The sequence below is a fragment of the Gilvimarinus sp. 1_MG-2023 genome (assembly GCF_030548285.1).
In genome coordinates, this window is the sequence record NZ_JAUOSC010000008.1 from 57672 (window position 1) to 114726 (window position 57055).

Annotated in this window: 58 protein-coding genes and 1 other RNA gene (2 of these 59 only partly in view); 20 read left to right on the top strand and 39 right to left on the bottom strand. The window is 51.8% G+C overall.

The window, feature by feature from the left end; genetic code table 11:
- Positions 1 to 142: the 5' end (the start) of a translation initiation factor IF-3 gene (infC, locus tag Q4563_RS10605; RefSeq protein ID WP_442903754.1), read on the bottom strand. Its footprint begins 419 nt before the window's first position; the window shows 142 of its 561 coding nt (coding positions 1-142); its start codon is at positions 140 to 142; its stop codon lies off the left edge, out of view.
- Positions 142 to 2082 carry a threonine--tRNA ligase gene (gene thrS / locus Q4563_RS10610; protein ID WP_303604487.1) on the bottom strand — a complete coding sequence of 647 codons (1941 nt, stop codon included), beginning with the start codon at positions 2080 to 2082 and terminating at the stop codon, positions 142 to 144. Before thrS ends, infC begins: the two co-directional genes overlap by 1 nt.
- Positions 2083 to 2279: 197 nt before the next feature.
- Here thrS and Q4563_RS10615 point away from each other — a divergent pair, with 197 nt between their 5' ends.
- The 5 genes from Q4563_RS10615 (at position 2280) to xthA (ending at position 6984) form a co-directional block, all read left to right on the top strand.
- Complete coding sequence (locus tag Q4563_RS10615; protein WP_215976333.1) at positions 2280 to 2903, top strand: HvfX family Cu-binding RiPP maturation protein; 624 nt, start codon at positions 2280 to 2282, stop codon at positions 2901 to 2903.
- Positions 2904 to 2989: 86 nt separating this feature from the next.
- Positions 2990 to 3613, top strand: coding sequence for an RNA polymerase sigma factor (locus tag Q4563_RS10620; RefSeq protein WP_303604488.1), 624 nt, complete (start codon positions 2990 to 2992; stop codon positions 3611 to 3613).
- Positions 3607 to 3837 carry a zf-HC2 domain-containing protein gene (locus tag Q4563_RS10625; RefSeq protein WP_215976331.1) on the top strand — a complete coding sequence of 77 codons (231 nt, stop codon included), beginning with the start codon at positions 3607 to 3609 and terminating at the stop codon, positions 3835 to 3837. The genes Q4563_RS10620 and Q4563_RS10625 overlap by 7 nt, the downstream gene beginning before the upstream one ends.
- 117 nt (positions 3838 to 3954) lie before the next feature.
- On the top strand, positions 3955 to 6105 hold the full coding sequence (locus Q4563_RS10630; RefSeq protein WP_303604489.1) for a carboxy terminal-processing peptidase: 2151 nt from the start codon (positions 3955 to 3957) through the stop codon (positions 6103 to 6105).
- A gap of 63 nt (positions 6106 to 6168) precedes the next feature.
- Positions 6169 to 6984 (top strand): exodeoxyribonuclease III, encoded by an 816-nt coding sequence (gene xthA, locus Q4563_RS10635; protein WP_303604490.1) that lies wholly within the window; start codon positions 6169 to 6171, stop codon positions 6982 to 6984.
- 43 nt (positions 6985 to 7027) lie between these two features.
- On the opposite strand, the gene Q4563_RS10640 is transcribed toward xthA, so the two are convergent.
- Both Q4563_RS10640 and Q4563_RS10645 read right to left on the bottom strand, forming a co-directional pair.
- Complete coding sequence (locus Q4563_RS10640) at positions 7028 to 9265, bottom strand: response regulator (protein ID WP_303604491.1); 2238 nt, start codon at positions 9263 to 9265, stop codon at positions 7028 to 7030.
- Positions 9266 to 9292: 27 nt separating this feature from the next.
- Complete coding sequence (locus Q4563_RS10645; RefSeq protein WP_215976328.1) at positions 9293 to 9493, bottom strand: DUF2788 domain-containing protein; 201 nt, start codon at positions 9491 to 9493, stop codon at positions 9293 to 9295.
- 183 nt (positions 9494 to 9676) lie between these two features.
- Here Q4563_RS10645 and Q4563_RS10650 point away from each other — a divergent pair, with 183 nt between their 5' ends.
- Positions 9677 to 10036, top strand: a complete 360-nt coding sequence (locus Q4563_RS10650) for a hypothetical protein (protein WP_215976327.1) — start codon at positions 9677 to 9679, stop codon at positions 10034 to 10036.
- 23 nt (positions 10037 to 10059) lie between these two features.
- Here Q4563_RS10650 and moaE read toward each other — a convergent pair whose 3' ends face one another.
- Genes moaE through moaC form a run of 3 tightly spaced genes read right to left on the bottom strand, consistent with a single transcriptional unit; the run spans position 10060 to position 11254 of the window.
- Positions 10060 to 10515, bottom strand: coding sequence for a molybdopterin synthase catalytic subunit MoaE (moaE, locus tag Q4563_RS10655; RefSeq protein WP_303604492.1), 456 nt, complete (start codon positions 10513 to 10515; stop codon positions 10060 to 10062).
- The gene (moaD, locus tag Q4563_RS10660) at positions 10516 to 10767 is read right to left on the bottom strand and encodes a molybdopterin converting factor subunit 1 (RefSeq protein ID WP_303604493.1); all 252 of its coding nucleotides are present in this window, start codon (positions 10765 to 10767) and stop codon (positions 10516 to 10518) included. It lies immediately after the preceding gene.
- Between the two features lie 4 nt (positions 10768 to 10771).
- The gene (gene moaC / locus Q4563_RS10665; RefSeq protein ID WP_215976324.1) at positions 10772 to 11254 is read right to left on the bottom strand and encodes a cyclic pyranopterin monophosphate synthase MoaC; all 483 of its coding nucleotides are present in this window, start codon (positions 11252 to 11254) and stop codon (positions 10772 to 10774) included.
- Between the two features lie 66 nt (positions 11255 to 11320).
- On the opposite strand from moaC, the gene Q4563_RS10670 reads away from it, so the two are divergent.
- The gene (locus Q4563_RS10670) at positions 11321 to 12013 is read left to right on the top strand and encodes a glutathione S-transferase N-terminal domain-containing protein (RefSeq protein ID WP_303604494.1); all 693 of its coding nucleotides are present in this window, start codon (positions 11321 to 11323) and stop codon (positions 12011 to 12013) included.
- On the opposite strand, the gene Q4563_RS10675 is transcribed toward Q4563_RS10670, so the two are convergent.
- The 3 genes from Q4563_RS10675 to Q4563_RS10685 form a co-directional block, all read right to left on the bottom strand.
- Positions 12010 to 12774, bottom strand: coding sequence for a DUF481 domain-containing protein (locus Q4563_RS10675; RefSeq protein WP_303604495.1), 765 nt, complete (start codon positions 12772 to 12774; stop codon positions 12010 to 12012). The genes Q4563_RS10670 and Q4563_RS10675 overlap by 4 nt on opposite strands.
- Positions 12775 to 12935: 161 nt before the next feature.
- Complete coding sequence (locus Q4563_RS10680; RefSeq protein WP_303604496.1) at positions 12936 to 13367, bottom strand: hypothetical protein; 432 nt, start codon at positions 13365 to 13367, stop codon at positions 12936 to 12938.
- Positions 13368 to 14025: 658 nt separating this feature from the next.
- Positions 14026 to 14316, bottom strand: a complete 291-nt coding sequence (locus tag Q4563_RS10685; protein WP_303604497.1) for a hypothetical protein — start codon at positions 14314 to 14316, stop codon at positions 14026 to 14028.
- Positions 14317 to 15071: 755 nt separating this feature from the next.
- On the opposite strand from Q4563_RS10685, the gene dusA reads away from it, so the two are divergent.
- From dusA to Q4563_RS10700, 3 genes are all read left to right on the top strand, one after another.
- Positions 15072 to 16091, top strand: a complete 1020-nt coding sequence (dusA, locus tag Q4563_RS10690; protein WP_303604498.1) for a tRNA dihydrouridine(20/20a) synthase DusA — start codon at positions 15072 to 15074, stop codon at positions 16089 to 16091.
- 203 nt (positions 16092 to 16294) lie between these two features.
- Complete coding sequence (tal, locus tag Q4563_RS10695) at positions 16295 to 17254, top strand: transaldolase (protein ID WP_303604499.1); 960 nt, start codon at positions 16295 to 16297, stop codon at positions 17252 to 17254.
- A gap of 16 nt (positions 17255 to 17270) precedes the next feature.
- The gene (locus Q4563_RS10700) at positions 17271 to 17702 is read left to right on the top strand and encodes a tellurite resistance TerB family protein (protein ID WP_303604500.1); all 432 of its coding nucleotides are present in this window, start codon (positions 17271 to 17273) and stop codon (positions 17700 to 17702) included.
- A 5-nt stretch (positions 17703 to 17707) separates the two neighbouring features.
- Here the strand turns inward: Q4563_RS10700 and Q4563_RS10705 are convergent, their stop codons facing one another.
- Both Q4563_RS10705 and Q4563_RS10710 read right to left on the bottom strand, forming a co-directional pair.
- Positions 17708 to 18205: an STAS domain-containing protein gene (locus Q4563_RS10705; protein WP_303604501.1), complete on the bottom strand. Its 498-nt coding sequence runs from the start codon at positions 18203 to 18205 to the stop codon at positions 17708 to 17710.
- A gap of 1 nt (position 18206) precedes the next feature.
- Positions 18207 to 19382, bottom strand: a complete 1176-nt coding sequence (locus tag Q4563_RS10710; RefSeq protein WP_215976317.1) for a SpoIIE family protein phosphatase — start codon at positions 19380 to 19382, stop codon at positions 18207 to 18209.
- A gap of 337 nt (positions 19383 to 19719) precedes the next feature.
- On the opposite strand from Q4563_RS10710, the gene Q4563_RS10715 reads away from it, so the two are divergent.
- Positions 19720 to 20025: a PilZ domain-containing protein gene (locus Q4563_RS10715; RefSeq protein ID WP_215976316.1), complete on the top strand. Its 306-nt coding sequence runs from the start codon at positions 19720 to 19722 to the stop codon at positions 20023 to 20025.
- A gap of 77 nt (positions 20026 to 20102) precedes the next feature.
- Here the strand turns inward: Q4563_RS10715 and Q4563_RS10720 are convergent, their stop codons facing one another.
- The 20 genes from Q4563_RS10720 to Q4563_RS10815 form a co-directional block, all read right to left on the bottom strand.
- Positions 20103 to 20816 carry an MlaA family lipoprotein gene (locus tag Q4563_RS10720; protein ID WP_303604502.1) on the bottom strand — a complete coding sequence of 238 codons (714 nt, stop codon included), beginning with the start codon at positions 20814 to 20816 and terminating at the stop codon, positions 20103 to 20105.
- Positions 20817 to 20962: 146 nt separating this feature from the next.
- Entirely contained in the window at positions 20963 to 21415 is a 453-nt protein-coding gene (locus Q4563_RS10725; RefSeq protein ID WP_215976315.1) for a hypothetical protein, read from the bottom strand.
- Positions 21415 to 22323: a porin gene (locus Q4563_RS10730; protein WP_215976314.1), complete on the bottom strand. Its 909-nt coding sequence runs from the start codon at positions 22321 to 22323 to the stop codon at positions 21415 to 21417. Before Q4563_RS10730 ends, Q4563_RS10725 begins: the two co-directional genes overlap by 1 nt.
- 247 nt (positions 22324 to 22570) lie before the next feature.
- Positions 22571 to 23317, bottom strand: a complete 747-nt coding sequence (locus Q4563_RS10735) for an HvfC family RiPP maturation protein (protein ID WP_303604503.1) — start codon at positions 23315 to 23317, stop codon at positions 22571 to 22573.
- Positions 23310 to 24176, bottom strand: coding sequence for an HvfB family MNIO-type RiPP peptide maturase (locus Q4563_RS10740; protein WP_215976312.1), 867 nt, complete (start codon positions 24174 to 24176; stop codon positions 23310 to 23312). The genes Q4563_RS10735 and Q4563_RS10740 overlap by 8 nt, the downstream gene beginning before the upstream one ends.
- A complete protein-coding gene (locus Q4563_RS10745; protein ID WP_215976311.1) occupies positions 24176 to 24502 on the bottom strand; it encodes an HvfA family oxazolone/thioamide-modified RiPP metallophore in 327 nt (108 codons plus the stop codon). Before Q4563_RS10745 ends, Q4563_RS10740 begins: the two co-directional genes overlap by 1 nt.
- A 158-nt stretch (positions 24503 to 24660) precedes the next feature.
- Positions 24661 to 28569, bottom strand: a complete 3909-nt coding sequence (gene hrpA / locus Q4563_RS10750; protein ID WP_303604504.1) for an ATP-dependent RNA helicase HrpA — start codon at positions 28567 to 28569, stop codon at positions 24661 to 24663.
- 154 nt (positions 28570 to 28723) lie between these two features.
- Positions 28724 to 29194: a Dps family protein gene (locus tag Q4563_RS10755; RefSeq protein WP_215976309.1), complete on the bottom strand. Its 471-nt coding sequence runs from the start codon at positions 29192 to 29194 to the stop codon at positions 28724 to 28726.
- A gap of 140 nt (positions 29195 to 29334) precedes the next feature.
- Positions 29335 to 30120, bottom strand: a complete 786-nt coding sequence (locus Q4563_RS10760; protein WP_303604505.1) for a class II glutamine amidotransferase — start codon at positions 30118 to 30120, stop codon at positions 29335 to 29337.
- A gap of 14 nt (positions 30121 to 30134) precedes the next feature.
- Positions 30135 to 30569, bottom strand: a complete 435-nt coding sequence (locus Q4563_RS10765; protein WP_303604506.1) for a GNAT family N-acetyltransferase — start codon at positions 30567 to 30569, stop codon at positions 30135 to 30137.
- Positions 30569 to 32692 (bottom strand): VWA domain-containing protein, encoded by a 2124-nt coding sequence (locus tag Q4563_RS10770; protein WP_303604507.1) that lies wholly within the window; start codon positions 32690 to 32692, stop codon positions 30569 to 30571. Before Q4563_RS10770 ends, Q4563_RS10765 begins: the two co-directional genes overlap by 1 nt.
- Positions 32693 to 32757: 65 nt before the next feature.
- On the bottom strand, positions 32758 to 33132 hold the full coding sequence (locus Q4563_RS10775) for a hypothetical protein (protein ID WP_215976306.1): 375 nt from the start codon (positions 33130 to 33132) through the stop codon (positions 32758 to 32760).
- A 1-nt stretch (position 33133) separates the two neighbouring features.
- Complete coding sequence (locus Q4563_RS10780) at positions 33134 to 33577, bottom strand: YcgN family cysteine cluster protein (protein ID WP_215976305.1); 444 nt, start codon at positions 33575 to 33577, stop codon at positions 33134 to 33136.
- Positions 33577 to 33867, bottom strand: a complete 291-nt coding sequence (locus Q4563_RS10785; RefSeq protein WP_215976304.1) for a YcgL domain-containing protein — start codon at positions 33865 to 33867, stop codon at positions 33577 to 33579. Before Q4563_RS10785 ends, Q4563_RS10780 begins: the two co-directional genes overlap by 1 nt.
- Complete coding sequence (rnd, locus tag Q4563_RS10790; RefSeq protein ID WP_215976303.1) at positions 33864 to 35006, bottom strand: ribonuclease D; 1143 nt, start codon at positions 35004 to 35006, stop codon at positions 33864 to 33866. Before rnd ends, Q4563_RS10785 begins: the two co-directional genes overlap by 4 nt.
- Before the next feature lie 50 nt (positions 35007 to 35056).
- Complete coding sequence (gene recR, locus Q4563_RS10795) at positions 35057 to 35653, bottom strand: recombination mediator RecR (RefSeq protein ID WP_215976302.1); 597 nt, start codon at positions 35651 to 35653, stop codon at positions 35057 to 35059.
- Positions 35654 to 35680: 27 nt separating this feature from the next.
- Entirely contained in the window at positions 35681 to 36004 is a 324-nt protein-coding gene (locus tag Q4563_RS10800; protein ID WP_215976301.1) for a YbaB/EbfC family nucleoid-associated protein, read from the bottom strand.
- 26 nt (positions 36005 to 36030) lie between these two features.
- On the bottom strand, positions 36031 to 38103 hold the full coding sequence (dnaX, locus tag Q4563_RS10805; protein ID WP_303604508.1) for a DNA polymerase III subunit gamma/tau: 2073 nt from the start codon (positions 38101 to 38103) through the stop codon (positions 36031 to 36033).
- Positions 38104 to 38202: 99 nt separating this feature from the next.
- An RNA gene (gene ffs, locus Q4563_RS10810) (signal recognition particle sRNA small type) lies at positions 38203 to 38299 on the bottom strand.
- Between the two features lie 100 nt (positions 38300 to 38399).
- Positions 38400 to 39887, bottom strand: a complete 1488-nt coding sequence (locus tag Q4563_RS10815) for an AbgT family transporter (RefSeq protein WP_303604509.1) — start codon at positions 39885 to 39887, stop codon at positions 38400 to 38402.
- A 212-nt stretch (positions 39888 to 40099) separates the two neighbouring features.
- Between Q4563_RS10815 and tpx the strand changes: the two genes are divergently transcribed.
- On the top strand, positions 40100 to 40597 hold the full coding sequence (tpx, locus tag Q4563_RS10820; protein ID WP_215976298.1) for a thiol peroxidase: 498 nt from the start codon (positions 40100 to 40102) through the stop codon (positions 40595 to 40597).
- Positions 40598 to 40604: 7 nt separating this feature from the next.
- Here the strand turns inward: tpx and Q4563_RS10825 are convergent, their stop codons facing one another.
- Entirely contained in the window at positions 40605 to 40802 is a 198-nt protein-coding gene (locus Q4563_RS10825; protein ID WP_215976297.1) for a hypothetical protein, read from the bottom strand.
- 243 nt (positions 40803 to 41045) lie between these two features.
- Between Q4563_RS10825 and Q4563_RS10830 the strand changes: the two genes are divergently transcribed.
- Positions 41046 to 41903 (top strand): 6-carboxytetrahydropterin synthase, encoded by an 858-nt coding sequence (locus Q4563_RS10830; RefSeq protein WP_303604510.1) that lies wholly within the window; start codon positions 41046 to 41048, stop codon positions 41901 to 41903.
- On the opposite strand, the gene lpxL is transcribed toward Q4563_RS10830, so the two are convergent.
- Genes lpxL through fabV form a run of 3 tightly spaced genes read right to left on the bottom strand, consistent with a single transcriptional unit; the run spans position 41894 to position 44909 of the window.
- Positions 41894 to 42814, bottom strand: coding sequence for an LpxL/LpxP family Kdo(2)-lipid IV(A) lauroyl/palmitoleoyl acyltransferase (lpxL, locus tag Q4563_RS10835; RefSeq protein ID WP_215976295.1), 921 nt, complete (start codon positions 42812 to 42814; stop codon positions 41894 to 41896). The genes Q4563_RS10830 and lpxL overlap by 10 nt on opposite strands.
- Positions 42811 to 43713, bottom strand: coding sequence for an acyltransferase (locus Q4563_RS10840; protein WP_303604511.1), 903 nt, complete (start codon positions 43711 to 43713; stop codon positions 42811 to 42813). The genes lpxL and Q4563_RS10840 overlap by 4 nt, the downstream gene beginning before the upstream one ends.
- An 11-nt stretch (positions 43714 to 43724) precedes the next feature.
- Positions 43725 to 44909 (bottom strand): enoyl-ACP reductase FabV, encoded by a 1185-nt coding sequence (gene fabV / locus Q4563_RS10845; RefSeq protein ID WP_215976293.1) that lies wholly within the window; start codon positions 44907 to 44909, stop codon positions 43725 to 43727.
- A gap of 164 nt (positions 44910 to 45073) precedes the next feature.
- Here fabV and Q4563_RS10850 point away from each other — a divergent pair, with 164 nt between their 5' ends.
- The gene (locus tag Q4563_RS10850) at positions 45074 to 45484 is read left to right on the top strand and encodes an MAPEG family protein (protein WP_215976292.1); all 411 of its coding nucleotides are present in this window, start codon (positions 45074 to 45076) and stop codon (positions 45482 to 45484) included.
- Between the two features lie 274 nt (positions 45485 to 45758).
- Here Q4563_RS10850 and Q4563_RS10855 read toward each other — a convergent pair whose 3' ends face one another.
- The gene (locus Q4563_RS10855; RefSeq protein ID WP_303604512.1) at positions 45759 to 46340 is read right to left on the bottom strand and encodes a midcut-by-XrtH protein; all 582 of its coding nucleotides are present in this window, start codon (positions 46338 to 46340) and stop codon (positions 45759 to 45761) included.
- 223 nt (positions 46341 to 46563) lie between these two features.
- Here Q4563_RS10855 and Q4563_RS10860 point away from each other — a divergent pair, with 223 nt between their 5' ends.
- The 5 genes from Q4563_RS10860 to Q4563_RS10880 all read left to right on the top strand — a co-directional run bounded on the left by Q4563_RS10860 (position 46564) and on the right by Q4563_RS10880 (position 55694).
- Positions 46564 to 48537, top strand: coding sequence for an Ig-like domain-containing protein (locus tag Q4563_RS10860; RefSeq protein WP_303604513.1), 1974 nt, complete (start codon positions 46564 to 46566; stop codon positions 48535 to 48537).
- 209 nt (positions 48538 to 48746) lie between these two features.
- Positions 48747 to 50405 carry a hypothetical protein gene (locus Q4563_RS10865; RefSeq protein WP_303604514.1) on the top strand — a complete coding sequence of 553 codons (1659 nt, stop codon included), beginning with the start codon at positions 48747 to 48749 and terminating at the stop codon, positions 50403 to 50405.
- 95 nt (positions 50406 to 50500) lie between these two features.
- Positions 50501 to 53554: a D-2-hydroxyglutarate dehydrogenase YdiJ gene (gene ydiJ / locus Q4563_RS10870; protein ID WP_303604515.1), complete on the top strand. Its 3054-nt coding sequence runs from the start codon at positions 50501 to 50503 to the stop codon at positions 53552 to 53554.
- A 123-nt stretch (positions 53555 to 53677) separates the two neighbouring features.
- On the top strand, positions 53678 to 54694 hold the full coding sequence (locus Q4563_RS10875; protein ID WP_303604516.1) for a peptidylprolyl isomerase: 1017 nt from the start codon (positions 53678 to 53680) through the stop codon (positions 54692 to 54694).
- 199 nt (positions 54695 to 54893) lie between these two features.
- Entirely contained in the window at positions 54894 to 55694 is an 801-nt protein-coding gene (locus Q4563_RS10880) for a peptidylprolyl isomerase (RefSeq protein WP_303604517.1), read from the top strand.
- On the opposite strand, the gene Q4563_RS10885 is transcribed toward Q4563_RS10880, so the two are convergent.
- On the bottom strand, positions 55678 to 56040 hold the full coding sequence (locus Q4563_RS10885) for a DUF6164 family protein (protein ID WP_303604518.1): 363 nt from the start codon (positions 56038 to 56040) through the stop codon (positions 55678 to 55680). The two genes, Q4563_RS10880 and Q4563_RS10885, sit on opposite strands and share 17 nt — an antisense overlap.
- A 3-nt stretch (positions 56041 to 56043) precedes the next feature.
- Entirely contained in the window at positions 56044 to 56484 is a 441-nt protein-coding gene (locus tag Q4563_RS10890) for an acyl-CoA thioesterase (protein ID WP_215976287.1), read from the bottom strand.
- A 194-nt stretch (positions 56485 to 56678) separates the two neighbouring features.
- Here Q4563_RS10890 and Q4563_RS10895 point away from each other — a divergent pair, with 194 nt between their 5' ends.
- On the top strand, positions 56679 to 57055 hold the 5' portion of the coding sequence (locus tag Q4563_RS10895) for a cation:proton antiporter (protein ID WP_303604519.1). It continues 1453 nt past the right edge of the window; only the first 377 of its 1830 coding nucleotides appear in the window; it begins with the start codon at positions 56679 to 56681; its stop codon lies off the right edge, out of view.

Consider the following 57055-nt stretch of genomic DNA (forward strand, 5'->3'; position numbering starts at 1 on the left):
CTGTCAGCGGGACTACCCCCACCTGCTCTCCGTCAGCACCGATCAGTCGGACTTCAGTCGCTTCAATTTGATCGTTAATACGGGCTTTCTTGGATTTGCCTTTAGCGTTATCTCTTTTGATAGTGTCTATCTCCTGTTCGATTAATCTTCCGAGTCAGACGACGAAACCCGACTGCGGCTAGCAACATCCGCTGCCAACAGGTCGGTAAATGCGTCCAAACTCATGACACCCAAGTCTTGGCCTTCGCGTGTGCGAACGGCAACCTGGCCGGATTCCACTTCTTTATCACCCGCGACGAGGATATAGGGAACCCGCTGTATAGTGTGCTCGCGGATTTTAAAGCCGATCTTCTCGTTTCTCAAGTCCGATATGGCCCTAAATCCCTTATTAGCCAAGGTTTTTTGCACTTTTTGCACATATTCGGCCTGATTGTCGGTAATATTGGCCACCACGACCTGCTCGGGCGCCAGCCAAGAGGGAAATGACCCCTCGTAGTTTTCAATCAAAATACCGATAAATCGCTCAAATGACCCCAAAATTGCACGGTGCAACATAACCGGCACCTGACGCGAGCCATCTTCGGCCACATATTGGGCATCCAGACGTCCCGGCATAGAGAAATCCACCTGAATCGTGCCACATTGCCACACCCGGCCTAAGCAGTCTTTAAGTGAGAATTCGATTTTAGGTCCGTAGAAAGCACCTTCACCCGGCAAGAGTTTATAATCGAGCTCTTTGGCATCCAGCGCATCGGCCAGTGCCTTTTCTGCCTTATCCCACACCGCATCATCACCCACACGCTGCTCGGGGCGAGTAGACAGGCGAATAATTACTTCGTTAAACCCAAAGTCGGCGTACACTTGATATAGAAGATCGGTAAACGCTGACACTTCGTCCTGAATGGCATTTTCGGCGCAGAAGATATGGGCGTCATCCTGGGTGAAGCCGCGCACACGCATAATACCGTGCAGCGAGCCGGAAGCCTCGTTGCGGTGACAACTGCCGAACTCCGCTAAGCGCAAAGGTAAATCGCGGTAGCTGCGCAAGCCCTGATTAAACACCTGCACATGGCAGGGGCAGTTCATCGGCTTAACCGCAAATTCGCGATCTTCCGATTTCAACATAAACATATCGTCGCCAAACTTATCGGCGTGACCGGATTTCTTCCACAGGCTTAGATCCACCACCTGCGGCGTGTTAATTTCCTGATAACCATTATCGCGCTGAACACGACGCATGTACTGTTCGATTTCGGTGTAAACCGACCAGCCCTTCGGGTGCCAAAACACCATACCCGGAGCCTCTTCCTGCATGTGGAACAGGTCGTACTTTTTCGCCAGTTTGCGGTGGTCACGCTTCTCAGCCTCTTCCAGACGACGCAAATAGGCTTTTAACTCTTTCTTATCGTTCCAAGCGGTGCCGTACACACGCTGCAACTGGGTGTTGTTAGCATCGCCACGCCAGTAGGCGCCCGAGACGCGCATCAATTTAAAATGACGCATAACACGGGTGTTCGGCACGTGGGGGCCGCGACACATATCGATGTATTCTTCGTGGTGGTATAGCCCCACCGCCTGTTCACCCTCGGCAATCAAACCATCCACAAGCTCGACTTTATAGTCTTCACCGCGTGCGGCGAATACCTCACGCGCCTTGGCGATGGGCGTCATCTCTTTGATAACGTCGTAGTCTTTTTTGATCAGCTCTTTAATGCGCTGCTCAATCGCCTCCAGGTCTTCCGGTGTCAGGGTGCGCTCGTATTCGATATCGTAATAAAAACCGTCGTCGATCACCGGACCAATGGCCATTTTGGCCTCTGGGTACAACTGCTTGATAGCGTGCCCCACCAGATGAGCAAAGGAGTGACGTACAACCTCAACCCCCTCGTCATCGCGACCGGTAATCAGCGAGATCTCGGCATCCTGCTCAATCAACTCACAAGCATCGACCAACTCACCATTGATGCGGCCACAAACGGTCGCCTTGGCAAGTCCGGGGCCGATATCTTCGGCAACTTGCATCAGTGTAACGGGCTGATCAAACTCGCGTTTGGAACCATCGGGAAGGGTAATTACAGGCATGTGTCATCCTTAAAGGTCAGTGGTGGCCCCTACCAAAGGCCACGTGTGAATAGGTGTTTTGCAAAAGCCCGCCAGTATAATAAAACGGACTCTTTAACGCCACCTTATAACAGCGCCGACTAACCACGGCGGCCTACTTTCTGTAACAAAAGCTCGCAGCATTCGTCTAGAAAGGAAAGACGACTGGAGATTAAAACATGGACACACTGCTTCGCTGGCGCTCGCAAACGCTCAACGCACTTACCCAGATGGATTCACTGGCAGCGCTGGCCTTAAGGCTGTACCTGGTGCCTATTTTTTGGATGGCAGGCACGCAAAAGCTGGCGCACTTTAGCGACACCGTAATCTGGTTTGGCAATGCTGAATGGGGACTCGGCCTCCCCTTGCCGGGGCTAATGGCTTTTCTGGCTACCGCCACCGAATTGATCGGCGCCATACTGTTGGCCCTCGGGTTGTTTACCCGCGCCATTACCATCCCTTTAATGGTTACCATGCTGGTGGCAATTTTTGCCGTCCATTGGGATTACGGTTGGCAGGCAATTGCCGACGCCGGAGCCCCTTTCGCCAATGAACGCGTGCTCGCTGCCACCGAAAAGCTCGATCGAGCACAAAGCTTGCTGCGTGAGCACGGCCACTACCCCTGGCTAACCTCCAGCGGCAAGTTCGTGGTGTTAAACAATGGTATTGAGTTTGCCGCCACCTACTTGATTATGCTGTTGGCGCTTTTGGTCTGGGGCCCCGGTCGGTACTTTAGCCTCGATGACCATCTTATCCGCGCGCTCACCAAACGCGCCCGCGCCCACAACAAGAGCGTCTCGTAATAATGCTATATTATATGCAACACCATAGCTTATTGCCCACCGCGCCTGTTAGGCAGCCGCGCAAGGCACCACCTAAGGGGCACCTATTGAGCGCAGCCAACCATCATACCGACGAAAAAGATCTGGTTTTCGCCGCCATCAACGGCAACGATAACGCTTACGCCGAACTGGTACAGCGCCATCATTCAATCATGGTGGCGGTAGCCGCCGCGATTGTCGGACCTTCATTGGCCGAAGATGTGGTGCAAGATGCCTGGGTTTCAGCCCACCGCGCCCTGGCAAAATTTGAACATCGCTCAAGTTTAAAAACATGGCTGCTGCGCATTGTCAGCAACGAAGCTCTAACACGCGCTAAGCGCGAATCGCGCCACATCTCCCTCGACACCCAACCCGATGAAGGCGGCTACCTCGACGACGATAACTTTAATCGCTGGGGTCACTGGGCCAACAAGCCGCCCCATTGGCACCTCGAAACCCCCGACGCCCTGCTGGAAGAGGTTGATTTACATCACTGTATTAACAAAACCCTGCTGTTACTACCGCCCACCCAGCGTGCGGTATTCCGTTTGCGGGATATGGAGCAGACCAGCTTTGATCAGATCAGCGAGCTACTGGGTGTCTCTGCAGCTAATGCGCGTGTGCTGGTACACCGGGCGCGATTAACCCTGATGAATATCATTGACAGCTATCAGGAGACCGGACGATGCTGAAATGTAAGGATGTGGCACACCGAGCCGGCGAATACCTGGAAGGCAGCCCGGATAAGCGCCTAAAATGGCAAATGCGCTTACATTTGGCTATGTGCAGACACTGTCGCCGATTTGTGCGTCATCTCACGCTAACCCAGGATCTATCCACATCGGTGGCGCAATTTGAGCCCTGCTCGCCGGACAAAAGTCAAAAAATCGTACAAAAAATCCGCAGCAAGTCGTGAATGTCTGGGTTTGGCTGGGCTGACAGAACAAATAATGCTATGTTGCTGTCTAATGATTGTTATTAATGCGCCTTAGCCCGAGGCCTTAAGCAGTACATTTGGAGCCCCAACGAGTTTATGCCAGATAAAATGCCCCCCCGCCCTACCCGCAGAGCCGTCGCAAGCCGTACATTAACCCTATTGATCAGCTTGTTGCTTGCCGTCCCCGCCTTGGCCCTAAGCCCCGAGCCACTGGAAGTGACCAAGCAGCAAGAAAAGACGACCGCGGAAATCGTACGCACCTTGCACGAGTACCACTTTCGCGACCAGACGCTCGACGATGAGCTCTCGGAAAAGTTTTTAAGCAATTACCTAGACTCACTCGATCCGGGTAAAAGCTACCTGCTGCAGAAAGATATCGATACGTTTATGCAGCACAAAGCCGAATTTGATGACGACTTTAAGAAGGGCAAACTGGATACGGCGATTAATATATACGCCACATTCCTTGAGCGTTTTATTGCCCGCTCTGAGGCCATTATTGCTCAACTGGAAGACGAGCAATACAAGCTGGGCTTCGAGACCGAAGAATCACTGCGTGTAGACCGCGATAAAACCGGCTGGCCAGCCAACGCTGCCGAGGCAGATGAGCTCTGGCGCAAGCGTATTAAAGCCGACGCCCTCAATTTAAAATTAGCGGGTAAAGAGGTTAAAGAGGCGCGCGAATTATTGATTAAACGCTACCGCAACCAAGCCCGCCGCATTAGCCAACAAACCGGTGAAGATGCATTCGGTGCTGTAATCAATTCATTCACCACTTTATACGACCCCCACACTAACTACTTATCGCCCCGCACTTTGGAAAACTTCAATATCAATATGTCCCTGTCTCTGGAAGGCATTGGGGCGATGCTGCAAAGTGAAGATGAATACACCAAAGTTGTGCGCCTCATTCCGGCGGGCCCTGCCGACAAACAAGGACAACTAAAACCCGCCGACCGTATTGTCGGTGTAGGCCAAGACGGCGAGGGTGAAATTGTCGAGGTGATTGGCTGGCGTCTTGATGAAGTGGTCGATTTAATTCGCGGCAAAAAAGACAGCACCGTGCGCCTGGAAATTTTACCGGCTAAAGCGGCTGCAGGTAGTAGCACTCACATTATTAGCATTAAACGCGACAAAGTTAAGCTGGAAGAGCAAGCCGCACAAAAAGCGGTTTTCGAGCTGAAAGATGACAGCGATAAGGCCTACAAAATTGGCGTTATCGACATCCCTACTTTTTATCTGGACTTCGCCGCTTACCGCCAACGCGACCCCGATTACCGCAGCTCCACTCGCGATGTGTTTCGTCTGTTAAGCGAATTGGCCGAGGAAAATGTAGACGGCATTGTTGTGGATTTACGCAACAACGGCGGCGGTTCACTGCATGAGGCCACCTCACTCACCGACCTATTTATTGACCAAGGACCGGTGGTGCAAATTCGCCAAACCAATCAACTGATTACCCGCAATCACCGCTCCCACTCAAAGGCCGTTTACCGCGGGCCAATTGTGGTATTAATTAATCGCCTGAGCGCATCGGCTTCGGAAATTTTTGCCGGCGCCATCCAAGATTACGGGCGCGGCATTATTATCGGCAGCCAATCTTTCGGCAAAGGCACTGTGCAAACACTGCAGCCTCTACAGCACGGCCAACTGAAAGTGACCGAATCAAAATTCTATCGCGTCTCTGGTGACAGTACCCAGCACCGCGGTGTGGTGCCCGACATTGCCCTACCCGACCTGATTGACCCCGAACTTGTCGGCGAAAGCAGTTACGACCACGCACTGCCCTGGGACAGCATTCACGCCGCCAAGCACAATCGCTACTTCGACATTCCGGCGGCTCTGCCGAGTATTACCCAGTCCCACATGGCGCGGATAAAAGAAGATCCGGATTTTGTCTACCTTACCGACGAGCTGGAATTGGCCGAAGAAATGTCCAGCCGCACCACCATCTCATTGCGAGAAAAAACCCGAATCGCTGAAAAAGATGAATACGAAAACAAGGTGCTCGCGCTAGAGAACAAACGTCGCAAAGCTAAGGGGCTAGAACCTTATAAGGCTTACTCCGATATTAACGGCACCGACGAGGAAGATGACGAAGCCGACCCAGAACAACAAGCGCTGGACGCTGGGCCGGAAAAAATCAACCCGGAAGAAGATCCCTTCCTAACCGAGGCGGGGCATATTCTGCTGGACTTTATTAAAGCGAACGAAAGTCAAGAAACGCCCAAAATCGCCAACTTCTAAACTTATTCATTATGCGGCGGCCTTTGTGGCCGCCCCCCACTGCCAAATTCAATCATACACTCCATGAAAGCTATCTCATTTAACGTCAACAGTATTCGCTCACGCCTGCATCAACTGCAAGCAGTGATTGACACGCATCAGCCCGATTTTATTGGTTTGCAAGAAACCAAAGTGGCCGATGAACAATTCCCACTGACCGATGTGGAAGCGATGGGCTATCACGTCGTCTTTCACGGTCAAAAAACCCACTACGGTGTTGCGCTTTTATCGCGCCACCCTTTTGTAACCAGCACCAAGGGTTTTGTGGGCGACAGTGAAGAATCACAAAAACGTTTTGTCGGCGGCAGCTTTGAAGTGCCTGAACACGGTTTAGTACATGTTTACAATGGCTACTTTCCGCAAGGTGAAAGCCGCGACCACCCTTTAAAGTTTCCCGCCAAAGAAAAATACTACGCTGACTTACAGCAATTATTGGAAACCCAACACAACGCCGCCGAATCCATATTATTGATGGGGGATATGAACATCTCCCATCAGGATATTGATATTGGCATTGGGGAAGACAACCGCAAACGCTGGCTGCGCACCGGTAAATGCAGCTTCTTACCGGAGGAGCGCGAGTGGCTTAACCGGCTTTTAGCCTGGGGGTTGATTGACACCTACCGCCAACATTTCCCCACCAGTGAGGCGCTGTACAGCTGGTTTGATTACCGCTCAAGAGGCTTCGAGCGCGACCCTAAGCGCGGCCTGCGCATTGATCTAATTCTGGCGACCCGGGCACTGGCAGAAAAATGCACTGCGGCGGGCATTGATTACGACATAAGAGCGATGGAAAAGCCCTCGGACCACTGCCCGATTTGGGCCGAATTTAACGCCTAAGAAAAACTCACGGGGAGTCTCTGGTTAAGCCTTCAGAGCCCCCTTAGCTATTGACTATCCCGAGATCCAACCAGCGCTGAACCCGCCCTTCAAGCGCATCAAATCGCAAAGGCTTATCGATTTGATCATCGAAGCCAACCGAGAAGAGTTCACTGACTTGCTCCTCGGTCAGCTCGGGAATCATGGCAATAACCGGAATACGCCGGCGCGAATTGTTGGTTTTTTCTTGCTCACGAATTTTCATAACTGCTGACAAACCGGAACTCTCGGGCAATTCGCTGTCGAGAAAAACCAAATCAAAGCGCTCTTTCTCCAAAATCGCCACCGCCTCGGGGCCACTGCTGACCAATTGTACGTAGCAGCCGAGCTTTTTCAGCATACCAGAGGCCACCATTTGATTAACCCGGTGATCCTCCACCACTAACACTCTTTTCGTTCCCGGCTCATCTGCCACCGGCACAATCGGTGCAGCAGGCTCTGCCTGAGTGGGTTCGGGTTCTTCGCTCAGCAATAAGCGCTGGCACAAAGCATCGTACAAATGTTTGTAGATAATCGGCTTTTCTAAACAGCTCACCTGTTTGTAATGCGCTAAGTGTTCTTGCACCTCTGGGGTGTCGCGCTGCAACACACTCATGGCAATGATTTGTTTAAGCTGGGCAGAGGTTTCGTCTTGCGCCAGCTCACGCGACAGGGCCAGCGCGTTAAAGCTGTTCAGACGGTTGTAGACAACAACGCAATCAATGGCTTCACCGGCATCTTGGCAAGCTTGTACTTTATCGACGGCTTGTTCATAACCGTAAACGGTTTGCCCTTCAACCCCCCAATTACTCAGCTCGTCTTGCAAGTCGAGGGCGACCCGATCGGGCAAATCAACCAACAGCAAGCGCTTACCTCGCAGGCGCTGATCCGCGCCCAGGATTTTACCCTGGTGACTAATGGCCTCTAGGTTGACGTTAATAAGAATTCGATTGCCACCCGTGGGCGTTTTCAGTAGGTGTACACTGCCACCCATACACTCGGCCAGCCCTTTACTGATCGACAAGCCAATACCGACCCGCCCGGTTTGCTCGGCCTCTTGCAGGCGCGACTCATCCACCTCAGCCTTAGCGTCTTCGGTACGATGATAGTGGCTGTCACTAATCACGATTTGCAATTCGCCGCGGCTCTCATCGGCCGCATCAAAGGTTACCTCGACAAAGACATTGCCCGTTACCGAAAATTTAAGCGCGTGGCCAAGCAAGCTGCTGGTAATTTGGCGCAGCCGCGCGGCATCGCCTTTTACTCGTGCGGGCAACTCCGTATCGAGCAGGTAGTTCAATTCAACGCCTTGCTGGTGAGCCTCCAGCGAGAAGTCGCGCACTAATTTAGACACCAGGCGGCGTAAATCAAATACCGATTCGTCCAGCTCTAGCGACTTGGTGGTGATTTTGGAAAAATCGACCACGTTGTTCACCAAGTCGAGCTGTCGCTCGCCAGCCTTGGTGGCCATGCTTAATAAATCGCTCTGGCGATCACTCAGCTCGGCTTCATCCACCAGGGACAAAGTGCCTAAAATATCGTTAAGTGAGACCCGAAATTCATGGCCTAGATTCACCAAAAATTCATTTTTCAAATCGATTGCGGCGCGGGAGCTTTTTTGTTCAAACTCCAGCCCACGAGCGCGCTCATCGAGAATATGGTTGGCTTCTAAGCGCTCCCAGTAACCCACACCATTCACCTTGGCTTGGTGTACGAGCATTAAGTAGAACATCACCATAATGGCAGCGTAGAGAGCGCCCTCAACCGAGCCCAACATCAGCGCTGTTCCCGCCGCCGGAATCATGCCGATAAATAAATAAATCTTGAGAAAGCGAATATAAGGAGCGAACACATTGGCCACAGAGGAGTAAAACACCACCGTATACAGCCACATAATGAGGGTTTCATCGCGCATCCCCAGCACGTGAGTGAGGCTAACGAGAATCACACTCCACCAGATAGCGCCCATAAAGGAGGCTAAAAAATACTGGGTGCGCCAGCGTCTGGGGGCTCGTGAGTAGAGCACTTCAAACCGGAACAAGTAATAACTGCGCAGCAAGGTCACCAGCATCAAACCGGTAATCAGCACGACCGCTAAATTGGTTTCACGGTGAAAAAAGTCACCAAACACTAAGCTTAAAGCAAACACCAGAAAGTTGAGCACAAGGCCCCGGCGGCTGTATTTGGCGACGCGGGCATCCGTATCGTGAATAACCTGACGGTCTTTTTGAGCTTTGCAATATGGTGTAAATAACTCGAACATAAACCCTACCCCGATATGGCACCCATGTTATTTTTCTATAACTTCGACCAGTACAGCTTTAATAAGAAAACCTAACAACCCTAAACCCAGCGCGAGAAATAAGATAAAAGTCCCAAACCTACCCGCTTGAGACTCTTTTGCCAGATCCCAGACTATAAACAACATAAATCCAATTAAACCGCCGATCCCCAAAAACAGAGACACGGTTTCAAACTGCTCAAATGTCATGTAACCACTTTAGTGAATTAGGCCGATACGGTAGAGAATACGGGGCCTATACTGCTTTGGAGCCCCCGTGATAATCGACCTATTGTAACCAAGTTCACACTCTGTCGCACGTTTCGACTTGTGCTTACCCCCCAAATATTCATACACTTAGCGCTCAAGCAAATAATAACCAGAGGGAAACGTATGAATATTTACTCAAAACTGTTGCTAATCGCCGCCTTGGGTACCTTGGCCGCCTGTTCTCCCAAAGAAGAAGAGGCCAGCATGGAGCAAAATGCTGAGCAAGCTGCTGAAACTATGTCTGACAAAGCGGCTAACGCCACCGAAGCGGCCAAAGATAAAGCGGCTGAACTGAAAGAGAAAGCCGAAGACATGGCTGATGATGCCGCTGACGCTACCGAAGATGCCATGGAAGATGGCAAAAACGCTATGGAAGATGCTGCTGATGACGCAGAAGACGCTGCTGATGACGCTGCTGATGCCACCGAAGATGCAATGGAAGACGCTAAAGGTGCTATGGAAGAGGCCATGGAAGACAAATAGTCTTTCTTTGCGCACTGAGACGGTCAACCCCAGCGGCTGGCCGCTTTCTCATCACTGCCCTTCGCTGCCACCCAATGACTTGTACCATCCTGCCGAATTTCTTTTTTCCAAAATGGCACGGTCGATTTGAGCGTATCCATTAGGTACTCACAGGCTTCAAATGCCTCGCGCCGATGAGCCGCACTGACTGCTACCAGAACAATTTCATCCCCCAGTAGAATTTCTCCGACCCGATGCACCACCCGGATTTGGCCCAACGTCCAGCGGCGGCGAGCTTCGGCCATTAAGTCTTCGAGTACTTGCTCGGTCATGCCTGGGTAATGTTCTAGCTCCAGAGCCACCACCGGATTGGCCTCACTCTCGGCCCGCACCCGCCCGGTAAACAGGACCACGGCACCGCACTCGCCGGCGTCGGACGACACCGCGGAGTACTCTTCAGCGGCGGAAAATGGCGCGTTTTGTATGCTTACCGAGTCCATTTAACCCCCTGTCACCGGTGGAAATAATGCCAACTCATCGCCATCGGCCAACAAGTAATCGGGCTTTACCATTTGCTGGTTGACCGCAGCCAAGCATTGACCTTGCTCGAATGCTTCACACCAGCCCGACTCTCGCTCCGCCAAGGTGGTGATAACGTCGGCGACGCTGGCCCCGGCGGGCAAGGTCAGCGAGAGCTCATTGCAGCCCAAGCGCTCGCGCAAACTGGCAAAAAACAATACGGTCAATACCATTTTTCTAACCCTCGCCCTGCCGCACATAATGGCCGCGCCGACCACCCGATTTTTCCAATACACAAATATCTGATATCACCATCGCCATATCCATGGCCTTACACATATCAACGATCGTCAGCGCCGCTATACTTGCCGCGGTAAGCGCTTCCATTTCCACCCCGGTCTGCCCGACCAGCTTGCAATAGCTCTCGACATAAATACGGCCCTCGCCGGGCTGTAATTGAAAGTTCACATCCACCTTACTCAATGCCAACGGGTGGCAAAGGGGAATCAGATCACTGCACTTTTTCGCCGCCTGAATGCCGGCGATGCGGGCCGTGGCCAAAACATCGCCCTTTTTTAAGCGGTTATCGGCCACTGCCTGTAGCGTCTCCCCGCTCATGTAGACATACGCCTGAGCACGCGCCTCCCGCTGGGTGACCGCTTTATCAGCCACATCGACCATACTGGCCGCACCCGTCTCATCGCAATGTGTTAAAGTCATAATCGTTATCTCATTCCAAACAGTGTTGGACCAATTCATCCGAATCAACCCAATCTGGAGCATCCCATGCAACTTCAACTCGTTCGCGAGCGCTGGCCCGCCAAACACCCAAGCTTCATTCAGCTGTACTCTATGAATACGCCCAATGGTATCAAAGTCGCGCTGGCGCTGGAGGAAATGGGGTTAAAATACGAACCACACCTCATCAATATTTTAGAAGATGATCAGTTCACACAGGCGTTTAAGGTCATTAACCCGAACAGTAAAATACCGGCCTTGATTGACCCCAACGGCCCCGATGACCACCCCATCAGCCTGATGGAGTCGGGGGCCATTTTGCGCTACTTAGCGGACAAAACCGGTGAATTTACCCCCCTCGACCGCGCCGGGCGCAGCGCCTGTGATCAATGGTTATTTTTTCAGGTGGGCCATATCGGCCCCATGTTCGGCCAATTTGGTCACTTTTTTAAATACGCCGTCGAAAGTTGTGACCACCCATATCCCGTGCAGCGCTATACCAATGAAACACGACGACTGCTCGGCGTGCTAGACGAACACCTGCAACGCCACGAGTATATGCTGGGCGAAAGCTACAGTATTGTCGATATGGCAATAGTACCCTGGGTAGAGGCGCTGACCAGCGCGTACAAAGCCGCAGAGCACTTACAGCTTGCCGACTTTACCTCGGTAACACGCTGGGAAGCGATATGCACTGCTCGCCCGGCATACCAGCGGGCGAGACAGGTGTGCGCACTTTAAAAGTTGTAGACTAAATTGATGTAGGTGGTGGTATCGGTTTTCTCTTTGTCGATCGCCACATCAGTGTCGTGGGTGACGGAGTAACCAACTTTCATTTGCAGGCTACCGCTTATTTGAGTACTGACAGCGGTATCACTTTGCACACGGGTATTGTCGTCGCCGCCTTCAACGCCCAGCTTCTGGGTGAAGGTGGCGTTTTCAGAAATTGTCCACTTCAAATCCGCCGCTGCACGCAGCATGGCACCCTCTTCTTGGACAACCAGCCCCAGATCCTCATCGATCACTTGGTCACCCCAATAGTAACCAGGGCCAATTTCAGCATCTAAAGTCAGTGTTTCAGCGTTAATTAAGCGCTTACCGTATCCGAAAGAAACCGTTGTGTATTTGCGATACGAACCGAACTCATCGTGAGTGTGCGAAGCATATCCGAATAAGTTTCCATACTCACCCGTTAGCAAATAGGCGCTTTTTACCGAGGCAAAGTATTTCTCCGCCGTCTTTTCGCTCGACTCAATGCCGGCATCATTTTCGACCTGATCTTCCTTGTAAAGAACACTGGCGGCAAAGGTGTTTTTCCAGCGCTCTAGATTCTGAATAACGTCCAATTTACCGTTAAACGACGTTGTTTCTGTATTACCGGTGGTATTGATCGCCCCCAATTCCGCCGATGCCTCCCACTTTGGGGGGGCATCCTCAGCAACAACCCAGGCCGAACCACTCATTAGTGCCACTGCGGCAATACCAGATACTAAAACCTTCATAACTACTCCTCTACAGGCAAGTCAGCAAATAGAGGCATTATACATGGACAAGAAGGTGGTTTAAGGGGAAAGTCACAAATTGGGGAGATAAATAATAGCAGGTATCGATTTTGTGAAATGATCAAACGCCCCGCTTTAAGCTATATGATGATTCAGTTATTTCATGGGGCGTAGCTCTTCACCTTCGCGATGAAAGAGGTATTCTCAGCCAAGGCAGGTTTGCCATTTTGTTTCAGTATTGACACGGCGGGAATAGTTCCGGCTGGCGTAGGTACGATATAGCCGACAGTTTCCGCTCCGGGCGTTCCAGGCAGCAACTCGATTGTTATGGTCCCATCTGACTTCTCTAGCTTAACCATCATACTACTGACCGACCACAGGAAAGATCTTCCGTCTACAACACAAAAACTGAAAGTTACACGATGATTAATGTTTTGGGTAAAGATGGGCAAGCCCGCATTATTCTCTACCTTTTTCAAGTCGATATCTTTTAAAAAATTATCATCATTATCGGCCATACAATAACCAAAGTAGACATCTTCGCCAAGCTTGTTATTAACATTGCATTTGATTAAATAGGTACTCGTACTCATTTAGCATTACTCCTGTTAACTGATATTTCTCGTCCAGTATATGAAAGCTTGCCCGCAAGATTGATACAGCAAAAAATTCCCGAGAACAGCTTGAAAAGCTTAAACACCCTTTTCACTCATATCCAGCAGTTACACACGGCCAAAGTGCCGTACGAAATTGGACTCCTCACGATATTAGGAGCACTTAATGCTTATGAACGATCAAGTGGCGACCACATTAATTATGTTTCTAATGTTACGTAATCACATGCCATCCACGTAAAACTAAATCCGTCTCCTTTTACTCGCTAAACGCCATTGTTTAGCGGCGGCCCGTCAGATGAAAACCGGAACGTATTACAACCCCTGGTTGGGAGCCATTTGACTCTTTGCTGATGTTACTTCGGTAGCAACTTAACGATACCGGCAACCAATTCAGAATAATTGCCACTACCGGCAAGGATGACAGATTAAATACCCTAACCCTTTTATTAGCATCTCAATTATAACTTCGAAAAATACCCAACCAAGAAATTTATATATTGCCCCGAAAAAACCTACCCCTACCTCATCAATCGGCATCTTTATACCTCAATGCAACACCTTGCTTTGCGGCGCGCGTTAGCGCGTCCGGTGGAGGCCGCATTTTTTTGTGGCCGGGACGCACAACAGCAATTTATTATGTGTGATTACCATTTGGATTTGCTAATAATAGTTTGTGCATGAGACTACCAAACTTTAGGAAATAAATAGAACCTATAGCAAAGAAAGCACCTGTGAAAAATGGCGACCAATCAAGGTTATGCATTCGGATAGTCTCTATACCATCGGCATTGACGGTTATTTTTGGATCAATAGAGATAGTAAACAACACATTGACCGCAAACTGATAAATGAAGTAAGCCGCAGCTATGAGGAAAAACACCCCAATAGATCTTACAAGTAGCCAAGCAATGGTTTCTTTAGTCATTCATAATCCCTGAAAGACACATAACAGCTAATTCATGCGACTAAGTCGCACTTTGCCCATTCACCCTATCTCCAGTAGAAATTGGATAAAATTAGTTGTGGAGGCCGTTGAAAATAGAGGGGAAACAGGCATATTTTGACGGTTCCTTGTCTGGGGAAATGCGACTAACGATAAGTGAGACATTAATCTAACCTTTTTATTACGGCCAAGCAAGCGCACCCAACCAATTGAATTGCAAAGACATTCTCTACAGCCCAGCACCAGCAAACCCATAATGTACAAGGGTTTCCCTTGAACACGAAAAATTCACAAGCAGAAACCAAGCTTTTAAATGTGAAATGCTTGTGTCTGATGAAAAATAAAGGTCTAACGCCTGACGCAAAAACTAAACCCGCTACGAAGTTTCCATTCCCCTTCTCATCCAGCCGAATTCGAGCCAATTTTGTGGGTTAATTGCACACGGAAGTGCAATTAAGGAAAAGCGCTGGGAAGCGATTTTTTCCGACCCTCAAAATTGGCTCGAATTGGGGAACCCGAAGGGCTGTGATGAGCGGGGTGAGTTTCTTGGCCACTTCTTTGCTCACCAAAGAAGTGGCTCGCCCGCCCGGCGAAAGAGGGTAAGTAAAAGGCTAAATGTCAGAAGCCCAACGCCTGATGTCTGACGCAAAAAAAAGAAACAACCTCGACTTTTGTCGAACACCCCCCAATCAGGGTAGAATACCCGCCACCGAAAACCCACTAGACGCTCTCTTTCCGTGCCAGAAACCCCGCAAAAAACAATCAATCGCCGCTTCACCTGTGCCCCGATGATGGACTGGAGTGATCGCCATTGCCGATACTTTTGGCGATTGCTGAGTCAAGATGCCGTGCTCTATACCGAAATGGTCACCACCGGGGCCTTGATTTATGGCGACCGCGAGCGTTTTTTGCGCTTTAACGCCGAAGAGTCCCCCGTTGCGCTGCAGCTGGGTGGCTCGGACCCGCAGGCGCTGGCCCAGTGCGCCGACTATGCCCAGCAATGGGGCTATGATGAGGTGAACCTCAATTGCGGTTGCCCGTCGGACCGGGTGCAAAGCGGCCGTATTGGCGCCTGCCTGATGGCGGAACCTGAACTAGTGCGCGACTGCATGAGTGCCATGATTGAACGGGTGGATATTCCCGTTACTATTAAGCACCGCATTGGCATTGACGACATGGAGGATTACGAGGGGTTGCTGCAGTTTGTCAATACAGTGGCAGACAGCGGTTGCAAAACGTTTATCGTTCACGCCCGCAAAGCCTGGCTGCAAGGGCTAAGCCCGAAAGAAAATCGCGATGTTCCACCGCTTGATTACGCGCTAGTGGCGCGCCTTAAGGCCGAGCGGCCGGACTTAGAAATTATCGTCAATGGCGGCATTAATACCTTGGCGCAGTGCAAGGAACTACTGCATGATCTCGACGGGGTCATGCTCGGCCGGGAAATCTACTCCAACCCATACTTAATGGCTGAAGTTGATCAAACAATTTACGGCCGAAGCCGCCCCATACTGAGCCGCTTGGACGTTATGCGCCAGTTTGTGAATTACTGCGAGCAGGAATTGTCCAAGGGGGTGAAGCTAAGCAGTATGACGCGGCACACCCTAGGGCTTTATCAGGGCCTACCCGGAGCCCGTCGTTTTCGCCGGGTAATCAGTGAGAATGCCCATAAAGCGGGCGTGGGTAGCGAGGTTATCTGGGCTGCACTGCAAGAAGTTGAGCCCGAGCTATCGGCCGTCAGTGGCGCTTTGCCCCGCTGACGTTAACGTTTACAATAGCGGGGCCAAGTGAATCGACAATAACGACGGACCAGTCGGCTGTATAACACTTTGTGATTTAACCGACTTGTCTTATGGCAGCCCAAACCGGCCCATTTAGCCTGATATAAAGCTCCAGAAAGAGAGCATGCGGGTGTCGCCAGTGATACATATCGCCTATTAAATATACATTTAGGAGCCAAATTGTGAGTACCAAACTCGAACAACTCAAGCAGATGACCGACGTGGTTGCCGATACCGGTGACATCGAAGCGATCAAACTCTACAAGCCTCAAGACGCCACTACCAACCCATCTCTGCTGCTAAAAGCGGCCCAAATTCCGGCCTATAAGCCATTATTGGATAAATGCATCGCTGCGGCGGACAAAGAAGGCGGTAGCAGTGACGATCAAATCAAATCGGCTTGCGATCACTTAGCTGTTGCCATTGGCTGTGAGATTTTAAAATTAGTGCCCGGCCGTATCTCGACAGAGGTTGACGCCCGCTTGAGCTTTGACACCAATGCGAGCATCGATAAAGCTCACCACCTGATTGATTTGTACCAGCAAAACGGTATCGACAAATCGCGCGTTTTGATTAAGCTGGCCTCTACCTGGGAAGGTATTCGCGCCGCCGAAAAACTGGAAAAAGAAGGCATTAACTGTAACCTGACGCTGTTGTTTGGTTTCAACCAGGCCGCCGCCTGTGCCGATGCCGGTGTATTTTTGATTTCGCCGTTTGTGGGCCGTATTCTGGACTGGTACAAAAACGCCACTGGTGAAGAGTACACCTCAGAGACTGACCCAGGTGTGCAATCGGTACGTCGCATTTACAACTACTACAAGCAACACAACTACAACACTGTTGTGATGGGCGCCAGCTTCCGCAATACCGGTGAAATCGAAGCCCTGGCCGGGTGTGACCGACTCACTATCAGCCCGCAGCTGCTCAAAGCCCTGGATGAAGACACCGGCTCTCTGGAGCGCGTGCTGTCACCAGAAAACACAGGTGAGTCCATTGATAAGTTGATTGATACCGAAAGCTCTTTCCGCTTTGGTATGAACGACGATGCCATGGCCACTGAAAAGCTGGCTGAGGGTATCCGCAACTTCGCCGCCGATCAGGTGAAATTAGAAAACTTACTGAAAGACTCGGCCAATGCTTAGTAGGATTGCCCGTTTTATGGAGAGCCGTCTGAATACTTCAGACGGCTCGGCCGCGCCGCTTACCGAAGACGACAAACAACTCGCAGCAGCCGCTTTGCTTATGGAAGTAGCGGCCGCGGATACGGTGTTTGATGACAGTGAGTTGCAAGCGTTCAAACAGGAGCTTGAGCAAACCTACCAGTTAACCCGCGAAGAAGTGAATGAGCTACAAAGCCGGGCGGAAAACCGACAGGAGGATGCCACCTCACTCTTTCAGTTTACTCAAATTGTGAACGACCAGTGCTCGCGCGAAGAAAAGTTTGCTTTGGTGAAGTCTATGTGGACGATTGCCCTTGCCGACGGCCAGCTGGATAAATACGAAGAGCATATCATTCGCCGAGTGGCGGAGTTGGTTTACTTATCACATACCGATTTCCTGGTGGCCCGCAACGCTGCGCGAAGCGAGTAAGTTTATTATTCGCTTTCCAGCATGTTGACTAAATCGGTAAACGTCTCTTGGTTTTCACGGTTTAAGCCCATTAAGACTTTGTGGGCTTCAATGACTTTATCCTTCACCACGGCTTCATCGTTATCGGTGTCTGGCTGATCGTCACTGACCAAAACTTCTGTCGCGGTTATTGGCGGTTGCAGCTCGTGCACAATGGTGAATATATCGCCAAACCCCATAGTATCCAATATGCGGTTAATGCTGTCATTGGGGGAGAAAATCACGGGTCGGGCGCCGACTCTCTCGCCGCCCAATATGGATATTTTTGCCATCAACCCCAGTGTTGTGCTGTCGATGGCTTCGGCCTCAGACAGGTCGAACAACACTTCACAAAAGTCGTCACTGGCAAACATAGCATCAATAAATTGATCAAATGACATACACAGTGTGAGACGAACATCCCCCACCATTTTGATAATATAAACGCCTTTATGATCGGCAACCAATATTTGACCCGGCCGCATCTCAAAAACCTCGAGTAATGGTCAAAACTGCGATGTCATCCGGTGTTTCGCTAACATCCTTGATATTAAGCGCATCGCACACAGTCTCTAGATTTTGAGCCTTTTGTGCGATTAATTCCAGTAAATGCGCTTCTTTTTTTTGCAGCGAATCATCCGGCAGAATTTCCAATACCCCATCGGAAAAACAAACCAAGGAAAATTGTTCCGGTAAGGTCATGGCATGTATATGCCAGCTAATGTCTTTAAAGATGCCCACCGGCTTGCCGCGCCCGGTTAAATACTCGGCTTTACCGTCCCTGATCAACACAGGCATGGGCAAGTGCCCAGCCACCACGTAGCGCATATCGTGGGTGTGGGTATCGATCACTCCAACAAAAAACGTTAAATGGTGATTGAGGCTAATTTCGTTCAGTTCGCGATTAATATACTCCAGCATGGTATTGGCACCGGACTCGAACGAGTCGTGGTCGGCAAACAACCCCTCTTCGCGCACCATACGACTAACCAAATGTTTAAGCCAGATCGTAACAAAGGCCGATGATGCCCCATGGCCAGACACATCGGCCAAGTAAAAGGCTAAATAGCGCTTGCTGATATGAGCATAATCAACGAAGTCACCACTTAAATAGAGCGACGGCGCTATATGATGCGCCACACTGTAACCTTCGACGGTGGTTTGAGGCTGAGGTAGTAATCGGCGCTGCACCTGCCGGCCAGCGGCCTGATCTCGCTCCAGCACTCGCAGGTTTTCACGCAAACCGCGGTTGGCACTTTCGAGTTCGTCGCGGTATCTTTTATTCTCGGCTAATAAATCTTGGCGCTCTAAGGCCTTTTCTATGGAGTGCTCTAACACTTCCATATCGACTATCGGTTTAATTAGATAGTCACAAGCCCCAAGGCGCAGAGCACTGACTACATCGCTCATAACTCCGGCACCGGAAATCACGATAACCGGTATGTCACAAGAGCGCTCACGCAACTGTCGCAACACACTGACCCCATCCATACCGGGCATCCGTAAATCGGTAATCACCAGATCGATATCGCCTTGCTCAAAACGTTCGAGCCCAGCGGGCCCATCTACCGCTTCAATAACGCCATAGCCACTGTCCTCTAAAAAGGCAGAAATGCTATGTCGAACCGGCTTATCATCATCAATAATCAGAAGCTTTCGCATAGATTGGAATATGTAATGTGTGGTTGCTTTGGCAGAGGCGCATAACACTACTCCGTTCGTTTACTAGGTGCAAGTCAATCACCCTAAGCCTAGTAAAAACTCTGTTTTTATAGCCACCAACCTCACTTTTGAGAACTCTTAGGCTCTTTAGCAATATGTACTTAGCGCCGCTTAAACAACTATGGTTTTGCGCGAGATTCACTGTTAATCTTGGATTTGTGCAAAGTTGTATTTTCCTATGGACTCGCAATATATACCGAGCAGCACCCAATGGCGCCCCACTGTTAAATACATACAATGCACCCTGTTTGGCCTGTTGCACCCAGAGGAAATCACAATGAGCTTGACCAATAAGACCTTTGAGGAAAAACGCGATTTTATTCGAATGAAAATCGAAGCTCCGCTCGAGGCAACACTCTCGAGTGATACCGGACAGCACAGCGGTGAATGCCGAGAGCTGAGTGGTGGCGGTGTTCAGCTGATGCTCGACACAGCCCTACCCGAACAAAGTGAATGGGAGCTAAATATGGCTTCTAGCCACGGCCATAACCCTCAATTGCGGGCGGTGGTGAAAGTGGTTCGAGTGATACCAGAGGGCGAGCTATACGCAACAGGACTACAAATTATGGACGTTATCCGCTAGTAAGTTTGCCGTCTTAGCTTAGCGCCATTGAGAGCTGGCCCGGAATATCCGGGCCGGTTACGTGCAAATACCTAGAGTTAAAAATCGTCGAAATCGTCCAGGTCGCCACCAAAGCTATCTTCCACCTCGCCGTCATTGATCAAGTATTCACGGCGCTGTAAATAAATATCGCGATACAATGCGTATTTATCGGAACCAATATCCTGCTCCAGCGATAATAGGCCCGCACGGGTATCCAACAACTCAATCGCTTTGATCTCGTAACTGGTTCGCGTGTGCCCCACATAGGTTTTGGGGTCGGTTACCCAGTCAATCGGCATACCAGCTGCATCGCGCAAAGTGCGCGGCCCCAGTACCGGCAACATCAAATAAGGCCCATTTGGGACACCCCATTTAGCCAGCGTTTGACCAAAGTCCTCGCCCTCGGTGCGCGGTATTCCCATATGGGAAGCCACGTCAAACAACCCGGCAACCCCCAAAGTGGTGTTAATTAAAAAGCGCCCGGTATCTTTACCGGCACGGCCAAACTTGCCTTGTAAGATGCTGTTAAACACATTGGGGACTTCCTTCAGGTTGCCAAAAAAGTTACCCACACCCAACTGAACCGGCTCGGGGGTTATCGTCTCATACCCCACCGCAACCGGACGGACAACGTAGGTATCGGCGACATCGTTAAAAGCGAAAATAGCGCGATTGAAGCCCTCCCACGGATCCCTTTCATCCGAAGCTTGCGCCATAGGCGCGAGTATCGCCAACATCCAACATGTCATTACTATTCGTAGAGAGTTCACGGTGTTTTCCTATTGATGCCGGAGAAACGAAAGTGTGCCCAGGCGCCCTTTCGCTGAATGAAGAAACGTCCACATAGTAGCGAATTCACTAGAAGACTGTCCAGAGTGTCGATACGCAGAGGAATTTACCCGTGGGGGGTTAAGTGTTATTGCGAGGTGCAATGATACTCAACTGTCAGCACTAAGCCATCTGAGCCGTACTGAACGAGCTGACGCTGTATCTCGGCTTTTAAGGGTTGGCAAAGTTGGGCCGCACGCTGCAGTAGCTGAAACCGCTGCTGGGTATAGCCCAACCCGTCGCTAACCGGAGTACTCGCCAGACGAGCAGAGTGTGCCGGCTGAGCTTGAGCTTGAGTGTCTGGCGCAGGGGCCGATGACGATGCTTGCTGTTGCGAGGGCTCTTTGTCCTGCGCCTGAGTTCGGCCCGACAACAACTTATTTAGGCCTTGGTCACTGTAATCGCAGTCGCCGATACGATTGACCGCATCAAAACTATCGGCCAAGTCCACCGCCGGCTCGCACGGCTCTTGTGCCAGAGCCGTTAGCGACCAGACGCTTAGCCATATAAGCCCGCAAACCAAGCAATAGCGCTTGAGCACTAAAACTTCATCTCCATACCGACACCGACGTAGTCATCATCCCGACCGTTGTCATCTTCATTGTGAGTGGCATAGACAAAGGCTTTGGTCGATTTGCTGAGTTTATAATCACCGCCGACACTTAAGGTTTCGCGACCTTCTTTTTCGATATCAGACTGGCCGTATTGACTCTTAAGAATCCACTTATCGGTCAGTTTCCACTGTACCGAGCCGAAGTAACCATCGCCGTCGCCCGTCTCCCCATCGAAAGACTCGTACAGTGCCCCGAGCTGAACACTACCCAAAGTGTAGGCCCCTACCAAACGGTATAAATCGGTAGCGCCTTTATTGTCTTCTACATCCTGATCAATGGCAGCCGCCAGATATAGTGCATCTTGTTTATACGCCAGCGACGCCGACACGCCGGCATCGCTATCAGTCTCTTCCGTGATGTAAGCGACTTTAGCGGTAAAGGGCCCGATGGAGCCCGGAGAGACATACTGCACAATATTCTTAACCCGGTTGTCACCGGTAACAATATTTTTAATGTCACCCTCAAGGTTATCAAACAGATCCACTTTGCCCTGAGCTTTCTTGGTCGGCGTATCAAAATTACCGGCCATTAATGTGCCCGCGGAGGTTTTAAGCCCAAGATAGATATTGCGCTGGGTAAAGGTTTGGCCCGAGCTGTCGCCATCATCGATCTCGGTTCCGTATTCGAACTGATAGATCACCTCGATCCCTTCGCTGATTTCTTCACTGCCCATCACACCGATTCGCGAAGCGTTACTGACCAGCTGCAGCTCGGACTCCCCGCTCTCATCGGCATGCTGTAAAGCAACATTGCCCTTACCATAGACAGTGACAGCCTGAGTAGGCTGCGCCAATGAAACAGCCAAAAGACCCAGAGCCAGAAAATGACGTTGCATTTGATTTCCTCTTTCGGCACCAAATGACAAATTGGTGACTATTTGATGAACCTAAGATGACATATTAATGACAGCGCGTATCTTGCTTGCCAATTATTACAATTATATTACAGAAATCAGAGTTCATTAGATTTATTCAATAGCGGGATTTTGGCGCCACATAATTTATGTTTCACACATTAATATAGAAGGTAAATCAAGGGTTTGCCCGATTTCCTACTCAATAGTAGCGGCCCAAGAGGGAAATTTATATGGCTCGAGGCCAGAGAATATCGCACTGATAAAGCTGCTCCAGCAGATCAGAGCCAAACTTTAACAACTGGGAAGGCGTGGGATGCTGCATTTCATCAACCAGTTGCAACAGTGCTTCACGTCCGGTGCGCTCACCGCTTTGCAACAACTTAATCAAGCGAATAGTGACCGCATTGCTCAACATAAACGCCACCTTATCGGACCTGTCGCGGTAAACCAGCAAAAAAGTGGGGGCTTCGGGAGGGGTTTCCGGCTGGTAATCGGGCCCGATCTGATGCACCGGGTAGCGATAACTCAAACACCAAAGCAGTGGTGACACCTCCAACACCTGCTCCAGCAATTGAGCGTGCACAGGCTTGGCGGGTAACTCTCCAGGCGCCACATCCAGGGCCAGCTCCACCCACTCGTAGTGGGCTAACTCCAGCATAAAATCGGGGTAACGCCCACTGGGCTCGAACTCCCGCTGCAAGAATTGTAAAAACTCTTGGCTGATTTCCAAAAAGTAGGGGCTGAGGCTGCGGTGATGGCGCACAAAATCCCGAACCAAAGCGTGCCAGAGCTCATCGTTCAGTATGTCTCTTAATACCGGAAATCCACCGGCAATAAAACCTTCGATGTTGTTGTAAATTAAATCCCGATAGATGGCCACGCGGCGGTCTTCCATACCCGCCGGTGCTAGATGTTGCCCGGGGTCGCGCAAATGATCACTCAGCGTTTGCTGCACTTGTTGAAAATCACTCACGCACAAGCTCTCCATGTGTCCTGTCGGTTGCGCTTAGGTAAGGCGCTTGAATACGACGAATCTCGGCCACTTCTTGCAGCAGTACGGGCATAGGTGGAATATTAAAGTCTCGCTCCAGCAAGGTGGCTACTGGGCCTGCCTGCTGATAGAACGTATCTAGCAACTGCCAGGCTTCTCGCTCAACGGGGGCGCCATGGGTATCAACCCGCAGATCTTCGGCTTCGTGGTAGTGACCGGCAATATGGGCGTAGGCGACTCGCTCCAAGGGCAGTGAATGCAAAAATTGCCGGGCATCGTAACCGTGGTTAACACTGTTGACGATGATATTATTAACATCCAACAACAGGCTGCAATCGGCTTTTGTCAGCACTAGGTTAATAAAGTCGCTTTCCGACATTTCTGCCCCCGGCGCACAATAATAGGAGGCATTTTCAATGGCGATACGCTGGCCGAGAATATCCTGCGCTCGTAGTATACGTTCGGCTACATAACCGGCCGCTTTTTCGGTAAAGGGAATGGGTAAAAGATCATACAACTGACCATCATCACTGCAAAAGCTTAAATGCTCAGAATAGCCGTGGATGCCGTGCTCGCGCATAAAGTGCTTAACGGCGTAGAGTAACTCTTCGTTCAGTGGGTCGCGCGAGCCGATAGAGAGCGACAAACCGTGGCAAACAAAGGGGAAGCGTTCGGTATAGCGACGAAACTGTTTACCAAGCCGCCCACCTACCCCAATCCAATTCTCAGGCGCCACCTCCATAAAGGCGATATCCGCTGTATCGGTCTCGGCCAGAGGCGTTAATAAGTTCCGGCGCAGGCCCAAGCCCGCGCCGGTAATGTCAAAGTGATGACCAGACATTAGTGACCGCAGGTGCCTTCTTTGTCGGCTTTTTCACCACCACATTTACCTTCTGTGTCGGCTTTAGCTTCACCACATTTGCCTTCGCCGCATTTACCTTCGCTCTCAGCTTTCTCTTCGCCGCATTTGCCTTCACGGTCGGCTTTCTCTTCCCCGCACTTACCTTCACCACACTTGCCCTCGGCATCGGCTAATTTATAGCCCGACTGCAGAGTCTCGGCGGCAAAAGGGTTTTCAGCAGCCGTCGCTACCGAGGTCATTGCGGCACTTGCCATAAACGCTGCGCCAACCGCAGCTGCCATAGGGGCTTTAAAGTTTTTATTCATTTGACCATCTCCATGTATTTAAAGGGTTCGTGCTGCAGCTCAAACCGACATCCTGTATGAGCTGCACACTGACTATAGAGGATCAAAGAGGAAAATTGTTACAACTCGCCCACGGTTTTATAAAATAAGCTCTCGTTTTTGCCTCAAAAGGCAAGCGGCTAGGTGCCAATCTCTTGCCAGAGCTTGTTGAGGCGCTTACCAGAAACGGGCAAGCGAGTCTTTAACGTCTGAGCAAATAGTGACACGCGCAGCTCTTCAATCGACCAGCGATACTGCGCCAAGAGCGGATTTTCGTGCAATTGGTAGTCGCCATTTTTGCTCAGGTATTCCTCTAAGCGACCCTCGTGCACCTCGATTTCCGCCATTTGCACTCGGTCTTTCTGGGCGTTAAGCACAATTTTTTCCAGCCGCACCTGTATCGCCTCAAGGTAGCGTGGGTACTGGCAAAACCAGTCGTAAGGAGTATTAAAGACTATTTTTGGATAAAACAGCCCATCCAACTGGCGACTGACATCACCGGCCGCGAGTGCCATGGTCAGTGCATTTTTACTCTGTTTTAACTGCTTTTTAATCGCCACCACCCGCGCCAGCGATTGAACTAAAATATCCGCTAACGCTTGGCTTCGCTCTACCAGCTCTGGCTTTACCTTAGCAACGGCAGCGGCAAAAGCTTGCTCATCTCGGGGCAGCTCGCCGCCTGCCAGCCCCAGCTGGCAGGCGGCGGCCATGCAAATATCGTCAACCACGGCATCGCGTTTGCCCAGCTGCACCACCGTTAGCCCCAGCTCTTTACCTTTCAGTAGCTCTTTGTTGAGGTACTTAACCGTCTCGCGGCACTCCAGTAAAATTAGCCGACTGACACCTGCCAATGATTGGTAATGCGCTTGGCGCGGATTATCCAGCACTTCCATTGCGGCGGAATCGGCTTTGTCCACCAACGCCGGGTAGGCTCTGATACTGATACCTTTTCGTTTCAGCTCAACCGTTTCCGGCAATTGTAAGTCCCACTGGGTAATCCCTTCGCGGGTCATATCATCGGCGGCGTCGCGTATATTGCTTTGCACTTTTTCTTTGTAGCTTGCCCGCAACTCGGATAGATCGCGACTGGCAGCGATGGCTTTGCCACGATCATCCACCACCCGAATATTGAAGCGGAAAAAATCTTCTATATTCGCCTGCTGCCAGTCGGATTCTTTAACCTCTACCAGAGTTTGGCGTTTTAACTGATGCGACAGCGCCTCAATTAGGGGGACATTATCCACCGCCATAGCACTGAGCGCTTTGTCCACCACATCAGGCACGGGCACAAAGTGTTTGCGCAGCGATTTTGGCAAGCTCTTTAATAAATCGATGCACTTGTCGCGCAACATGCCCGGCACCAGCCAATCCAATCGATGCTCTGGCAACTCGTGTAACAAGCTCATGGGGACATTAACGGTCACTCCATCATCACTATGCCCGGGTTCGAAATGGTAAGTTAACGGGAAGCGCATCCCCTGCCATTCAAGTTCATCGGGAAACTGAGCTTCACTGATATCCTGCACGGTGCGCTGCATTAAGCGTTCGCGCGGGATTTTTAGTACATCGGCTTGTTTTTCTTCGGCCTGTTTGCGCCAATTTTCGAAGCCGGCGCGATTGATCACATCGCCAGGAATGCGTTCATCGTAAAATTGAAAGACGGTTTCGTCTTCGGCCAAAATATCGCGCCGGCGCGACTTTGCCTCAAGCGCTTCTAACTCTTCGATCAGCTTTTGATTGTGACGATAAAAATCCGGTGCCTTTTGGCCACGTTTAACGTACCGCCCTTCCACCAGGGCGGCCCGGATAAACACTTCGCGGCACTCAACCGGGTTGATTTGGCTGTAGTTAACCCGCTGTCTCTCAACCAGTGTTAACCCGTATAAGCTGACTTTTTCAAACGCTTTTACCTGGCCGGACTTAACATCGTAATGCGGTTCAAAGTGGTTGCGTTTTACCAAGTGTTTTGCCGCCTCAAGCAGCCACTCGGGTTCGACTTTAGCGACGTCGTGCGCAAACAGCTGCGAGGTTTCCATCAATTGCGCCGCCACCATCCACTTGGGACGTTTTTTATTTTGGGAGGAACCTGGGAAAATCGAAAATTTTCGGTTGCGCGCACCGAGGTATTCTCGTCCCTCGTTATGAAAACCTATATTGCCCAGTAAGCCTGTCACCATCGACTGGTGCACCGAGGCGTAATCGGCGGCCTCTTTGTTGAACTTGAGCCCTAACTTTTGTCCGGTTAACTTCAACTGGCGATGTATATCCCGCCATTCACGCAGACGCAGGTAAGACAAAAACTCTTTCTTGCACAACTTGCGCAATTGATTTTGCGACAACGCCTGACGCTGCTCTTCATAGTAGCGCCACAAATTGACGTAACCGACAAAGTCAGAGTTTTCATCCCAAAATCGGCGGTGCATTTGATCCGCGGCTTGCTGCTTTTCCGCCGGTCGCTCGCGCGGGTCTTGAATCGACAGGGCGCTGACGATAATCAAAACTTCATCCAGTGCGCCTAAATCACTGGCGGCCAGCAGCATTCGCGCCAGCGTTGGGTCCACACTCAGCTGTGCCAGGCGCCTGCCATCGGCTGTTACGCGTTGCTTGCCGTCCACTGCGTGGAGCTCTTGCAACAGCTTAAAACCGTCGTTAATGAGGCGTGAGTCCGGTGCATCGACAAATGGAAACTTATGAATATCACCGATTTTAAGCTGCAGCATTTGCAAAATAACCGCGGCCAGATTGGTGCGCAGGATTTCGGCGTCGGTAAACTCGGGGCGCCCGAGGAAATCCTCTTCGCTGTATAACCGCACACAGATGCCGTCGCTGACCCGGCCACAGCGCCCTTTACGTTGATTGGCACTGGCCTGGGAGATTGGTTCTATCGGCAGGCGCTGCACTTTAGTGCGCACGCTGTAGCGGCTAATCCGTGCCACGCCGGTGTCAATCACATAGCGAATACCGGGCACGGTGATAGAGGTTTCTGCCACATTAGTGGCGAGCACAATCCGCCGCCCTTTGTGGCTGGAGAAGACACGGTTTTGCTCGGCCAGGCTCAGACGGGCGTAAAAGGGAAGCACTTCGAAGTGACGAAAATCGGCATGGCGCAAACGTTTTGCCGCCTCGCGAATATCCCGCTCGCCGCTTAAAAAGACCAGTATATCGCCGCCCCGCCCTTTGCCGGTTTTGCGCTCGTGCTGGTCGATTTCACTGATTGCATCAATTATGGCCTGGTGGCTGTCGTTGTCTTCGCTATCGCTGTCGATCATGGGGCGATACCAAACATCCACCGGATAAGTACGGCCCGACACCTCAATCACAGGTGCGTTATTGAAGTGCTGTGAGAAGCGCTCTACATCGATGGTGGCGGAGGTAATAATCAGTTTTAGATCGGGTCTTTTGGGCAGCAGCTGTTTCAGATAGCCCAACAAAAAGTCGATGTTGAGACTGCGCTCGTGCGCCTCATCGATGATCAGTGTGTCGTAACGATTGAGCATCGGGTCTTGTTGGATTTCAGCCAGCAAGATCCCGTCGGTCATGACTTTAATCAGTGACGTCTCGGTCGTCTGTTCGGTGAAGCGAACTTGATAGCCCACCATTTCACCGAGATTTGAGCCCAACTCCTCGGCGACCCGTGCACCTACGGTTTGCGCCGCAATACGTCGGGGCTGAGTGTGGCCAATCATGCCTTTGACGCCCAATCCCAGCTGCAGACATATTTTGGGCAGCTGGGTGGTTTTACCCGAACCTGTCTCACCGGCTAGAACCACCACCTGATGATCGCGAATGAGCTCGGCAATGTTATCTCGTTTACCGCTGACAGGTAAATTCTCAGGAAATTCAATACTTTGGGGAACAGCTTGAGCGCGCGCCTGTACCAACTGGCAGGAAACTGCCCACTCTTGTTGCCAGCGGTCGATCATCTGATCCACGGGCTTGCCCTGCTTTTCACGCTGGCGAATATCCTGCGCTTTGCGCTTAAGGCGAAACACATCCCGCAGCATTACTTGCTCTAGCGGACGATCGAGATTAAGGGGTAATTCTGACATACACTCTCCAATTACAGGGCCGCTATTGTACCCTGTTATCGGATCTTTGATGAGTGGCAGCGGTTGCGTAAAGCAGTAAGAACACACTCCATGCCCCAAACAAAAACGGCCCGGCGTCTAAGACACCGGGCCGCAGGGTATAACCGCTAAAGCATTACTCTTCCAAAAGCGAGCGTAGCATCCAGGCGGTTTTTTCGTGCAGCTGAATGCGCTGGGTTAATAAGTCGCCGGTGGCCTCGTCACTGGCCTTATCCACTGTTGGGTAGAGGGCACGTGCCGTTTTCACCACAGACTCTTGGCCTGCCACCAGGTTGGCAATCATTTCTTTAGCGCTGGGCACACCTTCCTCTTCTTTAATCGAAGAGAGCTCAGCATAGGCCTTGTAGGTGCCAGGGGCCGGGTAACCTAACGAGCGAATTCGCTCAGCCAAATCGTCCACAGCAATAGCAAGTTCAGTGTATTGAGTTTCAAACATGGTGTGCAGCGTCTGAAACATGGGACCTGTCACATTCCAGTGGTAGTTATGGGTTTTTAGGTACAAGGTGTAGGTGTCTGCCAAAACCCGCGCCAAGCCCTCGGCCAGTTCTTTGCGATCTGCTTGTTTGATACCTATATCAATATCCATGTGCTCTCCTTTACTGCGTTATTCACGAGGTATGAATGCATAATAACAATCTCGCTCAAGGTTAAGACAATCAATAATCTAAATAGTCGCTATAAATATACAATATGGCTGCGTCAGGTGTTTTCAAGGTACCACTAGAATTACTTGACTTGCAGTGCCACCTCACCCTGGTCAAATACAATAAACTCACCCGGCTGCATCTTGCTCCACCGTTCGTTATTGGTTAACGGCTGGGTGGCAATAACTGTCACTATGTCTTTATCAGTGGTGTGTTCACCAAAATCCACAGCCATTTCGGCATCGCTGAGCTGCGCCTCACCAAAGGGCGCGCGGCGAGTCACCCAATGCAGCTTAGTAGAACAATAGGCGTAAAGATAGCGACCTTCGCTGAATAGTAAATTGGCTACGCCGCGGCTATGCAAATGGTCACACCAGCGCTTTAATTGCTGCCAGTACGCGGGGCGGTCTTGCTCAATAATCTTTGGCTCAGAAAAGTGTTGTTTAATACTGCCAAGTAACCAACAAAATGCACGTTCGCTGTCAGTTGTCCCCACGGGGATAAAATCGCCCAGCGCTAGCTCATTGGGGTTAGCGAGCTGGCCATTGTGGGCAAAGGTCCAGTTCTGCCCCCACAGTTCGCGCACAAACGGATGGGTGTTCTCCAAACATACCGAGCCTACATTCGCCTCGCGGATATGACTGATGGCAATACAGCTTTTCATGGGAAAACGGCTCACCAACTTGGCAATTTCGGACTCGACGCTAGGTGCACTGTCACGAAAGGCACGGATGCCTTTGCCTTCGTAAAATACCACTCCCCAACCATCGCGGTGGGGGCCGGTGCCACCGCCGCGTTGCAGCAACCCAGTAAAGCTAAAACATAGGTCGGTGGGGACATTGGCTGACATTCCCAGCAATTCACACACAGTCTGTTCCTCGTTCAATCACAGCAGGCGGCCCCGACACCCAATAAAATAAAGCTTTTGCCGTTAGCTCGATAGCGACAATAAGGATCGGCCACCACCTTGGGCACTTCAGAGGGTAGCATTTCGCAAAACCCAAGACCGAGATAAAACTCTCGCAAATAATCCAAGGCGTAGCAATATAGTGGTTGAATCTGAGGATCTTGCAAAATGGATTGCATTAATTGGCGGGCATAACCGCGGCCGCGCAAGCTGGGGGCAATGGTTAAATTGCGCAATAAAAAAGCGTTATCGGCTAACGGCAGAATTCGAGCCGCCCCTACCCAAGCGGATTCGTCATCGCTGAGCGTGTATACATGATCAAGCTTGCCGCACTTGGCTTTTTCGCCCCACTGCCGGTAACAGCGCGAGATCGCCGGATAGCAATCCCGCTCGGCTTTAGTGGCATACATTAGGGCTTGCTGTCTGGGTCATTATCCAGCTCGTCCATAGGGATATCGCCAGCGTTGTTTTTAGTATCATCAACTGGAAACATTTCATCCGAGTCAGGCGCGCTAACGGACAGAGCATCTAAAGCGGCCAGAGGATCGTCATCATCCATGGCGGGGGCCGGTTTAGTAGCAGCCTGAGGCGTTGTTTCAGGCTTATCTTCGCCCTCAAGGTTTTGCTGTAGCGCTTGTTCAAATTCATCCAGTTCGCTTTGCACATCTTTCGTACTGAACTGGCGATAAACAAAATAAACCATGGCCGCCAATAACACATTGCCACCAGCTATAGCCAGGATCATTAGCCAATCGGTTCCGCCCTCTTCGCGGTCTTCTTCAGGCTTATTGTCTGAATCAATTTGGCTTGTTGCAGCGGCCTGTACTTGAGGGGCACTTGAGCTACTTGCAGATAAACTGGAGGATTCACTGTCAGCAGATTGCTCTTCGGGCAATGTGGGCTCAGGTTGATTCGTTTCTGCGGCTAGTGCTTTTTTCTCTTCGGCCAGCAACTGCTTCAACGCTTGTATTTCTTTATCCGCCTCGGTCAGGATCGGGTCGCCTTGCTCCGGGTAGGTGAAATACAAACTGGGCAGGTTTTCGTCAAACGCATTGCCATCGGCATCCTCACCGCTGGCCTGTAGGTCTATGGCATAACGGGCGACTTCATCCGCAGTAACACTGAACACCCAGCGACCGATATCGGTTTGACTTAAGGTTTCCAACTCACTGTTGCCGCCTGAGGTTTTAACATGAGCCACCACGGCGGAAAGCTCGGTATTTATCAGGTTCGGATCACCTCTTACCACAATATCGTAGTGAACTTGATCGTTTTCAATGCGCTTATCCATTTGCACATCAAACAAAGAATCAACTTTGACACGGTGTTTAAATTCGCGAGCAAAGGTCTTGCCATCGACCACAATGGTGAGATCAAAATCGCCACGCTGTTTAAACTTTGGTATGGTTTCGGTGAAGACTCCCCCCGCCGGAATTGGGTCGGTGGGCAAAGGTAGCTGCCAACGCCCAGGCTTGCCAACTGGCGTGATTTCGGCTCGGGCGGTTAGTAGGTTTAAGAAGTCGGGGTCAGTGATGACCTCACCTTTTTCATACAAACCAAATTCGACGGGCAGTTCGTTACCGGCGATGACATTATTGGGTAACTCGGCTACTCGCAATTCCAAGTCGCTGACAACGGTCACTCTATTTTGTGGTGTCTCATCGGCCACTACTTGCCATTGGCCGGTTTTGGGCTTGTGCACCGTAATCAGATCGTAACTGTCGGCGCCGTACCAAGACACCGTATTGGGGTGTTGGGCACTGTTAATTTTATTACCCGCCGGATCAATTAGTTGCGTAGGGCTCGAGTCGGGCTGGCGAAAAATCAGCGCCGTGAATTCATCCACCGAGCTGTCGACCTGAAAGCGGTTATCGGATAGCGGCAGACGCTTGGCCGGTACAGCCTGATCAAACATCAGCAAGTAGGACTGCATTAGCTCATCCGCTGTTTCCGCCACCGAATATACCCCATCGGTGGTACGCGACAACTGCTGCAATAATTCTGTATCAGCGTCGTTAGACAGCGCGATGGTATGGATGGTAAAGCCTTTGCGTTTTAATTCGGGCAGTAATTCAGAGAGGATACGTTGGCGCTCTTGCGCATTGCGGCTGGCCTTTTTATCGATATCGACTTTGCCGTCCGTCAGTAACACCAGACTGCTCATACCTGACTTGGGGGCAACGGCAGAGGCCTTTTCCAGCGCCTCGCCAATATTGGTAAATAACCCTACCGAATTGATTTGGCCGGTTTTATTTTGCGCTTGCTGGCGCCAAGCATCGTCGACCGAGTCGAACGGCACCAACATATTGACCTGCCGACCAAAACTCCAAACACCGGCTTGAGTGTCCTCTGGTAGCAATTTAACCATCAGTTCGAGCGCTGGGATACGCAAGTTATTGGGGTCAGTTTGTTTCATACTGCCGGAAATATCCACCAGTAGCCTGACATCCGCGGGTACACTGTCTTGCGCCTGAACAGACAGTGGAGCCATCAAAACCCACAGAGTCGCCAGTATTATTATTCGTATACCCATATCATCCTCAATTCAATAAAACCCTTATACCACTTATAGCAGTGTGCTGAATTTGTGCAATGGTGTTATGAGGGATGCTCCGTCGCCTCACGGGTGTGTGCGTGCTTGCGACGAGCAACTCGACGGCCGCTTAACAGTAAATAGATCAGAGAAACCAACAGTGCCCCAATCCAAATAAGTGCCAAAGTCACCGCAGCATCAAGCCCCGCTTCTACCCCCTGAAACAAACTATTTAACACTGCTACAAAAAGCGCTGGTGCATAGGCATCGGGCTGTTCAGCCAAGTTTAGACTAAAGGGGGTAAACACCAGAACCGCGTAGGAGACCAGTAAGAAATGTTGCCAGTAGCGCGATAAAGGCCGGGTGATTCGCCAGCCAAACAAGCCCAATAAGACGCCTGCTGCCAAGTACACCAGCCACGCCGTGGTTAATTTTTCCATGTCAGATTACCCAGTGAATAATATGTTCTTCAAGATCTTCGTCTGCCACTTGTTGCGCCGTCTGAACATGACCGGCCACGGACATACCGGCTTTTAAAGTCGAGTCCGGATCACCGCTGACCAATGGGTGCCAATCGGGCAGCGGTTGCCCACCCGCTAACAATCGGTAGGCACAAGTTGTCGGTAACCATTGAACGGTTTTTAGGTCGTCCAGGGTGAGCACCATGCACTCTGGCACGCGTTCTTGCCGGTGTGGGTAATCACTGCATTGACATTGTTCGGCATCGAACAGCTGGCAGGCAACATCGGTATAAAACACCTCTCCGGTGTCTTCATCTTCCAGTTTGTGCAAACAGCATTTACCGCAGCCATCGCAAAGCTGCTCCCACTGTGAGTGCGACATTTCGGCCAGGCTTTTACTCTGCCAAAAAACCTGATCGGCCATCAGTAGAGCTTGGAATTTTTCACGGCCACCGCCTGTGCTTCTTCACTTGCGATTGTGGCTGGCGGCAGCTGTAGAAAATATCCGGCCTCTTGCAGTGCTGCCATTACTTTGGTGATATCAGCATTGGCCAGCTTACGCTTTTCGTCCAGCATTAATACCATGGCAGGTTCTGCCCGGCCAAAGCGGTTCATCAACGCCTCAGGCACTTTGCTCAGACCCTCTTCTTTTTTACAGTAGAGGTACATACCACTGTCTTTCGTGCTGCGGTATATCTGACAAATGATTTTCATTGCACTTCCTCTACCTGTCGCTGGGCAACATCCAGTAAATCGCGGGCAAACAATGCCGCTCGCCAACCATTGAGCCGCCCGGGCAGTTCAGGTTGACCGGCCGCCACCGCGCGAATAATTTGCTCGTACTCTTTTTTCCGAATCAATACTTCAATCGGTATGGCTTCGCGTTCCGCCCGGTCTTTAACCCATGCTTTTAGTTGTTTCATTGCGGCGCCATATTCGCGCCCCAAAGGCGGAGTCATACGTGCGGGCAATTCGGACTCGGGCAGTGCACAGCCTTGGGCGATAATATCCAATAATTGTTCACCATCATCGAGCAGCGTGCGTTTAGGGATACCGTCAATGCGCTCTAGCTGCGACAGGCTATCGGGTAAGCGACGAGCCATTTCAAACAGTGGCTGCTCTTTAAGCAAACGATTACGCGGCAGATCGCGCTTGCGAGCCTCGCACTCACGCCACTGGGCCAATAGTTGTAGCACTGCCACACTGCGCTCGGCTAGCTTCCAGCCCATGCCTATTTTTTCATAGGCTAGTGACGGGTTAAGGGGAGTACGAGCATTGTTAATCAATGCTTCGCAGTCCGATTGCACCCAGCTCAAGCGGTTATTCTGTTTCAGAGCCTGCAAAAGCTTGCCGTACACAATTAACAAATGAGCGACATCCAATGCGGCGTATTTTTTTTGCGCCACGCTGAGTGGACGCGCCAACCAGTCGGAGCGGGTTTCACCCTTGGGGATATCCACGCCCAACATTTCACGGGCAAGATTGGCATAACCTAAAGAAAAGCCATAACCGGCAAAAGCCGCGGCTATTTGCGTATCAAACAAAGGGGTGGGCAAAGCAGACATGGAGACATTAAAAACTTCCAGATCTTCCGAGCAAGCATGCAGCACCTTAACCACGTTTTCGTTACGCCACAGCTCGGCCAAGGGCGATAGGTCTTTAATGGCCACCGGATCAATTAAATAGCAGCCGTTACCATCGCCTACCTGAATTAAACCGGCAATAGGATAGTAGGTATCGCTGCGCATAAACTCAGTATCCACCGCGATAGCAGCTTGAGTAGACCAGCGCTGACAAAGCTCGCGCAACGTTTGTTCACTCTCGACCCAAATAGGTTCTGTTGGTATTTGCATATATGTCTTAATGATCTGCGTGCCGAGCAAGTCGCTGAGCACACATAGATTTATCGAATGGCGCGGCGACTTGAGAACGCATGAGCCAAAGTGCCGCCGTCAATATATTCTAGCTCACCCCCCAAGGGGACACCGTGGGCAATGCGCGATACGGTTACGCCGGCTCGCTGAGCTTTTTCACTGATATAAAACGCTGTCGCTTCACCTTCAATGGTCGGGTTAGTCGCCAGAATAATTTCTTCAATAGGCTCTTGGTCAATCAGGGTTAATAACTGATCGATACCAATATCCTCAGGGCCAACACCATCAATGGGCGATAAGTGGCCGAGCAGTACAAAATATTTACCTTGATAACTACCCGCCTGTTCAATCGCCAATACATCGGCCGGAGTTTCTACCACACACAATAGAGAACTATCGCGGCGGCTATTGGCGCACACACCGCATAGCGGCTGTTCGGTAAGCGTACGACAGCGCTGGCAGCGTTTAACCCCTTCGACCGAACGCACCAGGCAATCGGCCAATTTTAAAGCGCCTTCGCGGTCGTGCTCCAGCAATTGCATGGCCATGCGCTGGGCCGACTTGGGGCCGACACTGGGCAGGCAACGCAGCGCGGCCATAAGTTCATCAATCAGTGGGCTAAACATTCTGTGATTCTTTTCCCCGAACGAGAGTTAAAATGGCATTTTAAAACCAGGTGGCAAATTCATGCCGGCGGTCACTTCTGACATTTTCTCTTTGTTGTTGCTCTCGACGCGGCGCACGGCGTCGTTCACTGCCGCTGCAATCAGGTCCTCTAACATTTCTTTATCTTCGCTCATCAAGCTGTCATCGATGCTTACGCTTTTAACATCGTGGCGCCCGGTCATGGTGATTTTCACCATACCGGCACCAGCCTGCCCTTGCACTTCGGCCCGGGCCAGTGCTTCTTGCACCTCTTGCATTTTCGACTGCATTTGTTGGGCCTGTTGCATAATATCGCCCATACCTTTAAACATAATTACCTCCGGACTTGTGCCCTAATTTAATGACTGTCCACAGGCTCGACAGTACTCTCATCGAGTGTGGCAGAAAAGTGTTCAATCAACTGTTGCACTATGGGGTCAGACTTAACCGCTTCAACCGCCTGGGTTAAGCGCGCACTGCGTTTGCGCTCTGCAATTTGCGCCGGTGTTTCGGTATCAATAGTCCCGGGTTGAATCATGACCTGCACCGGCTGCTGAAAATAATCCGTCAGGGCATCGGCTAAGCGCTGCTGATGTCCCTCGCTGTATAAGCTGCTGTTGTTCTCATCCAGTACAAAGTGAAATTGATTGGCCTGGCGCCCGACTAGCTCGCAATTGGCCGCCGTATTTTGCAACATGCCACCAACATCTAATCCCAAAAATATCTGTGGCCAGGTGGTGGGGTTGGCATTGTCGAGCACAATACGCTCAACCGGCGCGCGCGGCGGTGCCACTGATGCCGACGGAGTGGGTGCCTGAACGGCAGGCTGCGCTGAGGTCGACACAGAGGGCTGACTCGGCGTCTGAACCGGGGCTTGCGGCCTCTGAGGCGGCGCAGCTTGCGGGGGCTCTTGCGGGGACTGTTGCAAAGACTCTTGTGCATGTGCCTGATGTGGCTCAGATCGATAATTCGCGCTCGGCTCAGGCGGAGAAATTTCCACGTCAGGCACCGACTCGGCCTGCATAGATTCTGGTGCGTTATCCCACGGCGGTGGGTCTTCTGATACCGGGAGCTGAGAGTTCGCAACGGGTGCTGATTGCGAGGGCACGGCCTGCTCCGGCGCAGCACTTTGGGGGGCGGGCTCACTCATGGCTGCCGCGGGTGAATCGACTTGGCTGGCATCGCTACGGGTCGGTTCAACCTCGGGAGGACTGACCTCGGGGGCACTGACCGCCGGCGCACTCTCGGTAGGTGCTGGTGCTACTGATGGCGCTGGAGCCGGTGCTGCTGGTTCAGGCGCATTCCCTGCTGATGCCGGTAAGGTCTTGCTCGGCACATCGGTTACCCCTTGGGGCCTAAACGCCAGCATTCTTAACAACACCATTTCCAGCCCCGCCCGTGGCTCTGGTGCCAAAGGTAGATCGCGCCGCCCCAGCAGGCCGGTTTGGTAAAATAATTGTACGTCTTCACTCGGCAACTGGGTGGCCAGTGCCAGCACCTGATCTCTGTCACCCTGGCTGTTATCCACAGCTTCCGGCAGGGCTTGACCAATGGCCACGCGATGCAAAATTGATAATAAATCGGCCAAAGCACTGGCAAAGTCCGGGGCGTGTTCGGCCATTTGCGCAACGGCTTGCAACACCGCTTTCGCATCACCCACAGCCAAAGCCTGCAAGATGTCGTATACCGCACTGCGATCAATAGTGCCGAGCATGGTGCGTACTTGCGCTTCAGTCACCTTGCCGGAGCCAAAAGCAATGGCCTGATCGGTCAGACTCAGAGCGTCGCGCATACTGCCATCGGCGGCGCGCCCCAACTGCCATAAGGCGCTTTCTTCAAAGGGAACCGCTTCGGCTTCCAGCACATGCTGTAAGTGCCCCGTCACCAATTCAGGAGTCATATTCTTAAGGTTAAACTGCAGGCAGCGCGATAAAATAGTCACCGGCAAACGCTGCGGATCGGTGGTGGCCAAGAGAAATTTAACGTGCGGTGGCGGTTCTTCCAGGGTTTTCAAAAGCGCATTAAACGAGTGCGTCGACAACATGTGCACTTCGTCAATTAGGTACACTTTGTAACGACCACGGGTCGGCGCGTACTGCACGTTTTCCAACAACTCGCGGGTATCTTCCACCTTGGTACGGCTGGCGGCATCCACTTCGATCAAATCGACAAAGCGATTTTCGGCAATTTCAACGCAGGCGGAACACTGACCACAAGGTGTCGAGCTAACCCCTGCTTCACAATTAAGGCACTTGGCGAGAATTCGGGCGATGGTGGTTTTGCCCACACCGCGGGTGCCGGTAAACAGATAAGCGTGGTGAAGTCGGTCGTGATCGAGCGCGTTGACCAGAGCCTGCAGCACATGCTCCTGCCCCACTAAATCGCGAAATGTGCGGGGGCGCCACTTACGTGCCAGGACCTGATAACTCATGCCTTCCTCGTTATTGCTTTAAATCAAAGGACAGATTATAGCGATACCGAGCGCAAATAAACACGGCAAAGGAAAGATAGGGGAAGAAATTGGAGGCGACCCTACCAGCCACACCCCGGCACATGATACCACCGCTACCGTTGCTCCCTTCCGGGCCTGGCGGAGTTCACGGTTGATCATTGCGAGGGGACCGATAGGGCCACCATTACAGCGCCAAGCCAGTGAAAAGTGTCTGACTTGCCGAGGCCGCGCATTATCCGCAAGTTGCCATCACTTTGCAAGGGCGCGCTGGCCTATTAAAAACCTAAAGGCCAACCCAGTGCTAACCACAGCCCAAAAAACACACTCCAGCCGAGCATAAACACCAACGAGTAAGGCAACATCATGGCCAATAGCCCGCCCACCCCTATGTCTGAGCGGTATTTGGCGGCAAAAGCGAGCACCACACCAAAATACGGCATCAGCGGGGTAATGATATTGGTCACGCTATCACCGATGCGAAACGCCATTTGAGTTTGCTCCGGCGCCACCCCCAACAAAAATAACATGGGCACAAAAATCGGGCCCAGTAGCCCCCATTTGGCCGAAGCACTGCCCACAAACAAATTGATCAGGGCACTGATCACCAGAAACAGGAGTAAAAGCACCACAGGCTGATCTTTAAAACCCTGTAAAAAATCGGCACCCTGCGCCGCCACCAGCGCACCTAACTGAGTCCAGCCAAACCAGGCCACCGCTTGAGCGGCAAAAAACATCAACACCAAATAACCCGCCAGGCTTGCCATGGACTGCTCCATACCCACGGTGGCATCGCTGCACCGGGCAAAGCGCCCGCACAGCTTGCCGTAAATCAACCCCGCCACCGCCGCATACAGGGCAATCGCCGGCACCAGCGCCTGCAGCGGTGAGCCGGCCGGGCTCGCACTGCCCAGCGGCGCCCCCTCGGGCACCACCAGACACACAGCCACGGCACCATAGAGCAGCGTCCACCCGCCCACCCAGCGCAGCGCTCGCGCACTTCCCGACTCCGGCATTGTGGCATCGCCCGAATCACTGCCCTGCCAAAGGCCGAGATAGGGCTCCACCACCCGGTCGGTAAGCCAACCCCCGATTAAGGCTAACAGTGGCGTCGACAACGCCAAAAAATAATAATTAGCGCCAATGCTCACACTGCGCCCGGGGGCCACAAGAGCTATAGCCTCGGTGGAAATTCCCGACAAAATGACATCCGCCGGCCCCAACACAACATTGGCACTGTAACCGGCTGAAACCCCGGCAAACGCGGCGGCAATACCCGCTAATGGGTGTCGACCCGCCGCCTGATACAAAGCACCGGCCAGGGGAATCAACAATACATAACCCACATCAAAAGCAAGGTTCGACAAAATGCCCGCCAACACCACCGCAGCACTGAGCAGGCGGCCGTGAACCGCGGCAACCAAGCGCACCAGAAGCACTCGCAACAGGCCCGACTGCTCGGCAACGCCCAGACCCAACATCGTTACTAGCACAGCGCCCACCGGTGCAAAACCGGTAAAGTTATCCACCGCGTTGATCAGTGCCCAGCGCAGCCCCTCACCAGACAGTAAATTGCGCGCCCGAATTGGCTCATCGGACGCGGTTAACGCCACGTGCCAGTCGCCCCATTGAGCCAACCAGGAGCCGAGGGCAATCAACCCCATTAACCAGACGAACATCACCACCGGGTGTGGCAGTCGATTACCGGCGCGCTCTAAGCGGCCTAAAGTGCGAAGGGTCCAGTGCTGGGCGGTTTGATTAGGCATTTTCTTATCCGATTGTTGCTGGGGGCATTGAATTTACAGATTTTGCCTGCAGATATGGGTTAGGGTCAGCGGGCACGCCCTGACTATAACGGAAAACCAGTGCCCCGCGCTCGGCCTGTAGCCCACCGATCAGCAAACACACAGCCGACAAACACATCTGGGCGATGCACCTATAATCGACCAACATCAATTAAAATTTGAGGAGATCCATCATGGCGACCGTCAGTTTGAAAGGCAACCCCGTAAGCACCAGTGGCGATTTGCCGAGCGTAGGCAGCACAGCCCCCGACTTTACCTTGGTAAAAGCCGATTTAAGCGAACTAACCTTGGGTGAGTACAAGGGCAAGCGAGTAGTACTGAATATTTTCCCCAGCGTGGACACCCCCACTTGCGCCCAATCTGTACGCACATTTAACGAGCAGGCCAGTAAGCTGGACAATACTGTGGTGATTTGTGTATCGAAAGATCTGCCCTTTGCACAGGCGCGTTTTTGCGGTTCGGAAGGTTTGAGCAATGTAGTGACAGGCTCGGCCTTTCGTTCAGACTTTGCCGAAGCCTATGGTGTATTAATCACCGACGGCCCCTTGGCCGGTGTTACCGCGCGCGCGGTTGTTGTTATTGATGAGAGCGGCTCGGTTAGTTATCAGCAATTGGTAAGCGAAATTGCTGACGAACCCGATTACGACAGTGCTTTGCAGGCGCTTAGCTAAGAGCTCGCTATGGCTCGGCTCGCTTGATCGGCGCTAGCAAGTAAAAAGCCGTCCAGGCGAGCCAACTGGTAAATACACAGGCTACAACCCATAAGTATTTTTCGGCACCGACGACTTGGCGCGAATAGGAAATATCCATCAGGGGGACCCCCCAAAAGATGACCAATAGGGGCAAAGCTCCCCAAATCACTGCCGGCTCTGGCATCACCCACTCCCTTTTCCCTGTGATGAACATAACAACCTTTGCGCTTTCAGGCACACCAGCGCTCGGCACACAGTGTGGCACAATTACGTAAAAAGGACTGCCCAGACTGCCAAATTGGCACCCTACTAAACACATTTGCCGTAATTTACGCCCCCAGATACTATGTAAGTCGGCAGTTACTGAGAAAATGGCCGCATGCTGGTATGATAGCCGCCCTGTCCCATCAGCCCTAAAGATCTTTCTATGCTTCTGTTTGTAGACAACCTCACCAACGTCGATTTTAGCTACCTCGACCCGGCGCGAGGCGTCGTCGGGGAAACCTGGCTGGCCAATATTCGCCTACACGGCGATCTGGATGAACAGAGCATGGTGTGCGATTTCGGGCAGGTTAAATCTATTACCCGTCAGTGGCTGGACACCGAGCTGGACCACCGCCTGGCAGTACCGGCACACTCCGAACGCCTGAGTTTGCGCCATGACGGCGACCGGCTTGAGCTGAGCTGGCAGCTCGACAGCGGTGACTTTATCGAACTGAGCTGCCCACGCGAGTCGGTGGCACTGGTACAGGCCGCCGAGCTAAGCCCGACCAGTGTCGCCCAATGGTGCGCCACTCAATTGATGCAAGCATTTGCCAACCCTCTGCAAAAGCTGGAGCTGGACTTTACCACCGAAATTATTGAGGGTGCGTTTTACCACTACTCTCACGGTCTGAAAAAGCACGACGGCAACTGCCAGCGCATTGCCCACGGCCACCGTTCGCGAATTGATATTTGGCTGGATGATTCTAAATCGCCTGCACTGGAACAGCAGTGGAGCGAACGTTGGCGCGACATTTACATCGGCACCCGCGAAGATATTGTGGGGGAAGAACTGTGCCAAGGCCGCCCATACTATCAGTTTGCCTATCAGGCACCCCAAGGGCATTTCCGCTTATCGCTGCCTCAGACTCAGTGTTACATCATCGACTCAGACACCACCGTTGAGTGCCTAGCCGAACATATCGCCGCAGTGATCAGTGCCGAGCACCCCGGGCGACGCTTACGCGTGCGCGCCTACGAAGGTATTAACAAGGGCGCGGAAGCTTTCCGCCATTACTCGTAAAACTCAGGCTCGCCTTGCGGCCGTGTTTTAAAACGTGGCTGGGCCCAAAAATACTGTTCGGGGTATTTTTTAATTTCACTTTGCATAAAATCAGCAATGCGCTGTGTGTCGGCCACATCATCGCCGCTGGGGAAGTTATCAAACGCCGGATGAATCACCAACTCATAGCCTGAACCGTCGGCTCGCCGATATTGAGTAAAAGGCACCACCCGGGCCTTACCCAAGGTGACAATTTTACTGGTGGCAGTCACCATAGCCGTGGGCACGCCAAAAAAATCAACAAAGACACTATTTTTTGGGCCCAAGTCACGATCGGGTGCGTACCACACAAAGCGCCCTTTGCGCAGCCGCGCGATCATGGTGCGCACGCTGTCGCGGGGAATGGCAAGGCCTGTTTCACAGTAAGACTCTCGCCCTTTGCGCTGCAAATAATCGTACATAGCGTTACTGTGGGGGCGATACAAACCATCAAATTCAGTGTGGCATCCTAAAAACGCACTGCCAATATCCAGCGTGCTGAAGTGCATGGTCAATAACAACACCCCCGCACCCTCTTGCTCGGCCTGACGCAGATACTCCTCACCTTGAATACTGTGGATTTTGTTTAATCGACGCGAAGACCAAAACCAACCGATACCTGTTTCAAATATGGCCATCGCCATAGACTCGGCATTTTTCTTCAACAAAACTTCACGCTCTTGTGCTGATAGTGTCGGGAAGCATTCAGCAATATTCTTGCGTGCGTAACCGATACGTTTTTTATTGCGTAACAGCAAAGGCGCCACAACCCTAGCCAGCCTCATCTGCCAACGATAGGGCAATTGTGCCAGCAGCATCCACAGCAAAGCGATCAGCCAAAAAAACCAATAGCGCGGATGTATTAAAGCGAGAGAAAAATGGGTACGTTTCATAGGGAGTTACGATTCTCATTGCGCGACAAACGCTCTAACAGTGCGTCTTTTTCTTGCCAGAGGGCATTTACCCACGCCTGAAAACGGCGACGGTATTGTTCATCGTTAGCGTAATCGCCCAACAAGTTAGCTTCAATAGACCGCTCTTGGGCAACCACATTGATGTGTTCAACCTGGCCACTCAAATACTGCCAAAAATTGGGGCGCCCAGCGGGATAGTGAATAGTGACATCCAACAAAGTGTTAATGCGGCCATTCATAGCGGTTAAGGTAAACGCCAAACCACCCGCTTTGGGAATAAGCAAATGCTGGTACGGTGACGCCTGCTCTCGATGCTTAGTGGGGGTAAAGCGAGTACCTTCTAAGTAACTAATAATGGTCACAGGTTTGGCGCTGTAGCGCTCGCACTGTTTTTGGGTCGTGGCTAAATCTTTACCCGCCAAGCTTGGGTCGCGAGCAATCTGCGCTTTGCTGTGGCGACGCATAAACGGAAAGTCCAGCGCCCAAAAAGCCAAGCCCAATACCGGAATCCAAATCAGAGAGGTTTTTAAAAAGAATTTAAAATAGGGTGCCCGGCGGGTAAACAGCCGCAGCAGTACCAAAATATCGACCCAGCTTTGATGATTCACCACCAACATAAACCATTGCCGCGGGGTGAACTGCTCTGGGCCCTCGTAATGAATACGAGTAGGCAACAGCCAGCACTGGTGAGCGTTATTAACCACCATCCAAGCACTGGCAATCTTATCCAGCCAGCGCGTTAGCAGTGGTCGATAAGTACTGCGATACGCAACCAGTTTAAACAGCGACAAACTGATCAGCGGAACACCAATTACCAAGGTTGTTAGGGTAAACAACAAAAGCGACAAAATGCCCCGCGCAATCGACACAAGTAACATCACGACTTTATTTAAAAGTTATGAGAAACCAAGGGCGAGGTCTCAGCCTCGTAATCGACGCCGTCAAAACCAAACCCAAACAAACGCAAAAAGTTTTCGTTATAGGTTTTGTAATCGGTCAAACTCATTAAGTTCTCTTCGGTCACCTCGGGCCAAATAGCTTCCACCTCGGCTTGGGTGGCCGGATCCAGCTCAAGATCATCCACTCGGTAACGGTTGTCGCTGTCTAGCCGTGGGCTGTTGCTGTATACGCACTCGGTAAACAAACGCTGCAACTGCTCAATGCAGCCCTCGTGGGTGCCCTTGGCTTTCATGACTTTAAACAAAATAGCCATATACAAAGGCATGACCGGAATTGCCGAGCTGGCCTGTGTTACCAGCGCTTTTAAGACAGCCACATTAGCGCTGACATTTTTATCGGCAAACCGCTCGGCAATTGCCGCAGCGGCGCGATCCAGATCCTCTTTCGCTTTACCGATAGTCGCATGGCCGTAAATGGGCCAAGTGAGCTTATCACCCAGGTAAGTGTAAGAAACGGTCTTAGCACCCTCGGCCAGCACATCGGCTTCGGCCAAGGCACTCATCCACATTTCCCAGTCTTCGCCGCCCATCACTTTGACGGTGTTGTTAATCTCTTCATCCGTGGCAGGCTCCACCGTCATGTCCGATATTTTCATGGTATCGGTGTTCAGGTTTTTAGCGGTGTAGCCTTCGCCAATAGGTTTTAATACCGAATTGTAGGTTTCGCCGGTATTGGGGTCAGTGCGCCGTGGCGAGGCCAGTGAATAAACCACCAAATCGACCTTACCTAAATCTTCTTTAATCGCCGCAATAGCTTCGGCTTTAATGTCGTTACTGAACGCATCGCCGTTAATTGTGCGGGCGTAGAGGCCGTCTTTTTCCGCCGCAGCGTGAAAAGCGGCGGTGTTGTAGTAGCCAGCAGAGGCGGTTTTGCGCTCGGTAGGCGGTTTTTCAAAACACAACCCCAGGGTTTTAGCGCCACTGCCGTAGGCGGCAGTAATGCGCGAGGCCAAGCCGTAGCCGGTCGAACAGCCAATCACCAAGACGTTTTTGGGGCCACCTTCCACCTCACCCTGAGCGCGGGTGTAGTCAATTTGCTCTTGTACGTGGGCCGCACAGCCTTGTGGGTGAGCGTTAATGCAGATAAAACCGCGTACTTTTGGCTTAATAATCATAGACTTGCATCCTGTTGTATAGGTATCGAGCGGCCGCCTGCCGCCGCGCAACCCGCTGGTTGCGCCAACTGAAAAAGGGGTATTATAGTGCTCTTAGCGCCGATTAACAGAGCCGCGCGATTCCCGCCTTGTTCTGCCAACATTTTAGCCCGATAGGAGACTATATGATCTACCCAATGGCCGCCATGGTTCTGCTTACTTTTTATGTCGCCCTGCGTATGTTTAAAGCGCGAGTAAACGCTGTGAAAAGTGGCCAGGTATCGATAGAGCACTTTAAAACCTACGCCACCCCCAGCCACGAGCTGCCACCGATGATGATCTACACCCAACGCTGCTACAACAACTTACTAGAAATGCCCATTTTGTTTTATGCCGCCTGCCTAACGGCCATGACCATCCAGCTTACCGGCATGCTCATGCTAGTGCTGGCTTGGGTGTATGTAGCGTGCCGCATCTTGCAGGCCATGCTGCACTTGCGCGGCAAAGTACGTTGGCGTATGCGCTCGTTTTTGGCCAGCGTTGTCTGCCTATTAGCAATGTGGGCGGTATTGGTGGGGTCGGCACTGGCGAATTAACGCCCCCCCCTTCAACAAAAGCTCACAACGACAATCCAGCATTGGGTGGCTGCGAGCATTCGGAGGTGTTTTTAACGTACTCCGGCCCAATCAAGTCGATAGGGTGGTAACGCCTAAGGTTTAAGGTAACGGTGCGTTTTACACGGCGGTAGGTTTACGTTATTGCCGGAGAAGGGACTGAAACAAAGACTGAAACAAACAAAACCACCCACAAGCGCATCAACGTGGCCTGTGGGTGGTGGTGCATCATAATATTAATTATTTGGGCACCGCGTTAATGACCATCGCAGATATCACTATAATCCAGCACACAAGTCTCGCCGGCTGCGAGCACACTACCTGCAGTGCACGCAGTGCCAGCAGGCGCCGCTTCCAGCACAGCCTCTGTCGACTTAACACTGGGTTTGACCGGCTGGCAGAATGGGCCCGTAAGATCTGGATCATCAATCTGAGTCACCTTTAGATCCACACCCGAGGCATTATAAAAGCTAAAAGAGGTGTAACCGTCATCAAACTCCGCCGATGCATCAATATATTCCCCGGCAGGGTTGGTAAATTCATAGAAGTTCGGTGGTAGGTTCGCTCTAAGCTCAGGGCTCGCGATTAAGGCCCCTCCGACACCGATCAATAAAGCAGGGCCGGCAAGCGCGGCCAACAAATTGGGCTTTTTGCTCAGCGCCCAGTAACCAATAGCGATTAAACCCAACACGGTGGCGACGATCGCGACCGTACCGTTAACAGGTAATGCGCTAGCATTCAGTGAGCCGGTTCCAACGCCTTGTGCGTATAGATTGGATGTATGTAGTAGCCCGGCTAGTAATGTAAAGCCCCCAAAGGCCCTTATAGTTGCTTTCATAACAATTCCTTATGAGTAGTTAGACGACAGCGTGTGTTTGTAGCTTCGTTCGTCACAAATAATCGCATAACGATGCCGCTTTTTCCAGAAGCAATCACCTGTCTTCATGCCCTGCAGAAATACCCCCTATTTAGTAGGTTACGCTACACAGTAAAACCCCATAAACTGTCGCTTAGCCCAATAACACCTTACCGTTAAACCACAGCCTCGCGAGCGCTCAACCATGGCAAATTTACGTTTTACCGTCTCCGCCCGCGCATTAACATTAATGCTGTTCATCGCAACCACGGCTCGGGCCCAAACTGGCGCGGTGAATATTCAGGGGCTTGGCAGCCACGCCCTACCTATGCTCGACCACCCCATGATAGTTGCACTGGGGCTGACTTTTGCACTGATCGCGATATTTAAGCTGCGCCACTCAACCCTGCTGGCAAGCGTGCTATTAGCGGGAATGGTGATTGGGGTAACGGTCAACTCACCCCGCCTGATGGCCGCCATAGGCTTAGAAATTCCAGCCAGCAGCCCCGCCTGCAGCGGTGGCTCTGACTCGTTCAGCTTTGATCCTTACTCGGCCCCCAGCTTAACCAACCAGTGCCCCAGCACCTCCGTGCGCATTAGCGGGTACGAGCTACCCTGTGCCACGGTCGAGTCCGGCGCCGATGTGGGTAGCACTCTTACCCCCGGTGCCAGCCTTAGCTTGCAGCAATGTGTTGGTGGCAACCGGCCGCCCAGCTTTAGTTTATCGACCAGCAGCTTAACTATTGCCGAAGACGCCGGCCCACAAACCCTTAACAATTGGTTAACGAATTTAACGGCCGGGCCTGCCGGCGAGTCGGCGCAAACCGTAAGCGTCAGTGTTAGCCACAATTACCCGGCGTTATTTGCCACCGCACCCACGCTGGCGGGCGACGGCAGCTTAAGCTTTACCGCCGCCGTTGATGCCTTTGGTGAGGCCATTATTACCGCCACTGCAACCGACAGCGATGGCGCCAGCAGTAGCCAGACACTGACGCTAACCATTACCCCAGTAAACGACCCACCCACCTTTACCCTGCCCGCGGTACTGCCCCTGCTAGAAGACAACGGCCTGGATATCAGTACCGACCCCAACGAACCCGAGTACGATGAAGGCCCCGATGGCGTCACCTCGACTCCGGTAAGCGTGGCCAACCTCGCCACCGATATCTCCCCCGGTAATACCTGGGAAGCTGGCCAAGCGGTACACTTTGAAGTCAGCCACTTTGATGGCAATGACGATTATTATTTTTACAAAAGCGTTCAGCTGTTTACACCACTCACCGCCTCATACGTAGAGAGCGTCGAGCTCGTCCAGATTAACAACGACCCGCTGGTGCAAGTGGATGGTTCATGGGGCATTCAGCACGACACCGGCTTTATTGATTTGGTGCCTAAAGGTGGAGCTGGGGGCGCTGGCAAAACCATTCCCGTTTTTATGCTCAACGATCGCAAGCGCCTATTAAACAATGGCGACTGGGCATTAGTAAATAACTACTTAAATGGCCAGCGCGGCTTTCAAGCTCTTATTGACGGCGACCCCAGCGGCACACTGCCAGGCGAGCGCCTCAACACCATCGGATTTTGGCCCGTACTTTCTCCCATCAGCCATGATATTAGCGGCTACCAACTAAACCCCGCGGGCACGTTTAGCGCCGAATTGTTGCCCCACGCCTTTGGCGAGGTAGAGCTAAGCGTTACCGCAGTCGATGCCGAGGGCCTGCGCTCGGACCCCCAGCGTTTACGGCTCGATATCGCCCCCGTGTGGGACACCCGACCAGAGGGGCGACTGGTTGAGGATAGTGGGCCCGAGAACTCCAACTGTATTCAAGTGTCATTGCCGAGCATTACCTTTCGCAACACGAGCCGGCCACACCTTATACTCAGTGATGCCAATTTAAACGGGGGCCAATTGCTTTCTAACGGCAATCCGGTGCCTTTTGGGTCACCTCACTTATATTATACGCTTTGCTATGTACCGCCCGATGGGCAAAATAGTGCGTACAACACCTCGACTGATACTTTTGAGCCTTTTGCCACCTTTACTTATCGGGTGTGGAGCGGTTTTGGCGATTGGCAAACCGGCGAGAGCCCGGCGCTGGATGGCAGCGAACACTCTGGCGTATTTTTAGAGTTATCCGAGCCCAATCAGGTTGAGATTATCGTTACGCCTAAGTTTTGATGTCGCCTGAGCTCTCGTGTTTGAGCAGCGTTTACGCGCCTCTGGTGCCAGCAGATGCTTTAGCTAGCGCACCGCTTATAGCAGCGATCGTGACTCAAGCAAAGGTTAAAAGTCTCCTCGCTCTGCGATAACACCTATTTAGAGGGTACCGCAATAGTAAAAAAAAAATTAAAATTACAAGCGACTTTAACAGCTCTAACGGTACATTTATGGCCTGTCAGCCTCTGATCACCCGTATCGCACTTGGTGCTGCCTTGTCGGCCATGGCGCCTTATATATTGGCCCAGGGGGGTGGCTCAGTCACCGTTGAGGGAGTCAATGCCAATGCACTACCCACACTTTCCACCTCTGCAGTATGGTTATTAGGGGCAGCGGTTTTATTGATAAGCAGCCTCAAGCTACGCCAGCGCAAGATGCTCGGGCTAGGGGTCACCCTATTCGCACTGGGCAGCAGCGGTTTATTGGTAACGCCACCTATCGGCGCAATCGTCGACTTAGCGATCCCTGACAGCAGTGCGGCCTGTTCAGGGGGGACGCAGACACTGGGCTATGACAGTGACATACCTCCCCAACTCACCAATGAGTGTACCTCGGCAACCATTACTATCACCCAATACTCCCTGCCTTGCCCCAGTGACATATGGCAAGGCAGTGGAGCCATCGGCACCCTGCTTGCCCCTAACGAGTCTACTGAACTGCTCAGTTGTGGCGATTACCCGCCAGAATTTACCCTAGGGCTCCCGATAACAATAGCCGAAGATGCCGGAGCTCAGCTATTCAACAACTGGATAACCGGCATATCGCCAGGCCCGGCGTCGGAGTCGGCGCAAACGGTCAGCTTTGCCACCAACTCTGACCAACCAGCCCTGTTTAGCGTACAACCGGCTATTACCACCAGCGGTACCCTGTCATTTACCGCGGCGGATAACGCTTGGGGCACCACCAATATTACTGTCACAGCGACAGACTCGGCGGGGAGCACCAGCAGTCAACACTTTGTATTAACCATTACGCCGGTAAATGACACGCCAAGCTTTACGCTCAGCACCACTAACTTGTCTATCTTGGAAGACAACGGACAAGACTTAAACACACAACAAACCGGCCTTGATTTTGACTCGCCACCAGCTGGGGATAATTTCACACAAGTCTCCATGCCAAATGTAGTCAGTGATTACCATCTAGGCACCGGCGATGCCGACCAAACACCTAACTTTAACGTGGCGGTAACCACTGGCACCCGCTCCGATGCCAACCGCGACCTCAGCATCAGCGCTGCGGATATTTTCTATGGTGGTGACATAGGCATCAGTGCAAGCGGTGCTCTCGAATTCAAACTCAATCCACACCACTGGGGTGAGCTGCAACTGGCCATCACATTAAGCGATAGTGAGGGGCTGACCACCGCAGCGCAAAGCCTGAACCTAACGATTGACCCTGTGTGGGATAACCTGCCTACGGGCAACGATATCGACATCACCGGCCTTGAAAACTCCACCTGCATTCCAGTCAGTTTAGTTGGGCAAAGCTACCGCGGCCTGAGCCAACCGGTATTTATAATGACTAGCTTCACCTTGGATGCGGGCAAAAACGGTACACTTTTACAGGATGGCAATCCGGTTATCCCCCCACTTACCACCACCAACCCCGATTTCTGCTTTGTACCGTATGTCAACCAATACAGTGACTTCGACTTTACATTTGGAACCTTTGACGTTTTTGCCGCCTTGACTTATCGAGTATGGTCTGGCCTTGGCGATGCCGACACAGGTCTTAGTCCAGCGGTAGCTGGGCATACGGACGTCTATAACGAGCTGTCGATTGAGTATCAGGCCAACATCATTGTTAATCCCGACTTCGGCCCCTAATAAACTCTCAACTAACCTTCGCACGCTTTACTGGCTCTCACGCGCGGGAGCCAGTAAAATACGCCCCTTCATTCTTCCAGCAGTACCAATGGCCTATGATCCCCCGTATACGCGAAACATCACCGGTTCAGACCGTTTATTTGAAATTTATCGAAATCCTTAAAAATCAAGGGTTTGCCGGTGATTTAAACCCCGATTACGCCAATCGCACGGTACTGGCGACCGACAACTCGATTTATCAGGTGTTGCCGCAGGGCGTGGTCTACCCCAAGCACGTAGATGACTTAGTGCTATTGGCCCAACTCAGCGAGCGCGATGAGTTTAAGCAGGTGGTGCTCAGCCCGCGCGGCGGCGGCACCGGTACCAATGGCCAGTCGCTCACCGACGGGCTGGTGGTGGATATTTCCCGCCATATGAACGAGATACTGGAGATTAACCAAACCGAGCGCTGGGTGCGGGTGCAAACCGGCGTGGTCAAAGACCAACTAAACGCTGCGTTAAAACCATACGGTTTGTTTTTTGCGCCCGAGCTCTCCACCAGCAACCGCGCCACCATCGGCGGTATGATTAACACCGATGCCTCCGGTCAGGGCTCGTGCCTGTACGGCAAAACCCGTGACCATGTGTTGGAGCTTAAAACCGTACTGCTCGATGGCAGTGTCTGCGACTCGGCGCCTGTGGATGACACCGCCCTGGCGGCACTGCGCAGCCGCGCAGACCGTATCGGCCAAGTGGTGCGTACGGTGGATGATATTCAGCGCGAACACGCCGATTTAATCGACGCGAAATTCCCCAAACTCAACCGCTGCCTAACCGGCTACGACCTGGCGCATATTCGCACCGACGCCGGCGAGTTTAACCTCAACAGCATTTTATGCGGCAGCGAGGGCACCTTGGGTTTTATTGCCGAAGCCAAGCTTAACCTACTGCCCATCCCCAAATGCTCGGCGCTCGTCAACGTTAACTACCGCGATTTTAACGCCGCCCTGCGCGATGCTACCGAACTGATGCAAGCCGGCCCCACCTCGATTGAAACGGTAGACTCCAAAGTCCTGAACCTGGCCATGAATGATATCGTTTGGCACAGCGTGAGTGAGTTCTTCCCGCCGGTGCCAGGTGAAGACATTAAAGGCATTAACTTAGTCGAGTACACCGCCGACAGCGATGAGGCATTGGCCGAGGGCATTAAACGCCTGACCGACACACTGGACGCCATGAACGACTCGCTGCGTGAAAGCACCGGCCGCATTGGTTACTCCGTCGCCATGGGTAACGCCGCGGTGGGCAAGATTTGGGGCATGCGCAAAAAAGCCGTGGGACTGTTGGGCAACGCCAAAGGCGAAGCGCGCCCGATTCCCTTTGTGGAAGACACCGCCGTACCACCCGAGCACTTGGCCGACTTTATTGTCGAGTTTCGCGCCCTGCTGGACAGCCACAATTTGGCCTACGGTATGTTTGGCCATGTGGACGCCGGTGTGCTTCACGTGCGCCCCGCCATCGACATGAAAGACCCGGAGCAAGAAAAACTGATTCGGATAATCTCCGATCAAGTGGCCGACTTAACGCAAAAGTACCACGGCTTGCTATGGGGAGAGCACGGCAAAGGTGTGCGCTCGGAGTACGCCCCCAAATTTTTTGGCGAGCTCTACCCGCAACTGCAAAACATTAAAGCCGCGTTCGATCCACACAACCAGCTTAACCCCGGCAAAATCGCCACGCCGACGGCGGACTTATCTTTGCTGCGCATTGACGAGGTCACCATCCGCGGCCAGCAAGACCGTAAAATTGCAGTCGAGGTGTGGGAGGGCTACGCCGAGGGCATGCACTGCAACGGCAACGGCGCCTGCTTTAACTGGAACCCCAACGATGCCATGTGCCCCTCGTATAAAGCCACCCGTGAGCGCATTCACTCACCCAAGGGCCGCTCGGCACTGGTGCGCGAATGGTTAAAGCAATTGAGCGAGCGCAAGGTAAACGCAGTGCAAGAGGCAAAAACCAACCGCGAGCGCAGCTTTGTATCCTCGCTACCGGCGCGCATTAAAAACACCATCAACAAAAAACGCGGCGAGTACGATTTCTCCCACGAGGTGAACGAATCCATGCAAGGCTGCTTAGCCTGTAAATCTTGCGTGGGTCAGTGCCCCATTAAAGTTGACGTACCCGAATTTCGGTCAAAATTTTTAGAGCTTTACTATGGGCGCTACCTGCGACCATTAAAAGATTATTTTATCGGCTCGCTAGAATACTTAATGCCTACCCTGGCGCGCGTGCCCTGGCTCTATAACGGATTAATGAAGCCGGCGTTTATGCAAAAAATACTGGCCAAAGTCGCCGGCATGGTGGACAGCCCGCTGCTAACCGGCGTGAGCTTAGATAACGCCCTGCGCGAGCTGGGTGTGCGCTACGCCAGTGCCGAGAACATCGCCACACTGAGCGATGAGCAAAAAGCCAACACGGTTATTGTGGTGCAGGATGCGTTCACCAGCTACTTTGAAACCGATCTGGTGCTAGACAGTTTAAAGCTGTTAAAAATACTCGGCTTTAACCCCATGCTCGCCCCGTTTAAACCCAACGGCAAGCCGCTGCATGTTCACGGCTTTTTAAAAGCCTTTGCCAAGGCCGCGAACAATAACGCCAAGATGTTAAACGCCTTGGCCGATACCGGTATTATCTTGGTGGGGCTCGAGCCTTCCATGACCCTGGCCTATCGCAGTGAATACCAAAAAGTGTTGGGCGACAAAGCGCCCAAAGTTGCCCTTATACAAGAGTGGTTGGCCGCGCAAGATATTACCGAGGCCACTCCGTTGTTTGGTAAAAGCGATTACAAGCTACTGGCCCACTGCACCGAAAAAACCAACGCCGCCGCGTCTATTAAAGACTGGCAAACCCTGTTTGGCGCACTAGGCCAAGAGTTGAGTGTCGTGGCCACCGGCTGCTGCGGCATGGCCGGCACCTATGGGCACGAAGCTGCCAACCTGGTCACCTCGAAAAAAATATTTTCGCAAAGTTGGGAGGCGGTAGTGACCGAACCTGCCAATAAGGGCAAGCTTACCGCCACCGGTTACTCCTGTCGCAGCCAGGTTAAGCGCATTCAAGACCAGCGCCTCCCCCACCCGCTGCAAGTATTATTAGGAGCTTATCAGGGCTAAGACAAGGCCTGAACGAACTTTGACGTTATACGCGCAAATACTCCGGCAAACCTTATTACTGCCGGAGTACTCATGCATATTTACTAATTAAATTTTCTAATGAGCTAAAAAAGGTTACATACCATGAGTAATACATCAAAACTGTTAGGTTGTTTTACCTTGGCAGTACTTTTAGGATTTGGCGCGCACAGCCACGCCACTACCGTGCAATTTCAAACCGTACTGGGGGATTTTGAAGTCGAGCTGTATGACGAAGAAACCCCCATCACCACGGCAAACTTTTTAGAGTATGTCGAGGCCGGCGCCTTTACGGATTCTATTTTTCACCGCTTGTTAGATGATTTTATTGTTCAGGGTGGTGGTTTTACTTTTGATATCGAAAACGGCCAAATCGAAGGTGTTCCCCCAAACGGTACCATTAAGAACGAGCTGGGCTTATCCAATACTCGCGGCACGATTGCTATGGCCACAGTGAATGAAGATCCAGACAGTGCCGTTAGTCAATGGTTTATTAATCTAGCCGATAATAACGTCTATTTAGACAGCGGCTATACCGTGTTTGGTAAAGTAACCGGCGAAGGTATGACCATTGTCGATGAGATTGCCCAGCTAAAAACTGGCAACTACACCTCTGTCAATAGTGCTTTTAAAGATCTCCCCCTTCGCAATGTAACCACTGCCGACATACGCGATAAAGTACCCTTAACCGAAGACAATCTCGTACTGATTAAAAATATTATGGTGCTGGGTGCCGGCGGTACGGATTTTAGCGCAAGCTCCTCTTCCAGTAGTTCGAGCAGTGCTATCAGTTCTATTAGTTCCAGCAGTTCTATTAGTTCTAGCAGTTCTAGCAGTTCGGTAATCTCTAGCAGCGTCAGCAGCTCAAGCAGTCTGATGAGTTCAAGCAGTTCTAGTAGCTCCGCCAATATGAGTAGCTCCGTGAGCTCGGGTAGCTCGGTTAACGATAGCAGTGTCGCCAGCTCCAGTATTGCCGCGACTCCAGTCGCCCCCACTACCAGTGGCAACAGCAGTGGCGGTGGCGGCAGCGCCAACTGGTTGATGTTACTGGCCCTTCTGGCCACAGGCATCACCCGCAAACTGAACAGCCGGGATCAGTCGCCGGGTAAAGTCGCAGGCTAGAGTCGCTTTAACGCAAACCTAGCAGACAAGCATCATTAGCACCGGCTGTAAGCAACCCGGCCGGTGCTAACGAGTGACAATCAGCTCATTTATACACTTTATTACAAACTTGGCACATATATTTTGTTATTCTCGCCAACATTAATAACCGTATTTTAGGTATCCCTACCTACCAATCTTAAGTTTTGTGAGGATCATTATGTCGCTTGCCGTTAAAGCGCTTAGCAGCGCCACTCTTTACCTGTGTGCCAGTGCAGCGCTCGCCACCACCGTGCAATTTCAAACCGTGATGGGTGATTTTGAAGTCAACTTATACGATCAAGATACCCCCGAAACCGTCGCCAATTTTTTAGAGTATGTCGACTCGGGCGCTTATGAGAACACCTTTATGCATCGCTCGGTGCCCAGTTTTGTGGTGCAGGGGGGCGGCTTTTCCTTTGACTTAGACAACGACAGTGTGAGTGCGATTGCCACCAACGAGCCGGTCGTCAATGAGCCGGTGTTTGCCAATGTGCGCGGTACTATTGCCATGGCAAAACCAAGCTTTCAACCTGATGGTGCCACCAACCAGTGGTTCATCAACTTAACAGACAATACCAGTTTGGATACTAATACCGGTGGCTTTACCGTGTTTGGCGAGGTAACGGGCAATGGGATGGCCATAGTGGAGGCAATTGCCGACCTGCCCACTGCAGACTTTAGCCCCAGTATATTTTGGAATTCAATTGCCTTCGAAGATGTCCCGCTTCGTGATTATTCGCAAGAGGATATGAACGATGGAATTCTCGCCACCGAAGAAAACATCGTACTCATTCAAAACATTATGGTCTTAGACGCGGCAACGGATACGGCCGCCGGACTAAACCCACCCCCTACAACAGCCACTGCCGACAGCGGTAACGATGGCGACTCAAGCGGTGGCGGTGGCAGCTTTGGCTTACGTTTACTGGCTCTACTCGCACTCGGCAGTCTCGGCCGTAAACTTATACGCCGCGGATAAACGGCACTAAGGACACTCCCAGAATAAAGACAATGGCCAATACACCGGCCATTGTCTTTAAGGGGTGCTGCGCAGCATGCGCGGCAAAATTAACCGGCTCACCGCGAGCGCGCATCGCCCGATACTGCGCTCGCGACTGCTGGGCAAAACGCGCCTGATACTCAGCGCCCACAGCATGGGCTCGTTCGATATCGGCTTTATCGCTCAACCAGAGTGCATCTACCCCAATTCTCCATCGACCTGATTGTGTGACATAGCAAGAGATACCCGCTTGCTCCAGTGCTTCCACAAAGCCGTCAACTTCCTCCGGGGTGGCACCCGCGGTTTTCATTAAAAGGTGGGCCAAAATCTACTCCATCGCCTCGATAAGTTTAATCTGCTCGTGCAACTCAGGGGCTACCAGCGCTTTGCGTTGCGATTGTTTATCGAGCAGTACAATTTTAGCGATACCGGTAGACACCACCTTGCCTTGCTCGGTACTGAATATTTCGTAATCTTGAGTAATCCCATGCTCGTGCACCTCGGTCACGGTGCACCCCACCAGTAATGTGTCGGGAAAACGCACCGGCCGCAGGTAGCGACACTGGGTTTCAGACAAAACCGGTAGCACCCGAGTCATATCCAGCACACCGGTGGCGGCCACATGGCGCAAGTAAGCAATGCGCGCGGTTTCAAAGTAGCGTAAATAAATCACATTATTAACATGGCCAAAGGCATCCATTTCGCCCCACTGCACGTTTATTTCAGCCGTGATCGGAAAGTTATTACAAAAGCTGTCGCGGTCAGTCATAATTTAAGCCCTCTTACCCTAAGAGTTCACGGGGAATTACTGTGGATAGTGAAGTCATAGCGCTTAGCGCCGTTGAACACAACCCAGAACACCTATAATTATTATGGGTGTTCGCACTTTGCTTTTCGCCATTTTAGACCCTATCGGCTAAGATGAGTAGCGATCGAATCTGAATAAATTGCTAAGGATGATGTATGCACGAAACTGCTCTGGCGATAGCCGTCATTGGTATCACCGCCTTATTTTGTCAGTGGAGTGCCTGGCTTGCCCGTCTGCCTGCCATTCTCTTTTTACTGCTGGCCGGCCTTGCTCTGGGCCCGATAAGCGGGTTGTTATCACCCGACGAGTTATTTGGTGATTTATTGTTCCCATTGGTCTCATTGGCGGTGGCGGTTATTCTGTTTGAGGGCAGTCTGACATTAAATTTCAATGAACTGGGGCATATCTCCGCCGTCGTACGCCGAATGATCACCGTGGCGGCCCCGGTCACCTGGCTGATTGTCGCCGTTACCACTCATTTTCTATTCGATCTCAGCTGGGAAATATCTATTCTGTTTGGTGCACTGATGGT

Bases quoted from the DNA above. Each gene is read 5' to 3' on its own strand.
- thrS (WP_303604487.1), bottom strand. From the start codon at position 2,082: ATGCCTGTAATTACCCTTCCCGATGGTTCCAAACGCGAGTTTGATCAG.
- moaC (WP_215976324.1), bottom strand. From the start codon at position 11,254: ATGACTTTAACACATTGCGATGAGACGGGTGCGGCCAGTATGGTCGAT.
- Q4563_RS10800 (WP_215976301.1), bottom strand. From the start codon at position 36,004: ATGTTTAAAGGTATGGGCGATATTATGCAACAGGCCCAACAAATGCAG.
- moaE (WP_303604492.1), bottom strand. From the start codon at position 10,515: ATGGACTCGGTAAGCATACAAAACGCGCCATTTTCCGCCGCTGAAGAG.
- dnaX (WP_303604508.1), bottom strand. From the start codon at position 38,103: ATGAGTTATCAGGTCCTGGCACGTAAGTGGCGCCCCCGCACATTTCGC.
- Q4563_RS10640 (WP_303604491.1), bottom strand. From the start codon at position 9,265: ATGTTCGAGTTATTTACACCATATTGCAAAGCTCAAAAAGACCGTCAG.
- Q4563_RS10745 (WP_215976311.1), bottom strand. From the start codon at position 24,502: ATGAATAAAAACTTTAAAGCCCCTATGGCAGCTGCGGTTGGCGCAGCG.
- Q4563_RS10875 (WP_303604516.1), top strand. From the start codon at position 53,678: ATGAGTAATACATCAAAACTGTTAGGTTGTTTTACCTTGGCAGTACTT.
- Q4563_RS10825 (WP_215976297.1), bottom strand. From the start codon at position 40,802: ATGCCAGAGCCGGCAGTGATTTGGGGAGCTTTGCCCCTATTGGTCATC.
- Q4563_RS10780 (WP_215976305.1), bottom strand. From the start codon at position 33,577: ATGGCCGATCAGGTTTTTTGGCAGAGTAAAAGCCTGGCCGAAATGTCG.
- Q4563_RS10765 (WP_303604506.1), bottom strand. From the start codon at position 30,569: ATGTATGCCACTAAAGCCGAGCGGGATTGCTATCCGGCGATCTCGCGC.
- Q4563_RS10770 (WP_303604507.1), bottom strand. From the start codon at position 32,692: ATGGGTATACGAATAATAATACTGGCGACTCTGTGGGTTTTGATGGCT.
- Q4563_RS10890 (WP_215976287.1), bottom strand. From the start codon at position 56,484: ATGACTGACCGCGACAGCTTTTGTAATAACTTTCCGATCACGGCTGAA.
- Q4563_RS10710 (WP_215976317.1), bottom strand. From the start codon at position 19,382: ATGCGAAAGCTTCTGATTATTGATGATGATAAGCCGGTTCGACATAGC.
- rnd (WP_215976303.1), bottom strand. From the start codon at position 35,006: ATGCAAATACCAACAGAACCTATTTGGGTCGAGAGTGAACAAACGTTG.
- Q4563_RS10755 (WP_215976309.1), bottom strand. From the start codon at position 29,194: ATGGATATTGATATAGGTATCAAACAAGCAGATCGCAAAGAACTGGCC.
- Q4563_RS10850 (WP_215976292.1), top strand. From the start codon at position 45,074: ATGATCTACCCAATGGCCGCCATGGTTCTGCTTACTTTTTATGTCGCC.
- ydiJ (WP_303604515.1), top strand. From the start codon at position 50,501: ATGATCCCCCGTATACGCGAAACATCACCGGTTCAGACCGTTTATTTG.
- Q4563_RS10685 (WP_303604497.1), bottom strand. From the start codon at position 14,316: ATGACTAAAGAAACCATTGCTTGGCTACTTGTAAGATCTATTGGGGTG.
- Q4563_RS10830 (WP_303604510.1), top strand. From the start codon at position 41,046: ATGCTTCTGTTTGTAGACAACCTCACCAACGTCGATTTTAGCTACCTC.
- Q4563_RS10630 (WP_303604489.1), top strand. From the start codon at position 3,955: ATGCCAGATAAAATGCCCCCCCGCCCTACCCGCAGAGCCGTCGCAAGC.
- Q4563_RS10705 (WP_303604501.1), bottom strand. From the start codon at position 18,205: ATGCGGCCGGGTCAAATATTGGTTGCCGATCATAAAGGCGTTTATATT.
- hrpA (WP_303604504.1), bottom strand. From the start codon at position 28,569: ATGTCAGAATTACCCCTTAATCTCGATCGTCCGCTAGAGCAAGTAATG.
- recR (WP_215976302.1), bottom strand. From the start codon at position 35,653: ATGTTTAGCCCACTGATTGATGAACTTATGGCCGCGCTGCGTTGCCTG.
- Q4563_RS10675 (WP_303604495.1), bottom strand. From the start codon at position 12,774: ATGAAGGTTTTAGTATCTGGTATTGCCGCAGTGGCACTAATGAGTGGT.
- Q4563_RS10645 (WP_215976328.1), bottom strand. From the start codon at position 9,493: ATGACATTTGAGCAGTTTGAAACCGTGTCTCTGTTTTTGGGGATCGGC.
- tpx (WP_215976298.1), top strand. From the start codon at position 40,100: ATGGCGACCGTCAGTTTGAAAGGCAACCCCGTAAGCACCAGTGGCGAT.
- Q4563_RS10680 (WP_303604496.1), bottom strand. From the start codon at position 13,367: ATGAGTACGAGTACCTATTTAATCAAATGCAATGTTAATAACAAGCTT.
- Q4563_RS10700 (WP_303604500.1), top strand. From the start codon at position 17,271: ATGGAGAGCCGTCTGAATACTTCAGACGGCTCGGCCGCGCCGCTTACC.
- Q4563_RS10670 (WP_303604494.1), top strand. From the start codon at position 11,321: ATGCAACTTCAACTCGTTCGCGAGCGCTGGCCCGCCAAACACCCAAGC.
- moaD (WP_303604493.1), bottom strand. From the start codon at position 10,767: ATGGTATTGACCGTATTGTTTTTTGCCAGTTTGCGCGAGCGCTTGGGC.
- Q4563_RS10730 (WP_215976314.1), bottom strand. From the start codon at position 22,323: ATGCAACGTCATTTTCTGGCTCTGGGTCTTTTGGCTGTTTCATTGGCG.
- lpxL (WP_215976295.1), bottom strand. From the start codon at position 42,814: ATGAAACGTACCCATTTTTCTCTCGCTTTAATACATCCGCGCTATTGG.
- xthA (WP_303604490.1), top strand. From the start codon at position 6,169: ATGAAAGCTATCTCATTTAACGTCAACAGTATTCGCTCACGCCTGCAT.
- Q4563_RS10740 (WP_215976312.1), bottom strand. From the start codon at position 24,176: ATGTCTGGTCATCACTTTGACATTACCGGCGCGGGCTTGGGCCTGCGC.
- Q4563_RS10625 (WP_215976331.1), top strand. From the start codon at position 3,607: ATGCTGAAATGTAAGGATGTGGCACACCGAGCCGGCGAATACCTGGAA.
- Q4563_RS10865 (WP_303604514.1), top strand. From the start codon at position 48,747: ATGGCCTGTCAGCCTCTGATCACCCGTATCGCACTTGGTGCTGCCTTG.
- Q4563_RS10840 (WP_303604511.1), bottom strand. From the start codon at position 43,713: ATGTTACTTGTGTCGATTGCGCGGGGCATTTTGTCGCTTTTGTTGTTT.
- Q4563_RS10880 (WP_303604517.1), top strand. From the start codon at position 54,894: ATGTCGCTTGCCGTTAAAGCGCTTAGCAGCGCCACTCTTTACCTGTGT.
- Q4563_RS10815 (WP_303604509.1), bottom strand. From the start codon at position 39,887: ATGCCTAATCAAACCGCCCAGCACTGGACCCTTCGCACTTTAGGCCGC.
- Q4563_RS10775 (WP_215976306.1), bottom strand. From the start codon at position 33,132: ATGGAAAAATTAACCACGGCGTGGCTGGTGTACTTGGCAGCAGGCGTC.
- fabV (WP_215976293.1), bottom strand. From the start codon at position 44,909: ATGATTATTAAGCCAAAAGTACGCGGTTTTATCTGCATTAACGCTCAC.
- Q4563_RS10715 (WP_215976316.1), top strand. From the start codon at position 19,720: ATGAGCTTGACCAATAAGACCTTTGAGGAAAAACGCGATTTTATTCGA.
- Q4563_RS10785 (WP_215976304.1), bottom strand. From the start codon at position 33,867: ATGAAAATCATTTGTCAGATATACCGCAGCACGAAAGACAGTGGTATG.
- Q4563_RS10855 (WP_303604512.1), bottom strand. From the start codon at position 46,340: ATGAAAGCAACTATAAGGGCCTTTGGGGGCTTTACATTACTAGCCGGG.
- Q4563_RS10860 (WP_303604513.1), top strand. From the start codon at position 46,564: ATGGCAAATTTACGTTTTACCGTCTCCGCCCGCGCATTAACATTAATG.
- Q4563_RS10615 (WP_215976333.1), top strand. From the start codon at position 2,280: ATGGACACACTGCTTCGCTGGCGCTCGCAAACGCTCAACGCACTTACC.
- Q4563_RS10650 (WP_215976327.1), top strand. From the start codon at position 9,677: ATGAATATTTACTCAAAACTGTTGCTAATCGCCGCCTTGGGTACCTTG.